Origin of the sequence: Paenibacillus koleovorans NBRC 103111 (genome assembly GCF_004000845.1) — a bacterium.
In the GTDB taxonomy this organism is placed as follows: Bacteria; Bacillota; Bacilli; order Paenibacillales; family NBRC-103111; genus Paenibacillus_AA; species Paenibacillus_AA koleovorans.
This window is the reverse complement of sequence record NZ_BIMA01000055.1, coordinates 1-44,393: the sequence shown is the minus strand read 5'-3', so window position 1 is coordinate 44,393 and position 44,393 is coordinate 1. Positions and strand designations below refer to the sequence as shown.

Genomic DNA, 44,393 nt, shown 5'->3' with positions numbered 1-44,393 from the left:
GGTCGCCTTTGAAATCTTGTGCCCACCTTAACCTATTCCATCCAAGGCACAAGATTTCAACAGCGATCGTAACCTAGCTGCCTGCCCTCCCCACGCGCCAAACTGTACTCTAACGCCACATAACTTGTGAATTAACCCCCGGATAGGTAATATTAAAGTAATTTATAGAAGCTGGAGCTGAATGAACCGATGGAACGATTGCAAAAAGTGCTGGCGCATGCCGGCGTCGCCTCTCGACGGAAGTGCGAGGAATACATAACGGCCGGACGCGTGCAAGTGAACGAGATCACCATTACCGAGCTAGGGGCCAAGGTGGACCCCCTTGCCGATGTCATCACCGTGGACGGCAAGCCGATCAAACAACAGACGCTTGTCTACTACGTGCTGAATAAGCCGAAAGGCGTCATCACCAGCATCACCGACCCTGAAGGCCGCCAAACTGTGGCCGACTACACCAAGAGCATCGCCGAGCGGGTGTACCCGGTAGGCCGGCTGGACTATGACAGCGAGGGGCTGCTGCTGCTCACGAACGACGGCGAGCTGGCGAACCTGCTCACCCATCCGAAGCATCACGTGCCGAAGACGTATCAAGTCACCGTCGAAGGGACGCCGCATGGAACTTTAATGGACAAGCTGCGCAATGGCATCAAACTCGAAGACGGCATGACGGCACCCGCTGAAGTGGAATATCAGGACGTCAATCCGGAGAGAAAAGAAGCGGTTATCACCATCACCATCTATGAGGGGCGCAACCGCCAGGTGCGCCGGATGTTCGATGCGATCCATTTTCCCGTTCAACGGCTTAAGCGCATTCAGTTCGGCTCCCTGCAATTGGACGGACTGCCTCGAGGCAAGACTCGCAAGCTGACGCCGGCCCAAGTAAAAGAGCTTCGCGACAGCGTTTTAGAGTCACATAATGTTCATAAAGGAACGGATTAGGAAGCGGCCAAGTTCGCTATAATGGATTCAGGGCGGCGACGCCTGCGGAATTCTCAAGTTTGAAGGTGATGAGTGATGGGCAACAATAGGAAACGGATCCAAATCATCATTTTTATCGCCGTATTGCTGATTGGCGGTTATACGATCGGGAGCAGCTTGTTTTCCAAGGATCCGATTCCGCGGGAAGGGAGTACCGCTCCTGCTTTTACGTTAATGGGGGCTGACGGGAAGAACCACTCGCTGTCGGATTACAAGGACCGTGTCGTGCTCGTCAATTTCTGGGGCAGCTGGTGCGAGCCGTGCTACAAGGAAATGCCCGCGATCCAGAGCCAGTACGCCAAGTGGCAGGACAAAGGCTTGGTCGTGCTCGGACTCAATCTGGACGAAAGCCCGATAACCGTGCAGAACTTCGGCCGACAGTACGGCTTGACGTTTCCGCTCCTGTTCGACAACGAATTGCGAATGAGGGATCGCTACCGTGTTGTGAGCTATCCGACTTCGTTCTTCATAGGTAGGGACGGGAAGATCGAGAAAATTCACGTAGGCGAGATGACGGAAGCGTTCATCGAGCAGACGCTGACAGCCATACTGAATAAGTGACGGAAGGGAGCAGGGACGGGTGATCAGCAACACGAAATGCGAATGCGGCCATCAGAACCATGTCGGTACGGTGCTGTGCGAGTCTTGCGGCAAGCCTTTGTTCGAAGATACGAGCGAAGAAGTGCTGGAGATGCGTTATGACGGGGTGGCGCGTCGGTCGCAGAAAGCGAATCCTTCCTGGCTGGACAAAGTGTGGAACTTTTTCAGCTCGGTGAAGGTGGCCATTTATTTGATTTTAGCCACATTGGTCGGGGCGGCGTTCGGAACGATTTATCCGCAGGAGAATACGTTTCTGAACATCGATCCGGCCGTCTACTACGAGCAGACATACGGTACGCTAGGCGCGATTTATTATACTTTGGGATTGTCCGACACATACGGCTCTTGGTGGTTTATCGGGCTGCTGGTCATGATCGGCACCTCGCTCGTCATCTGCAGTCTGGACCGCGTGCTGCCGCTGTATCGGGCGCTCAGCAAACAGCAAATCCGCAAGCATATGCAATTTCTGCGGAGACAGCGCGTGACGTTCGCCACGGAGCTGGCATTCGCTGCGACAGCCGGAGCCGATGCCGCGCAAGCAGACAAGCCCGCCGAACAATGGATCGAGAAGCTGGCCGTTCAACTGCGCAAGAAGCATTACCGGGTGCATACAGACGGGACGGCGCTGCTTGCGGAGAAACATCGTTTCAGCCGTTGGGGGCCTTACATCAATCACATCGGACTTATTATTTTCTTGCTGGCCGTACTGGCGAGAGGCATTCCGGGCTGGAGCATGGATCATTACATGGGCTTCGTCGAAGGACAGCCTTTGCAAATTCCGGATACGAGCTACTATTTGAAAAACGAGCAATTCCAGGTTGTCTACTATGAGGAACACGAGATGACCGAGCAATTCCGCCAGCGCAACCAGACGATCCCGAAGACGTTCGAGACGAAGGCGGTGCTCTACGAATGCCTGAGCAATTGCGGCAGCAAGACGGGGGAGCCGGTGCTGAAGGAAGTGGCGCGGCATGACATTCTCGTGAACAAACCTCTCAATTACAAAGGTTTATTGGCCTACCAGTTCGACTTCTCGGAGACGCCGCAGCTCATCTCGGTCTCGCCGATGCTCAAGAACAAGAAGACCGGCGAGCAATTCGGCCCGATCAAGCTGCAAATGAAAAACCCGTCGACCGAATACACGGCCGGCCCTTACAAGCTCTCTCTGCGGGGCTACTTCCCGGATTTCGGGCTCGATGCCAAAGGGCTGCCGATGACGAAGTCCAACGAGTCGAACGCGCCGGCCTTCATCTTCTCCATGTCAGGACCGGACATGCCGAAGGAAGGGCAGAGCTACATTTATTTCCCGCGGGAGATCGACAAGGTTAACTTCCGGCAGGACGAGATCAACGGAGCAATCGGCGGCAACTGGGAAATTTCCGCGAACTCGATGAACGATGTGGAAATCGCCAACTACACGAGCTACTTGAACATTCGGGTCGACAAGGCGCTGCCTTACATCTGGATCGGTTCGGCCATCTTCATCATCGGCGTTGTCATGGGCCTCTACTGGCAGCATCGCCGCATCTGGCTCCGGATTGACGGCGGCAATCAAGTGACGCTCGGAGCCCATACGAACAAAAACTGGTACGGCCTTCGGAACGAAACCGCCTCCGCCTTGCGCGCGATCGGGCTGGATACGGACCCGAAGCAGCTTGCGAATGAGGTGAGGTCGTCGTGACATTAGAGTCGGTCAGCAGCACGTTTTTATTGTTTTCATTTATTTTCTATTGCTTGTCGTTCGGGATATTCGTCATCTCGATTACCGGCAAACGGTTCAGCGCACGCGAGCCTCACGAGCATGTACGGCTGTGGAGCCGCATTGCGTTCGGGGTGGCGGTGCTCGGGCTCGTCACGCACATCACGTTCTTCTTCACTCGTTGGGCGGCGGCCGGTCGCATCCCGACGAGCAACATGTTCGAATTCATGACGTTCCTGGCCATGATGACGATGGTCGCCTTCATTATCGTCTACTTAATTTATAAGCAACCGGTGCTCGGTGTGTTCGCGATGCCGGTCGGCTTCATCATCCTGGCTTATGCATCGGTATTCCCTCATGATATCCAACCGCTCATTCCGGCGTTGCAAAGCTATTGGCTGAAAATTCACGTGACGACTGCGGCCGCGGGGGAGGCGTTCTTCGCGGTTGGATTTGCCGCCGGCCTGATGTACTTGATTCGGGTGGTAGACTACAAGGAAGACAGCGCGAAGTCACGTCGGGAACGCCGCGGTGTAGAGTTTACCATTTTCACCGTGCTGCTGATTGTGTCGTTCATTGTCGGCGTCTTTGCTTTCAAAGGCATCGGCTATGAGGCGCAATTCAGCCGGGAAGTGGTCCAGATCGATAAAGCCGGTCAAGAAGTAACGGCGACGGAATTCGTCGACTACGTACTGCCGCCGATTGTGAAGCCTTACAACAGCAATTTGGTGAAGATGGATTCGTTCCTCGGGGTGGACAAGCCGCTGCTGACCGCTCCGTCTTGGATGAACGGAGTGAATGCCGGCCGCAAGCTGAACACGGTCATCTGGTCGTTCATCATCGCCGGCGTCCTGTACGGCTTGGCGCGTCTCGTGCTGCGCAAGCCGATCGGCGCCGCGATCAACCCGGTGATGCAAGGGATGGACGCCGAAGATTTGGACGAGATCAGCTACCGCGCGATTGCGATCGGATTCCCGGTCTTCACCCTCGGAGCGCTCGTGTTCGCGATGATCTGGGCGTCGGAGGCTTGGGGCCGCTTCTGGGGCTGGGATCCGAAGGAAGTATGGGCGCTTATCACATGGCTATTCTATACCGCCTACCTGCATTTCCGCTTGTCCCGCGGCTGGCACGGCCGCAAGTCGGCCTGGATGTCGGTCATCGGCTTTATTATCGTTATGTTTACGCTTATCGGAGTGAATCTGATCATTGCCGGGCTGCATTCCTATGCCGGCGTCTAGCAAGAGAGCTCAAGCTCAAAGGAGGTCAAGCTCATGTCGGAGATGAAAGCGAACATCTTGATCGTGGACGATGAGGAACGAATTCGCCGCCTGCTGCGCATGTATTTGGAGAAGGAAGGCTTCTCGATCGAGGAGGCGGAGGACGGCGAGTCGGCTCTCGCCAAGGCGGTGGACAAGGATTTCGATCTCGTGCTGCTCGATCTGATGCTGCCGGGGATGGACGGCATCGAGGTATGCACCCGGCTGCGCCAAGTGAAGGCGACGCCGGTCATCATGCTGACCGCGAAGGGCGAAGAGGCGAATCGCGTGCAAGGGTTCGAGGTAGGCGCCGACGATTATGTCGTGAAGCCGTTCAGCCCGCGCGAGGTGATCTATCGGGTCAAGGCGATTCTTCGCCGCTCCTCGGCGACGGCGTATTTGGCCAAAGAGACGCTCAATACGAGCAACAATATCGTGTTCCCGAACTTGCTGATCGAGCATGACGCTCACCGGGTTACGGCGGGCGGTCAAGAAGTCGCGCTGACGCCAAAGGAATACGAGTTGCTGCATTACTTGGCTTCTTCGCCGGACAAAGTGTTCTCGCGCGAGGATTTGCTGAAGGATGTATGGAACTATGAGTTTTTTGGCGACTTGCGGACTGTCGATACGCATGTGAAGCGGCTGCGCGAGAAATTGAACAAAGTGTCCGCGGATGCCGCCTCCATGATCACAACGGTGTGGGGCGTCGGATACAAGCTCGAGGTGCCTAAATAACGTGAGACTGTGGAAAAGCGTCGTAGGCAAGCTATGGATGACGATCATCGCGTTGGTCGCAGTTGTGCTGCTGATAAACGGGATTTTCATGGGGCAATTTCTAAATACGAGCTTCGCGAATTCGAAAGACCAGGAGGTCAGTTTGCAAAAACTGGCCTCCAAAGTGTCTGTGGACTTAGGCAACCATACGGACGACGTCAGCTACATGAACGCCGTCAATGAGCTGCTGGCGGCGCAGGATGCCGCCGCCGTCGTGCTGGACTCCAAGCTGAGCGAGCGGTTCTCCGCTCCTGGGACGATGCAACTGCCGATATTCAAGGCGATCGACATTTTCACACAAGACGATCTGAATGCCGTGCTCAAGGGCGAGCCGAAGAAACGCATTTTCATCGATCCGCAGAGCGGCAAACGGTTTCTGGCCGTTGCCGTGCCCCAGCCTGATATGCCGGGCGGCGTCGTGCTCATTTATCAATCGCAGATGACGCTCAGCTATACGCAAGCCTACTTCCGGAACTTATTTTTAATCGCAGGCGTAGTTGGTTTTCTGCTCACCACCTTGTTCGCGTTTTTCCTCTCGAGCCGGATTACGCAGCCGCTCTTGCAGATGAAAAAAGCGGCCGACTTCATCACGATGGGGGAATACCGGACCCGAGTTCCGGCAAGCTCCAGCGATGAGATCGGCGAGCTGGCGAAGGCGTTCAATCATATGGCCGGCCGCCTCGACGAGACGATCCATGCGCTTAATCATGAGAAGGAGCATCTCGCCAGCGTGCTGCGAAGCATGACGGACGCGGTCGTGACGCTAGACGCCAAAGGAGCCGTCATCCTGACGAACCCGAAGGGCGAGAAGCTCGTGCAGGAATGGAGAGAGTTGGGCTGGTCCGAGGATGCCGGCGGGGCCGTGCCTGCGCCGCTTCAGCCGTTGTACGACGCGGTGCTGCAGGAGGGACGGGAGAAGGTGTCCACGATACAGGTACGCGCCGCCGTCTATTCCGTTGTGATGGCCCCCTTGTACTCCGGAGAGGCTCTGCGCGGCGCTGTAGCGGTACTGCGCGACGTGTCGGAGGAGTTCAAGCTCGACAAGCTGCGCAAAGACTTCGTCGCCAACGTCTCGCACGAGCTGAGGACGCCGCTCTCGATGCTCCAAGGCTATAGCGAGGCGCTCCTCGACGACATCGCTTCCACGCCGGAGGAGCGACATGACATCGCTCAGGTGATCCATGACGAGTCGCTGCGGATGGGCCGGCTCGTGCAGGATTTGCTCGATCTGGCCCGTATGGAAGCCGGCCATCTCGAGATGCAGTTCGGGCCGGTCGATCTGAATGCGCTCGTGAGCCGCGTGCAGCGCAAGTTCTCGGTGCTCGCCAGGGACAAAGGGTTGCAGCTGCTCGTCCGCTTCGAGCCCGATCGGCTCGAGCTGCAGAAGGGCGACGAGGACCGGCTCGAGCAAGTGTTCACCAACTTGTTGGACAACGCCATTCGTCACAGTACTTCAGACGGGCATGTGGAAATAAGAGCGGTCGAGCAGAAGAGCGCGGGAGGGAACCCGATGTTGCTGCTGCAGGTAAGAGACGAAGGGCAAGGGATTCCGCAGGAGGATTTGCCCTATATATTCGAACGGTTCTACAAGGCGGATAAAGCTCGAACGCGGGGAAGCGCCGGCTCCGGCGGTACAGGACTCGGTCTGGCTATCGTGAAGAACATCGTGGAGGCGCATCAAGGCACGATTTCGGCCGAAAGCGAGAAGGGCAAGGGGACGACATTTTCCATCACCATTCCTAATCATTCCGCATAGGAAAAAAGGATTTTTCCGATAACTGGATCGGAAAAATCCTTTTTTGTTGAAACAACCGAATTAATCTTGTTAATCGTGGAACATCTTAAGCCTGCGCAGCACCCTGCACAATGTAGCTTACAGGACGATCTCGCGTACGCGCTTCAGCTCCGGCAGCTTGCCGAGCTCGTCGAGCACATGCTTCGGCGTATGCTTGTCGATCGTAAGCAGCATAACGGCCGAGCCGCCCATGTCCGTCCGGCCCACTTGCATCGTCGCGATGTTGACGTCGTTGTTGCCGAGCAGCGTGCCGACTTTCCCGATAATGCCGGGTTTGTCGTTGTGCGAGATGAGCAGGATGTTGCCCTCCGGCGCGATGTCGACCGGGTAAGGGCCGAAGCGTACGATCCGCTCGCCGTAGCCCGCCAGCATCGTGCCGGACAACCAGCGCTCTTCGTCCTTCGTCTTGAGCGTGACGGTAACCATGTTCGCGAATGTCTGAACGGTCGAAGCTTTCTCGACGACGACGTTCACGTCGCGCTGTTTCGCTAGATGGGTTGCATTTACAATGTTCACTTGCTCTTTGCCGAGGTGATGCGACAGCACGCCCTTCAGCACGAAACGAGTGAGCGGATTCGTATCGAATTCGGCGATATCGCCGGAGTAATGAATTTTGATTTCTTGCACGGCGCCTTCGGTAATTTGGGCCAGCGCAAGGCCCAGCTTCTCGCACAGGTTGAAGTACGGTTGAATTTTGTTCAGCACTTCCGCGGCGATCGGCGGCATGTTCACGGCGTTCTTGAATGGCGCGTCGCGCAAAATATTCAGCACCTGCTCGGATACGTCGATCGCAACGTTCTCTTGTGCCTCTACCGTAGAGGCGCCCAAGTGAGGCGTCACGACGATCTTGGTATGTGCCAGGAACGGATGATCCGGACGCGGCGGCTCTTCCTCGAACACGTCGAAGGCGGCGCCGGCTACAATCCCTTCGTCGATCGCTTCGACCAGCGCCAGCTCGTCGATGATGCCGCCGCGGGCGCAGTTGACGATGCGCATGCCGCGTTTCATGATGTCGAACTGCGGCTTCGAGATCATGTGACGCGTCTCGGGAGTGAGCGGCGTATGCACCGTGATGAAATCCGCGTTGCGAATAATCTCTTCCACGCTGGACAGCTTGATCCCCATCTTGGAGGCGCGCTCCTCGCTCATGAACGGGTCGTAGCCGAGGATCGTCATGCCGAACGCAATCGCTCGCTTCGCCACTTCGGTGCCGATCCGGCCGAGGCCGAGCACGCCGAGCGTCTTGTTGCGGAGCTCGACGCCGAGGAACGACTTGCGGTCCCAGACGCCTTCGACCGTCTTGCGGTAAGCCTGCGGGATGTGGCGGGCGAGTGCCATCATCATGGCGAAGGTATGCTCGCAGGTCGTGATCGTATTGCCGTCCGGAGCGTTGATGACGACGATGCCGCATGTCGTGGCGGCGTCAAGATCGATATTGTCGACGCCGACACCGGCGCGGCCAATCACCTTCAAATTCGTGCCGGCCTCCATAATCCGCTTCGTCACGCGCGTCTGGCTGCGTACGAGCAGCGCGTCGTAACCGCCGATAATGGCGACGAGCTCATCTTCGCTCAGTCCCGTTTTCTTGTCCAACACCACGTCGGCTGCATCCGTTAATTGCTGCAAGCCGTGATCGCTTATTGCATCCGATACTAACACTTTGTACATGCTGTGATTGCCTCCCTGAAAATGTAATAAGAAATCGCAAAAAAACTCTCGAACTCCATACGACGACTAGGACGTATGAAGGGACGAGAGTTTGGTTCGCGGTGCCACCCTAATTTGCCGGTTTGCTTGCGCAAGCGGCCTTAGCCGGTTGGGATCATGGTCATGCCGATCGCAACCGAACAAGAGATAACGGTCTTGGGACCGACCTCGCTTCGTTCGCCGAGAGGCGAGTTTTCGCGAGGTGGCTCGGGAGTGGAAAGGATAAGATCAGCTACCGGTTCGCAGCGTCCACCGGCTTTCTGCAAGATGATCATTTATCGGAGTCTCCGTCACAGCCAATAACGAGTTCAACTTTGTTACCTACTGTACCATGCGGGTTTCGCGCTGTCAATCATTTAAAGACATATTTGTGACAACAATTCCCCGCGCTCTCCCATTCGTCAAACAATCTTCACAATTGCGCCGGGAACGGGTGGAACGTTCTTTTTACCGGCTGCGGCTTGTTGAACAATGGCTTCATTTTCGCTATTGTTACTGTATAAGCATACGCCAGTTTACACAAAAGAAAAAATCCCGCAGCCAGGAAGGCGGCAGGAAGGCGGAGAAACCAAAAGATGAGCTATGCGTATATTTCACCAAAGGCGTTTCACGAGAAGCTTAACGCCTGGTCGCCCGAACAGGGAATGATCGTCGACGTACGAGAGCGCTACGAATGGGACTATTACCATCTCGATGAGAGTATCCTGATGCCGATGAACACGATCCCCGGCCGTCTGGAGGAGCTTTCTCGCGAAGGACAGCTGTTCATTATTTGTGCGCACGGTGTCCGCAGCGAGACGGTCAGTCATTTCCTCGCCGAGCGGGGGTTCGACAACGTCGTCAACGTGAACGGCGGCATGGCGGCGTTCGCCGAGCTGCGAGGCTTCCAATACGACTAGTTTCGGGCTCAGGGCTCCGCGAAGAATGGCAGCTGGGGCAAGGTCTCGCCGTTGTAATATTTCAGCTTGCTCTGGATGAAGTCGCCTTGACGAACGGCATTCGTGCCGAGCAGCATGTCGACAATGGCGGAGATGTCGTTCAGATTCATTTTCTTGGCTTGTCCGGATGCGATCAGCTCTTCGATGCGCGACGTGATGTCTTGCGGATAGACCGGAGCGAACCACCGGCTGTTCAGCACCAGGTTGGCGGAGGCATTGTTCTTGACGATGAGGCTCATACCCGCCCATTCCTTGACTGTTAGCGGCGTCTTGGATAGCGATTCCAGTCCAGGAATTTTCGGCTCCATCGTTTCATTCCACTTGGTCATGGCGGTGTAGAACTGCTGCTGTCCTTGCAGGGCGAACCGTTTCGCTTCCGTCAGGAAGGCGTCTTTATCCAGCTCCGCGACTAATGCGGTCGGCGCCATTCCGTTCGCCTTGCTCTGGTATTTCTGCAGCGTGTCGGCGAACAGCTGCAAGCTTTTCATGTAGTTTTGCTGGGCTTCCACTAACAGAGGCGACGAGCTCGACATGGCAACCTTGGAAGCGGTGTTTACCTTTTGCGAAGCCAGACGGCTCAAGTCCTTCATCACATCGGACGGATCCAGCGAAGGGGACGTTTGCTCCAGCCGCTTCAGCTGCTCGAACCATTTGAGCTGGAACTCCCGATAGGGCGACAGCACCGAGTGATAGAACGAGACCAAATACTGTTGATCGTAGGCGCCTGGAATACGTGCCGCTTCTTCTTGGTTTTTCATGATGACGGCATATTTGGCTTCCGTTTTCTCGCGGCCGATTTTGACTCCATAGAAAAACGCCCCGGCAATACAGACAAGCAAAAACACAGTGAAGAGCGAAAATAAATAATCCGCGCGGTTGAGTCGTCTTTCCATAAAATAGCTCCTTGTACAGTGTCGTAAACTAGTATAGGGGAATTTTTCCGAAAAGGGAACCGTGCAAACATAGGAGCGGCATGAAAAAATTCAACTTCAAGCAAATCAAGTTCCGTGTCGTGAAGGCGCAGGAGCTGACGGATCAACTGCTGATCCTGAATTTATACGTCACGCAAGTCCTTACATTAATTGTCGGCATCGCGATTCTATTTTTTCAGTCTCGCAATCCGATTCATTTGTTCCGGCTGCCGGAAGGGGCGGAGTTCGCGCTATGGGGTGTCCTATTCGCGGCTGTCGTGCTTGGAGTGGACGCGTTAATAGGGCGCTTCGTGCCGGAGGAAGTGACGGATGACGGAGGCATCAACCAGCTGCTGTTCGGCAAACGAGCCTTGTGGCATATCGCGGTGATTTCGTTCATCGTGTCCGTCTGCGAGGAGCTGTTGTTTCGAGGAGCGATCCAGCATGCGTTCGGGCCATACTGGACCAGCATCCTGTTCGCGGCCATCCATATCCGCTATTTGAAGCATTGGCTGATGACCGGCCTGGTCTTTAGTATCAGTTATGGCCTAGGCTGGATCTATATTCAGACTAATACCCTATGGACACCGATAGTCGCCCATTTTATTATAGATTTTGTGATGGGATGCATAATTCGTTATGGGAGGAAAAGCTAGATGACGGGGGACTCCAAGCATACGGTCTTGGGCTCTATGGATCGACTGGAAACGGTTAGCGAAGACGAGAGAAGGCTGCCGCCCAGGAGGGTGATTCACCCTCACGATCCCGCCAAGTGGAGCCGCTGGTTTCATTTCAGCCTGGTGCTGCTGCTGTTTGTGCTGATTGCAGGTATGGTCGTGTGGTACAAGGTGTATATGGTAGATCTATAGCGCTATAGCAACCGTCCTGCTGGGGCGGTTTTTTTGATGAATCGCCTTAGTGAACGCCTTGAATCGTTCTCGGATCAACAAATGAATAGCCCCGCTCCTCCAGACGGGTTAGCAGCTCGTCAAGCGCTTCGGCCGTCCAGGGAAGCTCATGCATGAGAATGTTGCTCCCGAAGTGAAGCTGCTCCAGCACGCGCTGGATGACGGCAGGAGGGGTCTGGTACTTGGCGACCCAATCCTCGGAGCCGTTCGACCAAGTCATATACAGCAACCCTTCTTCCTTCGCGCGCTGGCGTACGTAGTCGCTGCCCGATCCATAGGGAGGCCTGAAAAATACCGGCTTTTCGCCAATCAACGCTTGCACCTGCTCCTGTACGTCCCGAATTTGCTTGTCGACGACTTCGGGCTTCTCCAGCTTCAGGTCGATATGATCCCACGAATGGTTGCCGATCACTTGTCCCCGCTCATGCAACAGCTTCAGCAGATCCGGATTCTGCTTGACGCGATAGCCATTGACGAAAAAAATCGCCTTCGCTTTATGTTTGTCCAGCGTCGCCAGCAGCTTCTCGTTCAGCTCCCGATCCTTCGGACCGTCGTCGAACGTAAGCAGCACCACTTTTTTGTTGCCGTTCGGGTCGAGGGGCACGACGTCATAGTTCGCGTTCAGTCGATACTCCGCTCGTGGCGTCGGCGACGGGCTTGCCGAAGCCAGTGGAGTGGGAGTGGGAGTGGGGGTGGGTGAAGCTGCAGGCGTCGAGGAAGACAGCTGTACAAGAGCAGGCAACGGGGATGCGTGGATTATAGTGGAAGCCGGAGTCTGGTCAGCGCTGTCGGTATATCCTGAACAGCCTGCAAGCAGGACCGCAGCACCGGCTATTATCATCAGCTTTCTTAAGTAGCTCATCTGATCACTCCATCCTGAACGAGTAGCTTTTTCTTATTTTATCACGCGCGAATTTCCGTTAGCCCCCGTACAGCTTCCTATTTTTATCAGGCATGTCCGGCATCCGAAGCGCGAACACTACTGACGAAACGCCATTTTACCACGATAGGAGGAGACCAGGATGAGGTTCGGTTCGTTTCTGCTGGGCGGTCTCGTCGGCGCCGGCGCCATTATGTTCTGGAACCGCCGGGGCAAACATATGACGTTCGCGGCGATTTCCCATCAAGCGGACAGGATGATGGACAACATGAAGGACAAGGGCAATCAAGTCCGCCGGGCGGCATCGCACAAAATGGACAAGCTCGACAAAATCGAGCCCGAGATCGGGGACGGCTTGGATCAAGTCAAAGCATTCGTCGACGGCGATCCGGAGCTGAAGAAGCAAGTGGACGAAATGATCCACAGCCAAGCACACTAGCGCAGTCCGGCTAATTTAGGCTCGATTTCCTTTCCTTAACCGCAAGCAGCAAATCCGAATTCCTTGGATCCGGGGAGTTCGGATTTTTTTTATGCAAGCTCGTATCTAGCGTGAATTTCCGTCATACATATGTTCAGACCTCCCTTAATACCATACGGATCCTCACTTTTTTTCGTGCAATGAAGTGAAAAAAATGATAACATACATAATACAAGCCTGATCTTTCGTTCACCATTCTTTCTACGATTTCATAATCTGTTAATAATCAGATATGGAGAGGGAGGTCCTGTCATGAAGATCGAACGATTGAGCGTGGATAAGATAAGGATTTTCCTAACTTTCGACGACTTGAAAGAGCGAGGCATCCAGAAGGAAGACATGTGGCGCGAAATCCCGAAGGTGCACGAGCTATTCAGCGAAATGATGGAACAAGCCTATACAGAACTAGGATTCGACGCTACGGGACCGCTTGCAGTCGAAGTTTTCGCCCTGCCTGCACAAGGCATGGTCGTCATCGTGACGCGAGGCAAGGTTCATGTAGGCGCTGACGGCGAAGTACTGGACGAGGAAGAAGCCGAAGACGTCTACGAAATGGAAGTTACCCTCGAACAGAGCGATATGGTCGCTTTCGCCTTTTCAGATTTCGAACATTTGCTGCGGGCCGCCAGAGTAGTAGCCGGTATCGGACTAGAGGACGGCAGCCTGTATTCCTATAAGAACAAGTGGATTTTGCAGATGGACCCTTCCGAGCTGGAAGAGACCAAGTTTCAAGCGCTGATCGCGATCTTGTCCGAGTTCGGCGAAGCGACGTCCGTCACATCCGCCGTCCTTCAGGAATACGGCAAGTCGATTATCCAGAGCGCGGCGATCCGCGTCCTGTGCGAGCATTTCAAGAACTAATGGTCAGGCTTGTCCTTATTCGCACATCCAAGCAGTCAGGATGAAGCATCTTCAAAAACGATACGTTTTTGCGGATGCTTTTCGCATGTCAGCAGGACAATTCCAGTATCCGCCGCTAGCGGCAAGGCCAGGCAAGGAGGGAAAGTCATGGAATGGTGGTCGATCGTCACGGCTGCGATCGCGCCGGGAATCGCCCTGCTCGTCTATTTTTATCTGAAAGACTTATATGAGTCCGAACCGATCGCAATGGTCGTTCGCGTATTCCTGTTCGGCGTCCTCATTGTATTTCCGACGATGGTCGTGCAACGCGCGCTCGTGCTCGGACTAGGGGAAAGCAATTTGCTGTTCGCCTTCGGCATCACCGGCTTCGTGGAGGAGTTCATCAAATGGTTCGTCCTCTACTTCGCGGTGTTGAAGCACTCCTCCTTCGACGAGCCGTACGACGGCATCGTGTATGCGGTCAGCATCTCGATGGGCTTTGCGACGCTCGAGAACGTGATATACGCCTTGATGAATCATTTTACGCTATCCTCGCTCATGTTCCGCGCGCTGCTCCCGGTTTCGGGACATGCCTTGTTCGGCGTGATGATGGGGTACTATATGGGCAAAGCGAAATTCGGGTCGCCGAGCGACAAGTCGAGGCTGCTGCTATATGCGTTGATGATCCCGGTGTTCTGGCACGGCCTGTTCGACTATATATTGCTGCAAGTGTCCACCCGCTGGATTTGGCTGATGGCGCCGCTCATGGTGTTCCTCTGGGTGCTCAGCATGGGAAAGGTGAACCGGGCGAACGCCAAGTCTCCATTCCGGCTTGTCCGGCGCGAGGAAGAGGTTAAAAGTTAAACACTCCGTCCATACTGGGAATAGTTAGAAATCCGGTATGGGGGGATCGTATGATCAACGAGCGGGTAAAGGTCCGGATCCGCTGCCGCAAGTGCGGCGAGAAATTCGTGCTGCGAGGCAAGCGGGAGAAGGATAAGATCGAGACGGGCTTCAAAATGTGCCTCTGCAACAACAAAGACGATTTTGAATTGGAATACGATATATGAACGAAGCCGTTCGGGATGCCGAGCGGCTTTTGTTTGCCCTTATGCATAAACGGATAGCCTCCTTGCGAAAACTATTGACAGTTTTGGTGAATGAAAGGGGCGAACCATTCGATGTACAGAAGATTAAGCGCGATCCTGTTCCCGGTCTTTACGCTGCTGCTTGCAGGCGCTGTGCTGTGGGGCTATCAAGTGAATCAGGAGAAAAACTCGATTCTGCTGAAGGCGGAGAACCAATATCAGCGAGCCTTCCATGACTTGTCCTATCATGTGGATCAGCTTCAGAACGAGCTCGGGACGACGCTCGCAATCAACTCCACGTCGACGGCCTCGCAACGGCGCGGGCTGGTAAACGTGTGGAGGCTGACGAGCGAGGCGCGCAATGAGATCAACCAGCTGCCGCTGACGTTGCTGCCGTTTAATAAAACGGAGGAGTTCTTGAGCAATATAGCCAGCTTCTCGTATCGGGTTGCCGTTCGGGACTTGACGAAGGAGCCGATGTCGCCGGAAGAGATGCAATCGTTGACGGCGCTGTACGACCGGTCCAAGGAAATTACGAATGAGCTTCGGGATGTCCAATCGAAGGTCATTGCGAACAATCTGCGCTGGATGGACGTCGAGGTCGCACTCGCGACGGAGCAGAAGGCGCTGGACAACACGATCATCGACGGCTTCCAGACGGTGGACAAAAAAGTAAGCGAGTACGAAGATTTGAACTGGGGCCCTTCCATGACCGGACTGTTCGAGAAGCGGACATACCAGGCGCTGGCGGGCACGGACGTAACGCCGGATGAGATCAAGCAGAAAACGGCGCAGCTGCTCGGGCTTCCCGACGGATCGGCGGTTCAAGTGGTGGAGAACGGGGCCGGCACCGAATACAGCTCGTTTAGCGCCTCGGTCAAGGATCCGAACACGCAAGAGGACATCTCGGCCGATTTTACTAAAAAGGGCGGTCAATTGATCTGGTTCATGAAGCCGAAAACGGTAAATGAGCGCAATGTCGATACCGAGAAAGCGCGCGAGGCGGCACAGCAGTTTCTGGAGGCGCATGGGTATTCAGGCATGAAGGCGATCAGCTACGATGAATACCAGAACGTGGCGAGCATTACGTTTGCCGCACAGAAGGACAATGTGTTGCTATATCCCGAGAAGGTAACTGCCATGATCGCTTTGGACAACGGGGAGATAACGGGGCTGCAAGCGTCAGACTACTTGTTCGAGCATAGGGACCGGACAATTCCGACGCCGGCTCTTTCCCTCGAACAGGTGAAGGCGAAGCTGAATCCGACGCTCCAGGTGTCCGACCAAACGCTGGCGCTTATCAAGAACGAGATCGAGAAGGAAGTACTGTGTTATCAGTTTATCGGCACGATCAATGGCGGTAACTATCGGATTTTCCTGAACGCCGACACGGGCAATGAAGAGAAGGTCGAGATTTTGCGGCCGGTCGATGCTGACGTAAGCGTCTAGAGCCAACCCTAAATAAACGCGGAGTAGACCGTCTTTCTCCCCTTCGGGAGGGGACGGTTTTTAGTGTTTTCGCTGTTTCGTAAACGTAGGGTCGGTGCTATAATGAAGTTATTCTGACGAGTTCCCAGCAATTTCATAAAACGGGGGAGGACCCTTTGTGCTTCCAAAGGTAAACAGCGTGCTTTATCTGCAAGTGAATTCCATTGACGAAGAAGAAGCGAAACAAGAATACAAAGCCCGGATCGCGGACGTCAACGCCAATTATATCTCGATGGAAGTGCCGATTCATACGAAGACCGGGAAGCTGAAGCGGCTGTACGCCGGCGACCAAGTGAACGCGTATTTCGTCTCCGATGGCGGAGTGAAGAACTATTTCAATACGGTCATCCTGGGCTTTAAAGAAGAAGTGCTGCGGCTCGTTCTGATCAAACCTCCCGAAGCGGCACAGATTACCCAGGTGCAGCGGAGAAATTTCCTTCGCGTCCCAGGCGAGCTGGAGCTTGCAGTCAAGCTGTCGGAGCAGATGCAATTTCTCGCCACGACCGAGGATGTCGGCGGCGGAGGCATCTCGTTCTTCTGCGACGGACGCATACCGCTGGCCAAACATGACGCCTTGTCCTGCTGGCTGCTGACGCCGTACAAGAATGGCCAAGTCGATCACGCCAATTTCAAGGGCGAGGTCGTCCGGACGAAACCTCTGGAGACCGGCAAGCAGATCGTGATGCTGTCCTTTACGGAAATTCAAGATTTCGAACGCCAGAAAATTATCCGCTACTGCTTCGAGCGTCAACTGGACTTCCGCAAGCGGTAAGAATAAGCGATGGTTCGCCAGGGCACACTGTGTGGAAACTACTTCCACATAGGAGCGAGGCGGACGATGTGAGGGAACAGAGGAAACAAGAGGAAGAGCTCGATTTCCGCAAGCGATTCGAGCGTTGGTCGAATAGGGGCGAGCGGCTGCTGAAATGGTCGATCGCCCTCTTGCTGGGGCTGCTGCTGCTCTCCCAGGCGTTGCTGCAATGGCCGTTGTTCCGGTATTGGACGGTACAAGTCGAGCGTCTGGAGGGGATTCCGTACCCGCCTGCAACGAGCGGCCATTCAGCCGGCTCCTTTTTGCAACGGTAATCGTTTCATGGTATCATTTTGTGGCAGGCCCTGCCTGCGCTTGAATGTACAGATAAGGATTACTGGAGGAGTCAACGGTTGAACAAGATGAACATCGCCATCGACGGTCCGGCCGGCGCCGGCAAGAGCACGGTCGCGCGGATCGTGGCAACGAAGCTCGGATACGTCTATGTCGACACGGGCGCCATGTACCGCGCTGTAACATGGAAAGCGCTCTCTTCCGGCTTGACCCCGGATCAAAGCGAACCGATTGCGGCAATGGCGCAATCGATGAGGCTGGTGCTGCAGCCCGGACACAACGGACAAGTCGTCCTCGCCGACGGGCAAGACGTCACGGAGATGATCCGGTCTCCGCAAGTGACGGCGAACGTCTCGCAAGTGTCGCAAATTCCGGCCGTTCGCGAGCGGCTCGTGAAGATGCAGAAGGAGCTGGCCCAAGCGAAAGGCGTCGTCATGGATGGCCGCGATATCGGCACGCAAGTGCTTCCGGATGCCGAAGTGAAGGTATATTTGACCGCCAGTCTTCGGGAGAGAGCGATGCGTCGATTCGACGAGATGAAGACCAAACATCCCGATCTCACGATCGAGCAGGCCGAACAGGATCTCGCCGAGCGCGACCGCAAGGACCAGGAGCGTGAAGTGTCGCCGCTGCGTCAAGCGAACGATGCGATTCTACTCGATACGACCGGCATGGGAATCGAGCAAGTCGCCGAGCGCATTCTCGAGATTTCTCAAGCTTCGGCCGGTAAAGGAGCGTAGACCAAGATGCTCTATTTATTTTTTCGCAGGCTGCTGCGCATTTTATTCAAAATGTTATACCGCTTGCAGGTTAGAGGGACCGAGCATATACCGCGCTCCGGCGCCGTCATCCTGTGCGCTAACCATATCAGCTTATTCGACCCGCCACTCGTCGGAACGCCGATCGACCGCAAGGTACATTACATGGCGAAGGAAGAGCTGTTCCGGATCCCTGTGTTGGGCCCGATGATTCGCAATCTGGGTGCTTTCCCGGTGAAGCGGGGAGGTGTCAGCAAGGAGTCGATCCGACTCGCCACCCAATTGCTGAAGGACGGTCAAGTGCTCGGGATTTTCCCGGAGGGCTCGCGTTCCAATTCGGGCGGAATGGGGAAAAAGGGGGCGGCCAGTCTCGCTTTCAAAGGCGATGCAACGGTAATACCCGTCGCGATTATCGGCAAGTACAAGCTGTTCAAGCCGATGAAGATCGTGTACGGCCCGCCGGTCGATCTATCCGCATTCAAGGAGAATCCGTCTTCGGAGTCGCTCGAATTGGCTACGGAACGGATTATGGAGACGATTCGCGCGATGGTCGCCGTATATGGGGCGAAAGGCTAACCGAACAAACCTGCGTTTTGTTGCGAAACGAACATTGCTTCACGCGTATGGAAATGGTATCTTGGAATTATACTACACAATATGTCTGTAGATGATCACACAGGTTGTCTGTTGAGGAGGTCTTTACCCATGTCAGAAGAAACAAATGTACAACAAACCGATGCCGTAATCGAAACCCAGGAGACTGCAGAGTCGGTGGACCAAGCCATTCCGGATTTCGCCAATGTGGCCCCGGTGAAGAAAGGCGACATCGTCAAGGGCAACATTGTTAAAATCGAGGACAATCAAGCGATCGTCGACATCGGTTATAAATATGACGGCGTAATCCCGCTCAAGGAGCTGTCTTCCTTGCAGATTGACGCAGTCGGCTCTACCGTTCAAATCGGACAAGAGGTCCAGCTCAAGGTCATCGAGCTGAACGACCACAAGGAGCGCCTCGTGCTGTCGAAGCGAGCCGTAGACTCCGAGAAAGCATGGGACAAGCTCCAGGCGAAGCTCGAGAGCGGCGAGATCATCGAAGCGGAAGTCGCTGAAGTGGTCAAGGGCGGCCTTGTCGTTGACGTAGGCTTGCGCGGCTTCATCCCGGCCTCGATGGTTGAGCGCCACTTTGTGGAAGACTTCTCCGGCTACAAAGGCCGCACGCTTCGTCTGAAGGTCAAGGAAATCGACCGCGAGAAGAACAAAGTCGTTCTGAGCCAGAAGGACGTACTGGATCAAGATTTCGAAGCGAAGAAACTGGAAGTGATGGCCGGTCTGTCCGTCGGACAGCAGCTGCAAGGCACGGTTCAACGTTTGACGCCGTTTGGCGCATTCGTGGATATCGGCGGTGTAGACGGTCTCGTTCATATTTCCGAGATGGCTTGGCATCATGTGGCCCAACCTTCGGAAGTCGTTAAAGAAGGCGACAACGTAACGGTTCAAGTGCTGAAGGTCGATCCGGCGAATGATCGCATCAGCCTGAGCATTCGCGCTGCTCAGCCAGGTCCTTGGCAGATGGCTTCCGGCAAGTTCAATGTCGGCGACATCGTGTCCGGTACGGTTAAGCGCCTTGTCAGCTTCGGCGCGTTCGTAGAAGTGGCTCCAGGTGTTGAAGGCCTCGTACACATCTCGCAGATTGCGCACCGACACATCGGCACACCGCATGAAGTGTTGAAGGAAGGCCAGGAAGTGCAAGTGAAAGTGCTCGACTTCAATCCGGACGAGAAGCGCGTCTCCTTGAGCATCAAGGAAACCGAAGAAGCTCCGGAAGCACCGGCCAGGCCGGAGAAGCGCGAGCGCTCGGAGAAACGTTCCGAGAAGACGCCTCAGATTCAGAACGAGAACGTCTCGCTCTCCAATCAATCGATGAGCATGACGCTCGGCGAACGTTTCGGCGACAAGCTGAACAAGTTCAAATAAGGCACGATAACAGCTATTGAAGAGCAGCGGCTACCCGTAATCCGGGAGGCCGCTGTTTTTTGTGTGGATTAAAACCGGCTTCTTTCAGCAATACTAGGCAAAGCAGGAAAGGAACAGGAGAGGAAGCGGATGAATCCAGGCTACTGGTGTTTCATATTGGCGGGGTTGACGGCCATTTTGTTGGCCAGCGGCTGGAAAGACTCGATCGTTCCAGGTGTGTCTGAGCGAGGGGCGCTCCTGTTTTTGGCCGGTTGGTTCTTCCTTGCGCAAATACATGTATCTGTGCCGGCCTTTCGCTCCCTGGAAGTGAGTTTGGTTGTGCTGCCCGTCGCCTATCTTGTTCTCGTACAAGGACTCCGAAGCCCGTCATGGTCGGCCGCGATGAATTTGATGTCCATCGGACTGCTGCTCACTTCGTTTTACTATTTGCTGCATAGCCTGATGATGGCGGATCCTATGTTTTTCCCATTTCATTCCCCAGTCGCTCAAGCGGCGACGATCGGCTTGCTCGCTTCTATCCTGTGCCGCCGTGCAGAGGATCAGCTTGCTGTATTGTCAATCGGTTTGCTGATCGGTAGCGGGCTTTATACGCATAAGCATCATGCGCCAGGCACTTATTTGCTGGGTGGCGCTTCTTTTCAGGATCAATGGTGGGTGGGCGCTGCCGCAGCCCGCTCATTGTCCTGGAGCGTTCAGACTGTCTGGTCTGTCGGAGCCGCCGCAGCCCGGAATTTATGGAGCGGCTCTCGGAGCGCAGGCTCGGTGTCGGAAGAGCAAGACCATCCCGAGAGAAAGGACTGAGACGTATGGAATCGCTCTATTCGGACCGCTACACGATCGGAATCGTGATCGGCGTCGTGTTTGGCATCGTCACGCGGCTCTCCCTGTTGCAGACGGATTACCGTCAATACCCTACATATCCGCATGGGCGCATCATTCATATTTCGCTTGGGGTTATCGCAGCGGGGCTTGGCGCCGTCGCCGTCCCTTCGCTGTTCGATAAGAACTACACGGCGATTACGTTTCTATCCTTGGCTGCCCAGCAATTCCGTGACGTGCGGAATATGGAGCGCAACACGCTCGGCAAGATCGATGAGATGGAGCTTGTGCCGCGCGGCGGGACTTACATCGAAGGGACGGCGATGGTATTCGAAGGCCGGAATTATATGGTCATCTTCGCTGCGTTCATGGCGTCGCTCTTCACGATTCTATTCGGCTGGATGTATGGAATCGCGGCGGGAATCGGGGCAGGTGCAGTGGCGTTGATCTTCAAGTCCGGCAAATCGATCACGGCCGCCGCGAAGGTGCGAAACGCGGAAATTCGGATGGACGGCCCCGATCTGTATGTGGATGACATCTATATCATGAACGTCGGCTTGCGGCAAGATCAGACGTTGATCCTGGAGCATGGGATGGGTCTGATAGTAACCCCGTGCAATCGAAACGGTCGCATTACAATCGCCAACCTGGGCCAGCGGCAGGCGATGCTTCACGACTTGTCCACCATTCTTGGCGTGTATCGCGATTCCGGCGAGCCGGCGCTCGTGCCGCTCAGCAAGCTCGATCTGAACGACGGCCGGTTGGCCGTGTTCATCCTCCCGCAGGAACGCAACCCGGGGTTGGCGAAGCAAGTGCTGGAGCGGGTGCCGCTGCTCGAGAGCGCGGTGCGGATGCCGTCCGAGGCGAAGGCCGATATGCGAAAGGCGGGATCGTCATGAGTACGGGAGGCGGCATATTAGCGGTCGTCACTTTGCTGCGAGACGAGGTCGCCGGGGGTGCGCCAATATTCCTTGTTTCCGATGAAGCGGAATTGCAGCGAGTCGCCTTTTTGCTGGAAAAAATAATGGATGCCACCGCGCATGATTTGCAAAACGGAACGCTCATTCTAGTACGTCACGGGAATTGATGTACGGGAAATAATTGGCGCTTTCGATTCATTTTTGCTATGATGTTAAGCGGTGAAGTATTCGAAGGAATGGGAGTTGAACGTGAAATGGCAAGACCTATCGTCGCTATTGTAGGACGCCCGAATGTGGGGAAGTCGACGATATTCAACCGAATTGTCGGTGACCGGCTGGCCATTGTGGAGGACAAGCCCGGCGTAACCCGCGACCGTCTGTACGGGTCCGGCGAATGGCTGGGTCGCGCATTCAGTATTATCGATACCGGCGGAATTGAAATCGACGGCGAGGACCAGATGCTGAAGCTGGTGCGGATCCAGGCGGAGCTCGCGATTGAAGAAGCCGACGTCATTATATTCATGGTGGATGCGAAGTCCGGGGTGACCGGTTCCGACGATGAAGTGGCGCAAATGCTCTACCGAGCGAAGAAGCCGGTCGTGTTGGCTGTCAATAAAGTGGACAACATGAAGCGTCAAGATGAGATCTATGAATTTTATTCCCTAGGCTTCGGCGATCCGATCAGCATCTCGGGGTCGCACGGGACGGGAATCGGCGATATGCTCGATGCGGTCGTCAAGATTCTTCCGGAGAAGCCGGAAGAGGATTACGGCGAGGATACGATTCGCGTAGCGCTGATCGGCCGACCGAATGTGGGCAAGTCCTCGCTAGTCAATGCGATTCTCGGGGAAGACCGGGTCATCGTCAGCGAAATGGCCGGCACGACCCGCGACGCGATCGACACCCCGTTCGAGAAGGACGGTCAGAAATACGTCTTGATCGACACCGCCGGCATGCGCAAACGCGGCAAGGTTTACGAGACAACGGAGAAGTACAGCGTTATGCGCGCTATGCAGGCGATCGAACGAGCGGATGTCGTTCTAGTCGTGATCAACGGAGAAGAAGGCATTATCGAGCAGGACAAGCATATTGCCGGCTACGCGCATGATGCGGGCAAAGCGTCTGTTTTTGTTGTAAACAAGTGGGATGCGGTGGAGAAAGACGACAAGACGATGCAGGAGTTCACGCAGAAAATACGCGATCACTTCCTGTTCATGACGTATGCCCCGATTGTCTTCGTCTCGGCGAAGACGAAGCAGCGGCTGCAGAAGCTGCTCCCGGTCGTCGGCGAAGTGAGCGAAGCGCATGCGATGCGCATTCAGACGCATCTGCTGAACGATGTGATCTCCGATGCGCTGGCGGTCAATCCGCCGCCGACGGACAAGGGTCGCCGGCTGCGCCTGAACTATGTGACGCAAGTGTCGGTCAAGCCGCCGACGATCGTATTTTTCGTGAACGATCCGGAGCTGATGCATTTCTCCTACGAGCGTTATTTGGAGAATCGCATCCGGGCCTCCTTCAACTTCGATGGGACCCCGCTCCGCTTGTTTACCCGGCGTAAATCAGACGACGAATAGAGGTGCCGTTCCGTGCTGTCAGCTTTTAGTATATTGATCGGTTATTTGCTGGGGTCCATCAGCTTCAGCTATTTGTTCGGCAAGCTGGGCAAAGGGATCGACATCCGCTCCCACGGCAGCGGCAACGCCGGAGCGACGAATACGCTCCGCGTGCTCGGTGTCGGCCCGGCGATCGCCGTGTTGCTCTTGGATGCGGCGAAAGGCATAGCCGCCGTCTGGATCGCCATCGGGCTGGCCGACTCGAATGAGTGGGCGCCGGTGCTGGCCGGTTTGGCTGCAATCGCCGGTCACAATTGGCCGGTTTTCTTGGGCTTCAAGGGCGGCAAAGGGATCGCCACTACGGTCGGTGTTGCCGCAACGCTGTGTTTTCTGCCTACGCTGTTCGCCGGCATTTTGGCTATTGTTTGCATCGCCCTGACACGATACGTCTCGCTCGGTTCGCTAGTTTTGACCGGACTTCTTCCGATTTTTCTGCTGCTTATGGGTCGTCCGACCGAGATCGTCATTGCCAGTCTGGTCATTGCGGCATTCGCTTATTTCCGTCACCGGACCAATATTGTGAAGCTGATTCAGGGAAAAGAGAACAAGCTCGGCTCCCGCAAAGATCGTCCGCATACGCACGCCACCAAATAACCCGGAACGATCGGGCAGAGGAGGAACGCCATGAGCGACCGATGTGTAGCCGTTCTGGTTGCGGGCAGTTGGGGAACCGCGCTCGCATCCGTGCTGGCGGACAACCGATGTGACGTCCGTCTATGGACCCGCAATGCCAGTCAGGCACAAGAAATCAACGAGCAGCATACGAATAAGAAATATTCCGGCGACATCCGCTTGTCGGACCGCATTCGCGCGACTACCGACATGGAGGCGGCGCTGTCGGGAGCGGAGGCGGTGCTGTTCGTCGCTACATCGGCCAGCATGCGAGAAGTGGCGAAACAGGCCGCTCCCTACATAACGAATGAGATGATCGTGATTCATGCGACTAAGGGCTTCGAGACGGAATCGCTCAAACGGATGACGACGGTACTATCCGAAGAGCTGCCGCAGTTGGAGCCGAAGCGAATCGTTGTACTCTCGGGCCCGAGCCATGCCGAGGAGCTCATTCGCCGCAGTCCGACGACCATAGTCGTCGCCGCGGAACAATTAGCGGTAGCCGAAGCGGCTCAGGATTTGCTGATCAATTCCTACTTCCGCGTCTACACGAATCCGGATGTCACCGGGGTGGAGGTGTCTGGCGCGCTTAAGAACATTATCGCGCTTGGCGCGGGAATGTCCGACGGGCTGTCCTTCGGGGACAACGCCAAGGCGGCGCTGCTGACGCGAGGACTGGCGGAGATTGCCAGACTCGGCACGGCAATGGGAGCGAACCCGCTGACCTTCTCCGGCCTGGCCGGTGTTGGCGACCTGGTCGTGACGGGAACGAGCAAGCATAGCCGGAACTGGCGCGCGGGTTATATGCTGGGCCAGGGCAAGCCGCTCGAGGAAGTGCTCGCCGCGATGGGTATGGTGGTCGAGGGAGTCAAGACGACGAAGGCGGCTTTCCCGCTGTCCCAGTCGTATGGCATCACCATGCCCATTACCGAGCAGTTGTATCGCGTTCTATTCGAAGGCAAATCGCCGCAATCGGCCGTCGAGGATTTGATGGGACGGGTGCGGACGCACGAGCTGGAGGAAGCGGCGGCGCCGCCGTCAAATTTGGGTAAACCCGGTAGGTAGCTGCCCATACCGTTGCTCTCCGAATCTCATACTATACCACATGCCAAGGTTAGAGGAGGTATGGTATGAGCGGCAAAAATGTGTCGAAAGACGTTCTGAACTCGATCAAGAAAAAGACCGGCAAAAGCGTATCCGAACAAGATATTCAGAAGCTAGCCAGTGGAGTGAAGCCTTCCACTTTACAGAGTGAGAAGCAGCTTCGGCAGTTGATCCAGCAAGTGTCCAGCATGGTCAATATTCCGGTATCGGAAAAAACTATCAACGAAATCGTAAGCTCGGTTAAGAAGAGCGGGGTTAATCCGAACAGCATGGAATCCATGATGAAGCTGTTGACCGGGCAAAAATAAGGCGTTCGAGGCATAAGCAAGCGGGGAATCCCGTAAAGCTTGTGCCTTTTTCGCTTTCTAGGGCCGAGTTTCACAAACCGGAGCAGGAATGCTATAATCAGGGATAGGTTTTTTGCTCCGTGGACTGGGCGAGGCCGAATACATAGAGGTTCGGGTGAAACAAGAGATGAGCAGTTTGGATAAAATGTGGGCGTCCTTCGTCGGGATGGGCCTTATGATTGTGGCTTCCTTGTTGATTACTTTTGCCCGCGTCAAGCTGGGGGGCTTTTTCCGGGTCGTTGTCTCGATTATTGCCTTTTTGCTTCTTCTCATTTCAATCGTATTCATGCTCGCATCTCTTTTGTAGCTTAGCGAAATACTAGAGCCAACAGAGTGAATGGCGCGTGGGAGGAACGGCGATGTTGGAACTGAAAGGGCGCTCGAAACGTGCAACCGTTGCGGTAGAGACGGGGCTTACGATATTGGATCACGCGCTTAAGCACGATGTGGATTGGGGCTTCTCCTGTACGCGGGGGACTTGCGCGCGGTGCCGCTGCAAGATCGAAGCCGGAGCGGAGCTGCTCAGCGCTCCGAACGAAGCGGAGGAGCTGCGGCTGGAGCCGGACGAGCTGGAGGCGGGCTTTCGGCTCGGCTGCCAAGCGACGCTGAGACGGGATGGCAGCGTTATCGCTGTGCTCAAGCCCTATTTCTGATGATTACTGAGAAATTGGAACGGCTGTACCCGGCGCTGCGTATCATTGCGGAGCGGCTCGGTCCGGTGAAGGCGCTCTGGCTCGTTGGAGGAAGCACCGGCCTCCTCATGCACGGCGTCCCGCTGGCAGCCGATCCGCGCGATCTGGATCTGTACGCGGACCGCGAGTCGGTACCCGCGCTTCACGGGGCGCTCCGCAGCTATGCGACGGATGTCCCTCACTTCAGCGAGACCGGCATGTACGTCTCGAACTTGAGCCATTATAGGATCGATGGCGTCAAGGTCGAGCTGGTCGGCGGCTTCGAAGTCCGCAGGGACGTATCCCTCTATCGCGTGGAGACCGCTCAAATAATGGCACCCCATTCGCTTGAATTTCTTATTCCCCATGAGGCGGACCCGATCCGGATTCAGGTCATGCCGCTAGCTCATGAGCTGCTGTTTAACGTATTAAGGGAGCGTCCGGACCGGTATGAACCGATCGCGGCTCACATGCGCCACAACCTCCCGGCTTATCTGGATGCATGGACGGCGCTGGTGAGGCGCAATCGCATTGCAGAGCCGTTTCTCGGGATAGTGCGGGGACTTCTTCCGGAATGGGCCGAGGAGAGGAGTCGACGCGAAAACGCGAAGCCGCTGGGAATGGAGAAGCAAGGGGAAGGGGATGCTCCTCCTTGATCATAACCTTTAGACCCGACAATAAGAAAGTCAACGTTCGACCCGGCACTACGCTGCTGAAGGCGGCTAGTATGGCACGGGTGCAAATCCGGTCGCGTTGCGGCGGCAACGCGGCCTGCCTGATGTGCAAGGTGACAGTTGAACACTCGTTAGGGCTGGAGCCGATGACCTCGAATGAATCGATGAAGCTGGGCAGTCTCGCGGATCAGCATATGCGGCTCGCCTGTCAAGCCCGCGTGTGCGGCGATGTGACGGTCGATGTCCCGGAGGATCCGCTGCGCGCCGCCATTCGCGCTCAACTGGCCAAGCAGCAGGAGGAAGATGATTTATGGTAAAGACGGTTCGCCGGCTCGCCGGACTTATAATTGCGGTATTGGTGACCGCAAGTCTATCGGGGTGTTTGTACCCGGATCAGAAGAAGCGAGAGAACCAGGCGTCGGTGCGGGAGAGCATCCTGCTCGTCCAGAACGCCGTTGACACATACAAACAGCGCACCGGCGTGCTCCCGATCAAAAATTCGGAGCCAAGGACCCCGATCTACGAGAAATATGTGCTCGACATGCGCAAGCTGAAGGATGGCCAATATCTTTCCCAGCCTCCTGGCATCGCTTATGAGAACGGGGGGACGGCGATGTTCGTGCTGGTCGATCCGGAGACGAAGCCGCTCGTTCGGATCATGGACGTCGTGCTGCATCAGCAGGCGGGTGATATCCAGAACAAGGTCAACGAATATTTGGCTAAGCATCAGAACGTGCTGCCGAAAGGAGCGGAGATCGCGCCGCGCTTCTATCAGCTCGACTTCGACAAGCTCGGGATGAAGCAGCAGCAAGCGGAGAGCCGCTATTCTCGCCAGTATCTCAGCTACGTGATCAACGAGACGGGCACGATTGCGATCGATTACGGGCCGGATCTGATGAAGCTGATTACCGAGAAAGGGCTGGCTTCGTCGCTGAACGCCACCATGGACTTGCGAACTTTACTCGCTCAAGAATATCCCTACGTACCTGTCAAATCCTACCCGTATCGCTGGGTAGGCGGCCAGCCTACGCTTTCCGAATAACCCTTCGGCGTCCGATTCGTTTCGGCGCGAAGGGTTCTTTTTTTTCAGCGCGGACATATATTGATGCAGGATGCGAGCGGTCGGGGAGGGGAAACATATGGGACATCCGATTGCTAGATTGAAAAAAATAGTAGTCAGGCAGTCATAAAAGGAGGTCCCGTACATATATTTTTACTAGTCTGAAAGCATGTACGAGTTTCGTCGCATACCGGGTTGCCCAAATGCAGCATCCGTCTAACGTATCGCGACACTTGCTTCGTTCATCATCCTGTTGGGAGGGATCAAATTGGAGAAAGTGGATATTTTTAAGGACATCGCAGAGCGTACTGGCGGGGACATTTATCTGGGAGTGGTCGGCGCGGTCCGTACAGGCAAATCGACATTCATCAAGCGATTTATGGAAACCTTGGTGCTGCCGAACATTCAGAATGAGGCGGAGCGGGTGCGGGCGACCGACGAGCTGCCGCAGAGCGCAGCCGGCAAGACGATTATGACGACCGAGCCGAAGTTCGTCCCGAACAACGCCGTCAAGCTGCAAGTCGCGGAAGGGCTGAATGTCAACGTCCGCGTCGTCGATTGCGTAGGTTACGCGGTGGAAGGCGCCAAAGGCTACGAAGACGAAAACGGTCCCCGCATGATCAGCACGCCGTGGTTCGACGAGCCGATTCCGTTCCAGGAAGCGGCCGAGATCGGCACGCGCAAAGTTATTCAAGAGCATTCCACGCTTGGCGTCGTCATTACGACGGACGGTTCGATCGCGGAAATTCCGCGCTCCTCCTATGTAGACGCCGAAGAGCGTGTCATCAATGAGCTGAAGGAAGTCGGCAAGCCGTTCATCCTGATCGTCAACTCGACTCGCCCTAACAGCGGCGAGACGATCGATCTGCGCAACCAGCTGGCGGCCAAGTACGACATTCCGGTCATGGCGATGAGTGTCGCCAACATGAACGAAGACGACATTCTGCAAGTGATGCGCGAGGTGCTCTACGAATTCCCGGTTCACGAAGTGAACGTCAACCTGCCTAGCTGGGTGATGGTGCTGGAAGAGAAGCATTGGCTGCGCTCGTACTTCGAGAGCTCCGTCCGCGACACGGTGAAGGATATTCGCCGCCTGCGCGATGTCGACCGCGTCGTCAGCCATTTCGATACGTACGACTTCATCGAGCGAGCCGCGCTCGCCGGCATGGATATGGGGCAAGGCGTCGCCGAGATCGACTTGTACGCGCCTGACGAGCTGTACGATCAAATTCTCGTCGAGGTCGTTGGCGTCGAAATTCGCGGCAAGGACCACCTGCTGCAGCTTATGCAGGAATTCACGCATGCGAAGCGCGAGTACGACCGGTTCGCCGAGTCGCTTGAGATGGTTAAGACGACCGGCTACGGCATCGCGCCTCCGAGCCTCGAGGACATGTCGCTTGACGAGCCGGAGCTGATTCGTCAAGGCTCTCGTTTCGGCGTCCGCCTGAAGGCGACCGCGCCTTCGATCCACATGATCCGCGTCGACGTCGAGTCGGAATTCGCGCCGATCATCGGGACGGAGAAGCAGAGCGAGGAGCTCGTGCGTTACCTGATGCAGGATTTCGAAGAAAACCCGCTTAAAATATGGGAATCCGATATTTTCGGCCGTTCGCTGCACTCCATCGTGCGCGAAGGCATTCAGGGCAAGCTGGCGATGATGCCGGACAATGCCCGCTACAAGCTGCAAGAAACGCTCGGCCGGATTATCAACGAAGGCTCGGGCGGTTTGATCGCCATCATCCTCTAATTCGTTCGGTTCAGGGCGCCCGTCCAGGGTGCCTTTCTTTTATTTAGGACTCTTGCCCCCGTTTTCCGGCTGGATATAGGAGGAAAGTCCGGTTGTCAGCAGGGACTCGGTTCGTATAAGATAGGTTTGGTTCCTCCCGAGCGAGGCAGATTATGGAACGAATCCTTATTTTTCGCGGATTCGCATGTATAAATTTGCTGAAAACGGTGAACACAGGAGAATAAAGGAAGTATCACTCATGGGGGGAGGTGAAAGGCATGAATAAATCCGAATTGGTCGCCAAAGTGGCCGAATCGACTGATCTGTCCAAAAAAGATGTAACGAAAGCGGTGGATGCCGTCTTCGAAGCAATCACGGAGGCGCTGCAAACCGGCGACAAAGTGCAACTGGTAGGCTTCGGCAATTTCGAAGTCCGCGAGCGTTCCGCCCGTAAAGGACGCAACCCGCAAACCGGTGAAGAAATCGAAATCGCTGCCAGCAAAGTGCCTGCATTCAAACCGGGTAAGTCGCTGCGTGACGTATGTGCAGCTCAATAAAACGTCCTTAAGCCTTCTGAAACGTATGTATAAGACGCCCCAAGCGGACAAGCTGCCGCTTGGGGCGTTTTTATGATTCCTGCGGCACAGGGGGAGACGGAGACGGGGAAAACAGCTTTGACAGCACAATCGTTACTGCCCCGATGGCGGTGGCGAGCTCGCCGAGCGGCGAAGCTTCGATCGTCAGCCCTTCGGCAGTCGACTCGAGCGCGCGGCTGCGGACGGTCGTGTGCACCGGATCCAATATATAGGCGCCTGCCTGGGAAACGCCGCCGCCGAGAATGATTTTCTCGGGATTGAGCGTATGGATCAAGTTCGTCAGACTGATGCCGAGCAATTGTCCGGTTTGTCGGAAGGCATCGCGCGCAGCAGGGTCCCCTTGCTGAGCCGCCTCATAGACGAGCTGCCCCGTAATTCGCTCCAGCTCGCCGTCGGCCAGCTCCAGCACACGACTTGTACCGCCGAGCGCCAAATGCTTGCGCAGCTTGTCCGCGATCGCCGGACCGGACACTTGCGTCTGCAGGCAGCCGTAGTTGCCGCAGCTGCAGCGCGGGCCGTTCAGATCGACAGTCGTGTGGCCGATCTCGCCCGCCGAGAACCGGCTGCCCCGATGCAGCCGACCGTCGACGACGATGCCGGCCCCTACGCCTTCCCCGATGTTGACGCAGATGAAATCGCGCAAGCCTTGTCCGCCGCCGAACCAGAGCTCGCCGAGCGCCATGGCCGCCGCGTCGTTCTCCACATGAACCGGGATGCCGGTTCGCCGCTCCAGCTCCTCCTTCAGCGGAACTCCACGCAATCCCAAGTTCGGGGCGAACAAGGATAATCCGCTCATTGGATTCACGAGACCGTGCATGCCGATGCCGATACCGAGCAACGCCGACGGATGCAAACTCGACCCCGCAAGCAGCTCTTGAACCGATTGCACGAGCAGCTGCAGCAGCGTCTCGCCGCTGACGGGCGAAGGCATCAACCGTTTGTCCTGCAGGATGATTTCTCCTGACAGGTTGCTTACAACACTTTTTACCGAATGCACGCCGACGTCGATCCCGATACTGTAGTAGGCTTCCGGGTTCAAACGAAGAAGAATCGGCTTGCGCCCGCCGCTCGATACGCCGATGTCGCTCTCCACGATGTATCGTTCCTCCAGCAGCTCTTGGACGAGGTGGGTGACGGTAGGCGGCGTAAGGGATGTGCGTTTGGCGACGTCCGCGCGAGATATCGGCCCGTCCTCACGGATTTTATTGAGCACGAGCGACCGGTTCAGCGACTTCATCCATTGGGAATTGCCGGTAACGGTAGGTTTCATCGGAGATTATCCTTTGCTTTGTTAATTTGGCGAAATAAGTGAGTGAGCTCTGATTTGTTTTTGTTGTCAAAGTTACGGTTTGTTAGTATTATTATAATAAACTTAATTAATATATTTAATAAAGTCAACCCTAAACAATTTTCATCCAGGAGGATCCAGATGGCAGAGCTTCGCTATAACCCTTTGCTGGGGGATTGGGTCATGGTCGCATCGAACCGTGCCAACCGCCCTCATATGCCGAAAGGCTATTGCCCGTTTTGTCCCGGCTCCGGCAAAGTACCGGACGATTACGACGTGCTCGTGTATCCTAACGATTTTCCCGTATTAAGCGCAGACCCTCCGGAACCGGATCCGGTAGCCACTTCCTTGTACAAGACAGCCAAGTCCTATGGGCAATGCGAGGTGATTCTGTATTCGCCGGATCATCGGAAGACGCTGCCCGAGCTGTCGGTGGACCACATCGGCAAGCTGATCGACCTGTGGACCGAACGTTTCGCCGAGATGGAGAAAAGCCCGAAGCACCAGTACGTTATGATTTTCGAAAATCGCGGCGAGGAATGCGGGGTTACGATGCCTCATCCGCACGGCCAAATATACGCCTATCCGCATGTTCCGCTCAAGCTCCGCACCGAGCTGGACAACTGCAAGCATCACTATGAGGAGAACGGCACTTGCCTGTTCTGCGATATGAACCGCGAGGAGAAGGCGTATGAACAGCGCGTCATCGTGGAGAACGACCATTTCATCAGCTACATTCCTTTTTTCACCGACTATCCGTACGGGGTGTTCATCGTCAGCAAATCGCATAAGACGGCGCTCACGGACTTCACGTCGGAAGAGAAGCTCAGCCTCGCCTCCATCCTGAAGGATACGACCGGGGCGATGGACATGCTGTTCGACAAACTGTTTCCTTATATGATGGTGATGCACCAGAGGCCGGTGAACGGGGAAAATGTCGAGGACCATTATCATTTCCATATCGAGTTCTACCCGCCGCTTCGGGAGAAAGATCGGATCAAGTGGTATGCCTCTTCAGAGATGGGAGCCTGGGCGGCTGCGAATCCGGCGGCGGTCGAAGAAACTGCGCCTCGTTTGAGGGAAGCGTATAAGCGTTATTTGGAGAAGGAGGGACGGCAGTCATGACCACACAGCTGCACGAGGAAGGTATCGGTCAGGTGCAAGGCGGTTTTGAACGGGCGTTTGGGAAAAATAAGGAGGTCCGGTATTTTTTTGCGCCCGGCCGCGTAAATTTGATCGGAGAACATACGGACTATAACGGCGGCTATGTGTTTCCGGCGGCTTTGTCGTTCGGCACCTATGTGGCGGTCGTTCCCCGTCAGGACGGCAAGTATCGGTTCCGCTCCCTGCAGTTCGAAGCCGAAGTCGATGTGGACGTGACGGATATTGTTTATCGCAAAGAAGACGATTGGGCGAACTATCCGAAGGGCGTCCTTGTGCAGCTGTTGGAGCTGGCCGGCGCCGGGGAAGCTGGGGCTGGCGTTGGCGCGTATCAAGGAGCGGATCTTGTCTACTGGGGCAATGTGCCGAATGGAGCGGGGCTGTCTTCCTCGGCGTCTATCGAGCTGGCTACGGCGCTCGCCTTGTCTAGCTTGGCGGGGCTAGTTATCCCGACGATGGAGCTGGTGAAGCTGTCCCAACGGGCTGAGAATCGGTTCGTCGGCGTCAACTGCGGCATTATGGACCAGTTTGCGGTTGGCATGGGCAAGCAAGGTCATGCTATGATGTTGAAGTGCGATACACTCGATTACGCTTACGTGCCGCTTGCGATAGAGGGCTGTAAGCTGATCATTACGAATACGAACAAACGCCGCGGGTTGGCCGATTCCAAGTACAACGAACGCCGCCAGCAATGCGAGGACGGGCTGGAGGCGATTCGGCGCGAGCTGCCTCAGCTGGCTAGCCTCGGCGAGCTGTCCGTTGATGCTTGGGAGCAGGTGCGCGGGTTGATCGCCGATCCGATCATCGCGAATCGGGTGGAGCATATCGTCCGTGAGGACGATCGCGTGCTGCGAGCTCAGGCGAGCCTGGCGGCCGGCGACTTGACGACATTCGGCGAGCTGATGAAGCAATCGCATGAATCGCTGCGCGATCTGTACGAGGTGACGGGCTTCGAGCTGGACAGCTTGTTCGCCGTCGCGAAGGATGTGGACGGCTGCATCGGCACGCGTATGACCGGCGCCGGCTTCGGCGGCTGCAATGTAAGCCTTGTTCGCGAGGAGGCGGTGGAGCGGTTCATGACGCAGGTTGCGGATGGCTATACGCGTGCGACGGGTCTCGCGCCGTCATTCTACATTTGCGATATCGGCGACGGGGCGCACGAGATTGTCCTTTAGTCCTTTAGCATGGCGCGTGCATAGGAGTAAGAGTAGTGTAGGATAGTACGAGGCAAATGGAGGGGTAGCTTTGTCCATCTTGGTTACCGGCGGAGCCGGATACATTGGCAGTCATACTGTAAAAGAGCTGTTGGCGCAAGGCGAGCAAGTCGTCGTCATCGATAATTTGGCGACGGGCTTCCGGGCGGCCGTGCCGGAAGGAGTGTCGTTCATCGAAGGCGACATTCGCGACGCGTCCGTGCTGGACGCCTTGTTCACGCAGCATTCGATCGAAGCGGTCGTTCATTTCGCCGCCTCGTCCCTTGTCGGACAGAGCGTCGAGATACCGCTGCAATACTATGACAACAACATGATCGGCGCGCATTCGCTCGTGTCGGCGATGGTGCGGCATGGCGTGAAGAAGATCGTGTTCTCCTCGACGGCTGCAACTTACGGCGAGCCGAAGCGGGTGCCGATCGAAGAGAGCGATCCGACTGAACCTACGAACCCGTATGGGGAGACGAAGCTCGCGATGGAGCGCATGTTCCGCTGGTGCGAGCAAGCATACGGCGTCAAATCCGTATCGCTGCGCTACTTCAATGCGGCCGGAGCGGCGCAGGACGGCACGATCGGCGAGGATCACAAGCCGGAGACGCATCTCATCCCGCTTATCCTGCAGGTGCCGCTTGGCAAGCGGGAGCATATCACGATGTTCGGCGACGACTATCCGACCGAGGACGGGACTTGCATCCGCGACTACATCCACGTGATGGATTTGGCGAATGCGCACTGGCTCGCGATCCGTCATCTGCGCGAGCAAGATACGAGCGGCGTGTTCAATCTCGGCAACGGCACGGGCTTCTCGGTGAAGCAGGTGGTAGATGTGGCTCGCGAGGTGACGGGCCACGCGATCCCGGCGGTCGTCGCGCCGCGCCGTGCAGGCGACCCGGCCGTGCTGATCGCCTCGTCCGAGAAGGCGAGGAGCGTGCTCGGCTGGCAGCCTCGCTACGCGGACCTGAAGACGATCATCGAATCGGCTTGGGAATGGCATCGCAACCGTCCCAATGGGTACGGAGGATAATGGAACGGACCGGAAACCGGGGGCAGCTGCCTTCGGTTTTTTGCATTGTATAGGTTAGTAACGATCCGGATGACCTTCGCTGAGAGTTTCTTGTTGGGTTGGGGGCTAAGCGAGATGGCCGGAGGCAATAGAATTGCGAACTTACGTTCGGAAAATAACTGCTGAGAGTTTGTTATTAGCGGTTTTGTGTTTGTTATGGTGCAGTCTCTGCGGAAATGGCAGGAATCCTGCTAACAAAAGTTAGTTAATAGCTAATTTTGATTCGTTAATGGTTTGTTCGCTGCGCTGACTGTGGCGTGGGCTATCGAGCCCTTCCCTGCTAGAAGGGCAAGCGGTGTGGGATGGATGCACGGGGTGGCAGGTTGGGCAAGTAATCAGGTGCGGGAGTGGCTGGCTGGTGCGAACTGGCGGACAGAGAACGAAAGCTGGCTAATAACAAACGTAAGTTTGCTATATTTCAGGTAAACTGGGCGGGTAGCCGCGTAACAAGACGGATATTCGTTATTAGCAAACTTGCTGCGAACATTAGCGAGGGCTGAGTTTGTTATTTGTTTGCAGATTGGCAACGAGAGCTTATGTTTCTGGACGCAGCTGCCACGGGTTGCTATTTACCTTGGCTTCTCAGAACCCACACACATGCAGTCCGACTTTTCCGGACTGCGTGACGGGAGAGGAGGGCGAAGCGGTCTCTAGTCCGACTTTTCCCACTTGCATCGCCGTTTCCGCGCACCCCCTCTGGAAAACGCCGCTCTAATTCGGTCGATTCGGACTACAGGGTTGTTCAGGGTGGAGAGGCATGCAGTAGTCCGATTTTTTCGGACTAGGGAGCAAGGGTACGGGCGCCACGCTGCTCGAGAATGCTCTTTGCCTCGATCGGGTTCAGTTGGTTGCGGGAGTGCAGCGGAATGGGGCGATCAGGGATCGTCCAAGGAGACGGTTTTCAGAAAAACGTAACGCCATCAACGAAAGAAGGACCGAAGAGAGCAGGAGAAGGGAGTGGAGAAGAGAAGCTTCCGTCTTTGAATGACGGCCCAACAACGACTAAACTTCAATTCAAAGGCCATGCTTTCAACAACGGTCGGAACCCCTCTTCCTGCCCCAATGCTGTCAGGTTAGGGACTCCAACAGCGGCGAGTATGCGGACCATACGGCCCTTATTTGTGAACAAAATGGCTATTTTACGGGGTAAGCGGACATACGATGCGTTATTGGGGCCAAAAGTGAGGTTTTGAGGGGGCGAAAGGGCAAATAAGCGCATCTGTGTCCGCCAATCCAACCCTCAAGCTACTTTAGGATGAAATAAGGGCTTCTGTGTCCGCTCCGAGCTCGGCCTGACGAAACACCCGCCCCCTTTCCCTTCAAATAGCTCCATCCACTAAAAGCAGAGCGAGTGTGCTTATTGTCCTTAACCTGACAACATTGCTTCCTGCCCTCCCCGCGTGCTAACGGAATGCCACGACCAATAACCTGATCAGTGAACTTCCGATCAGGGTTTCTTACTCCGAAATAAGTTTGACACCTGTCGGAAGCCCGTGATAGGGTAATTTGAGAGAGAGAGAGTTCGTTTCCTATACCAGCCAATAAGGGAGGCTTCCCCCATGAAAGCTTTGGTCTACGAAGGCCCGCGCCAAATGAATGTCCGCGAGGTCGAGCTGCCCGTTCCGCAAGACGACGAGGTGCTCATCCGGGTCGCGTACTCGGGAATCTGCGGCTCCGAGCTGAGCGGTTACCTCGGGCACAACTCGCTGCGCCGGCCGCCGCTCATCTTCGGCCACGAGTTCGCCGGCGTCGTCGAGCATGTCGGCCCTGCCGCCGCCGCGGCGTTCCCGCAGCTCGGCCGCGGCACCCGTGTGACGGCGAACCCGCTCGTCACATGCGGGCATTGCGCCGCCTGCGTGCGCGGCAAGCAGCAACTGTGCGCGAGCCGCAAGCTGCTCAGCGCCTCGCTGCCGGGCAGCAACGCGGAGTTCGTCGCGGCGCCGGCGCGCTGCGTGTACGCGCTGCCCGCGAACGTGACGCTCGAGCAAGGCACGTTCGTCGAGCCGTTCGCCTGCGGCGTGCGCGCCGCCGAGCTGGCCGAGGCCAAGCCCGGCCAGAGCGCGCTCGTGATCGGCCTCGGGCCGATCGGGCTGTTCGCGCTGCAGGCGCTGCAGGCGTACGGCGTGAGCCGCATCGTTGCGGTCGACCGCAACCCGCAGCGCCTCGACATGGCCGCCGAGCTCGGCGCCATCCCGCTGGACCCGTCCGCGACGCCGGACGTGCTGCAGGAGGTGCTGCGCCTGACCGGCGGGACCGGCGCCGACATCGCGATCGATGCCGTCGGAGCCAGCACCACGCGGACTCAGTGCATCGAGAGCGTTGCCTTCGGCGGCCGTGTCATTTTCACCGGCCTGCACGAAGCCGACTCCTCGTTGCCGGTCAACCATATCGTGCGCAGAGAGATCGCATGCATCGGGGCGTTCGCTTATTCGACGGCCAATTTCCGAACGGCGCTCGATTGGATTGCGGAGGGGCGCGTCCGTCTGGATGAGAGCTGGATCGTCAAAGCCCCTTTGGAGGAAGCGTCGCATTGGTATGAGGCATTGCTCGGCAATCCCGGCAAAGTAGCCAAGGTGCTGCTGCATCCATAATGCCTCGCGCAGCTATCAGCATTTAGGAAAAACAGCGTTGCAATCCCGGCGGCATCTGATTTATAATGTCATTACGCTAATTGCTGTCGGGGTATGGCGCAGCCTGGTAGCGCGCACCCTTGGGGTGGGTGAGGTCGCACGTTCGAATCGTGTTACTCCGATCCGCGAGACATCGAATTCGCTTCGATGTCTCTTTTTCGGTAGATGTCCTTGGATGAGGTGAATCGATGGAGACGGTACAGGGAGATTATTTCATTATTAAGGCCAAAGAAAACGGCGTTCACGTCATCGGGTTGACGCGGGGCCATGACACCCGGTTTCACCATACGGAAAAGCTGGACAAGGGCGAAGTCATGATCGCTCAATTCACGGAGCATACCTCCGCGGTGAAGGTGCGGGGCAAGGCCACGATCGTGACGAGGTTCGGCACGGTGAATACGGAAGATTGATCCGAATAGAAGCACGGATTCGAAGGAGCAGGCATAGCCTGCTTTTTTTGTTTGTACAATGAGAGGAGGGAGTTTTCTCACGTGGAGGTGTAGGACGGATGAAGGGGTTTTACCGGTTGCTGCTCGTTGCTTTGGTTTCGCTAGTCATTGCGTTTGGCGTGTCAGGGCTGCCCCGGCTGGACTCAAGCTCCCGCCAGATGGCGGAGGAAGAAATGGCGGTTCAATCGGGCTCGGTGAAGCTGCTCACAGATCGCAATGTGGTCGACCTGCTCGTCCGGCAGCCGCTGTTTCTCGATATCGGCCATGTCGAATGGAGCGATTCGATTTTATCGATCGACCTGAAGGCGAAGCAAGGGCATGTGGATCCGGATTTTGTATATCGCGATCTGTATACTTTATCGAAGCTTGGCCTGCAAGGAACGAAAAACGTCAAGCAACTGCTCGTCCGGGTCATGGAGCTGCCGGCATCGGCGACCGCGATCGGAGCGGGGAAACCCCAGCTGTTAGTGGCGATGGAAGCGAGACGCGACGATTTGAAAAGAGAGGATGCGCTAAACGCCACGCCGGGGTCGATCAATGCGGAGCAGTACGTCAGTTCACATTTTAGACTTACTTTTACGCCCAAGTGGCTTGACCGGAAGTCTCCATAGGAGAGTACAATAGAGGTAATGTGCGTCCGGGAATCGGATGTGATATAATAGCAAAATGGCGTTCAATGACATTGGCCGGGCAACGGAGGCAGGCTGTACATGGAAAAACACTCGATCGAAGATACGGCAACGAAATATACCCAGTACGATATGATCCAATCGAATACGGAGCTGCCTGCATTTCCTAACTTGAGGACGGAGCTGCTGTACATGGCGCTTCACAAGGGCTCCTCCGCCGAGCTAAGCGAGCTGTATGCACTAGTGGCGTCGCTCGCCCAGCTGGGACTGGACACGCATGATCTGATTCCGGCTACGAACGAGCGCAAGGAGAAGAAGGAAGCCCGGGCCAGACAGCTCAAGGTGCTGGCGGGCGATTACTTCAGCAGCCGGTTTTATCATTTGCTGTCCCAAGCGGGTCAAGTCGAGATGATCCGTCAGATGTCCGGCGCGATCTGCGAAGTGAACCGGCTGAAGATGGGGCTCTATACGAAAATGCGGCAATGGAAAGTGACGGCGGACGAGTATTTGCAGCAAACGGTGCATATCAAGTCGCAGCTCTACACATCCTTCGCGAAGCAGATGGAGGGCAGCCTGCTGAAGCTGTGGCCGGAGCTCTTGACCGGCTTCACGAGGTGCGAGATCATCCTGGACGAGATCAAGCGGCTGGACACGGTCGGCGGGTTCCGCGCGGGCTGGGCGTTCTGGCATATTATGCAGTCCGGCACGAAGGAAGAGAAGCGCCAGCTGCAATTGCAGGAAGATCCCGATCAAGCGAAGCTGCGCACGCTGCTGCTCAAGTACAACGTGAAGGCCCAGCTGTTCCACATGCTCGAGTCGCAGTTCAAGCTCGTGTCGGACAAAGTCCGGCAGCTCGATTCGGACAAGCTGGTGCAGGACGTCTACCGGATCGGAGAACCGTTCACCCGGTATTTGGCCGCCCCGCGCGCATTGGAAGAAGGGTGAGGTGAAAGGAACGGATGGAGATGAAGACATCCAAAGAGAAATTCGTCCATTCCGTATTTGAGAGCATCGCCCCCAAGTACGATTTAATGAACGATCTGATCAGCTTCCGCCGGCACAAAGCATGGCGCAAGTTTACGATGAAGAAGATGGCGGTGAAGCCGGGCTCGACGGCCATCGATCTGTGCTGTGGCACATGCGATTGGACGCTCAGTTTGGCCGAGCATAGCGGGACCGGCGCGATTACCGGACTCGACTTCAGCCAGAACATGCTGGACATCGGCCAGATGAAGGTGGACAAACAAGGCCGCAGCAAGCAGATCAAGCTGATTCAAGGCAACGCGATGGCGCTGCCGTTCGAGGATAATACGTTCGACTACGCGACCATTGGCTTCGCCCTGCGCAACGTGCCGGATCTGGTGCAAGTGCTCAAGGAAATGCATCGGGTCGTCAAACCCGGCGGAATGGTCGTTTCGCTGGAGCTGTCCAAGCCCACCTGGCAGCCGTTCAAGTCGATCTACTATTTTTACTTCCAGAAGCTGCTGCCGCTTATCGGCAAGCTCGTAGCCAAGAAGTACGAGCAATACAAATGGCTGCCTGAATCGCTTATCCACTTCCCCGACTATGAACAATTGGCGGGTATTTGTCGCGAGCTCGGGCTTACGGATGTGCGGGTGTACCCGTTCTTCGGCGGCGTCGCGGCGCTTCATATCGGCATCAAGGAGAAAGAGGCGAAGTAGCATGAGAGGAAATAAGCTCGTTACGTTTCTGGAAATGATCAAAATCGAGCATACCCTGTTTGCTCTTCCATTCGCTTTTATGGGAGCGATGCTGGGCGCGGTTGTCGGCGTCGGCGAGCTGCCTTCCTGGGCGCAGATCGGCTGGATCATACTGGCGATGGTGGGCGCCCGCAGTGCGGCAATGGGTTTGAACCGGGTCATCGACAAAACGTTCGACAAGAACAATCCCCGAACGTCGATGCGGGCGATTCCGGCCGGCTTGCTTTCTTCGAAGGAAGTCTGGATTTTCATCGTCGCGTCCTTTGTTCTGCTTTTCGTTGCAACCGCCAATTTGAGCACGCTTGCGATGAAGCTGCTTCCATTGGCTGTTTTTATGCTGGTCTTCTATTCCTATACGAAACGTTTCACTTGGCTGTGCCACATTATCCTGGGGTTCACGATTGCGCTCGCGCCGCTTGGCGGTTGGGTGGCGGTTACGGGGCATGTCGATATTTACGCCCTAATCTTATATGTCAGCGTCGCTTTCTGGACGGCGGGCTTCGATGTGATCTACGCCTGCCAGGACATGGAGTTCGACCGCAATACCGGTCTTCATTCGATCCCGCAGCGGTTCGGGCTGAACGGTGCGCTCTGGATCGCCAAAGGTTTTCATCTCATTCCGGCGATCGGCTTCCTCGTCATGTTCCTGCTGATGGCGGAGCTGAGCTGGTGGTATTTCGCCGGCGTGCTCATTTCCTATGCCCTGATGATTTATGAGCACTCGATCGTACGGCCGAATAATTTGTCCAAGCTCAATACCGCCTTCTTCACCATGAACGGGACGCTGAGCATCGTCGTGTTCTGCTTCACTTGCATTGATCTGGTGGTGCGTTACGCGTGGTGATGGAGCGGGTGACCAAACCATGGATTGTCGGGATTACCGGGGCGAGCGGCGCGGTGTATGGGGTCAGGCTTGTGGAGACGCTGCTGGAGCGCGATATTCCGGTCCATCTGCTCATTACGGACGCGGGGTGGCGGGTGCTTCACGAGGAGCTGGACTGGAGCGCCGGTCGCCGCCAGGAGACGATAGCCGAGAAGTTCACTGGCCCGGTCCGCTATTACCCGATTCAAGATATCGGCGCTTCGGTGGCTAGCGGCTCTTTCCTGACGAGCGGCATGGTCATCGTGCCGTGCAGTATGGGGACGTTGTCCGGCATCGCGACCGGCGCGTCGGACAATTTGCTCGAGCGCGCGGCGGATGTCGTGTTGAAGGAAGGGCGCAAGCTGTTCCTGGTGCCTCGCGAGACGCCTCTGCATGCGATCCACCTGGAGAACATGCTAAAGCTGGTGCGTATGGGTGCGCGGATTATTCCGGCCATGCCCGCCTTTTATCAGAAGCCGCAATCAATGGACGAGCTGGTCGACTTCATGGTCGGCAAAGTGCTGGACAGCATGGAAATCGAGCATCAGCTATACCGGCGATGGGGGGACAGCTAATGGCTACGGCAGACGCACAAATCCGCATCGGCAAAATCAACTATACGAACGTTTGGCCTATTTATCATTTTTTCCCGCATGAACGGTTCGAGGGCCGCTTGGAATGGATCGAGACGGTGCCGACCGGACTCAACAAAGCGATGAAGGCCGGCCAAATCGACATGGGCGCGATCTCTTCCTTCGCCTACGGCGAGTCGTACCAGGACTACGAGATGTACCCGGACTTGTCCGTAAGCGCGGTGGACAAAGTGAATTCGATTCTGCTGTTTCACCGCCGGCCGCTTGAGGAGCTGGATGGAGCGCGACTTGCGCTTCCTACGACTTCGGCCACCTCGGTCAACCTGCTCAAAGTACTGCTGGAAAAGTTTTACGGTGTGAAGCCGCAATACGAGTATGCCACCCCTTCCTTGAAGGAAATGATGGAAACAAATGAAGCCGCGCTTTTAATCGGAGACGATGCGATCCGCGCCAGCTGGACCGAGCATCCGTACCTCGTGACCGATCTGGGCGAGCTGTGGCGGCGCTGCACGGGAACCGGGATGACGTTCGCGGTATGGGCGGTTCGCAAACAGACGATTCGCGAGTTCCCGGAGCTCATCGCCGATATTCACCAAGCGTTTCTCGAGAGCAAGCGCCATGGTGTGCGCGATCCGGAATCGATCATTCGTCAGGCGATGCAGACGGTGGGCGGAGAAGCCGACTACTGGCGCCACTATTTCCGTCATCTGAATCATGATTTCGGCGAAGCCCAGCAGCAAGGACTGCGGTTGTATTTCCGGTATGCCCGAGAGCTGGGGCTGCTGGCGCATGACGTTCCGTTGCAATTTTGGACTGATATTAGCAGAGTCAGGTGAACGAATGAAACTACTGGACATCTATGCCCGTAAGAAAAAAGAAATCGCCCAGATCGAGCATGAGCTGGAAGGCAGCATTTACACGGACCAGCCGCTCTTGAAAGAAACGTCGCTCCACCTGCTGAAGGCGGGCGGCAAGCGGATTCGGCCGGTATTCGTGCTGCTGGCGAGCGAGTTCGGTCGTTATGATCTGGAGCGGGCCAAACGTATCGCGGTGCCGCTCGAGCTGATCCATATGGCCTCGCTCGTGCACGATGACGTGATCGACGATGCGAATACGCGGCGCGGGCAGCTGACGGTCCGATCGAAGTGGGACAACCGCATCGCAATGTACACGGGGGACTACATTTTCGCCAAGGCGCTGACGGTTGTGACCGAGCTCGAGAATCCCCGCGTGCATCAAATTTTATCCAAAGCGATCGTAGAGATGTCGATCGGAGAGATGGAGCAGATCCGGTATTTTTTCCAGCCGGAGCAATCCATCCGTACATATTTGCTTCGCATTCGCCGCAAGACGGCGCTGCTCATCGCCATCAGCTGCCAGCTAGGCGCGATCGCTACGAACGCGGACAACGCGTGCAGCGCCAGCCTGTATCGGTTCGGCTATAACGTAGGCATGGCGTTCCAGATCCGGGACGATATTCTCGATCTGACCGGGACCGAGAAGCAGCTGGGCAAACCGCCGGGCAGCGATATCAAACAAGGCAACATCACGCTTCCGGTGCTGCTCGCCCTGCGCGAGCCGGAGCTGCGGCAGCCGCTCTTGGCCGAGATCAGGCGGATCCAGGAGGCAGACGGACAGACCGATGTCGAGCCGTTCCTGCGACTAATCCGCGGCAGTCGCTGCATCGATCGGGCGGACGAGCTTGCGGCGCGGTACATAGAGAAAGCAATACGTTCCCTGGATGGGTTGCCGAATATTCGGGCGAAGAAGGATCTGATCGAGATCGCCCATTTTATCGGGAACCGATCTTACTAGCGCCTGATTGCACATAGTCGGGCCGTGCATGTATGCCAGGTGCAGGTTCGGACTACACTGGTTGATACACCTTTTTCAGACGGAGGGATAGCCTATGGAAAGAACGTTTATGATGGTGAAGCCGGACGGGGTCGAACGCGGATTGATCGGGGAAATCGTTCAGCGCCTCGAGCGCCGGGGTTTCCAGCTCGTCGGCTGCAAGCTGATGCAAATTCCGAAGGAAATGGCGGAGAAGCATTACGCGGAGCACGCAGGCCGTCCTTACTATGATGATCTGATGAACTTCATCACAGCCGGACCGGTGTTCGCGATGGTATGGGAAGGCGACCAAGTGATTGCGTTGTCCCGTATCATGATGGGCAAGACGAACACGTTGGAGGCGTTGCCGGGCACGATTCGAGGCGATTTCGCCATCCACACGAACCGCAACATCATTCATGGATCCGACTCTCCGGAGAACGCCTTGCGGGAGATCGCGATTTTTTTCCAGCCGCACGAGCTGCTCTGCTACTCGAAAGCGGTTCAGAAGTGGATCTAGCCTTTAGCCTACACTTTCGAGCCTGACCGGGTGAACCTGCGTCAGGTTTTTTCAACAAATAAGAAAGTTTAAGTTTTTCACCGCAATCAAGGGCCGTGAATTTACCAGCGA

50 protein-coding genes and 1 tRNA gene are annotated in these 44,393 nt (G+C 56.0%); 47 read left to right on the top strand and 4 right to left on the bottom strand.

Features of this window, described 5'->3' with window-relative positions:
• Positions 1-189: 189 nt before the first annotated feature.
• From PKO02S_RS18490 to PKO02S_RS18465, 6 genes are all read left to right on the top strand, one after another.
• Entirely contained in the window at positions 190-939 is a 750-nt protein-coding gene (locus PKO02S_RS18490) for a pseudouridine synthase (RefSeq protein ID WP_127585326.1), read from the top strand.
• Positions 940-1,014: 75 nt separating this feature from the next.
• The gene (locus PKO02S_RS18485; RefSeq protein WP_127585325.1) at positions 1,015-1,539 is read left to right on the top strand and encodes a redoxin domain-containing protein; all 525 of its coding nucleotides are present in this window, start codon (positions 1,015-1,017) and stop codon (positions 1,537-1,539) included.
• Between the two features lie 19 nt (positions 1,540-1,558).
• A complete protein-coding gene (gene resB / locus PKO02S_RS18480) occupies positions 1,559-3,259 on the top strand; it encodes a cytochrome c biogenesis protein ResB (RefSeq protein ID WP_127585324.1) in 1,701 nt (566 codons plus the stop codon).
• The gene (ccsA, locus tag PKO02S_RS18475) at positions 3,256-4,515 is read left to right on the top strand and encodes a cytochrome c biogenesis protein CcsA (protein ID WP_127585323.1); all 1,260 of its coding nucleotides are present in this window, start codon (positions 3,256-3,258) and stop codon (positions 4,513-4,515) included. Before resB ends, ccsA begins: the two co-directional genes overlap by 4 nt.
• A gap of 33 nt (positions 4,516-4,548) precedes the next feature.
• On the top strand, positions 4,549-5,268 hold the full coding sequence (locus tag PKO02S_RS18470) for a response regulator transcription factor (protein WP_127585322.1): 720 nt from the start codon (positions 4,549-4,551) through the stop codon (positions 5,266-5,268).
• A 1-nt stretch (position 5,269) separates the two neighbouring features.
• On the top strand, positions 5,270-7,063 hold the full coding sequence (locus PKO02S_RS18465) for an ATP-binding protein (protein WP_127585321.1): 1,794 nt from the start codon (positions 5,270-5,272) through the stop codon (positions 7,061-7,063).
• 117 nt (positions 7,064-7,180) lie between these two features.
• Here the strand turns inward: PKO02S_RS18465 and serA are convergent, their stop codons facing one another.
• Entirely contained in the window at positions 7,181-8,770 is a 1,590-nt protein-coding gene (serA, locus tag PKO02S_RS18460) for a phosphoglycerate dehydrogenase (RefSeq protein ID WP_127585320.1), read from the bottom strand.
• A 614-nt stretch (positions 8,771-9,384) separates the two neighbouring features.
• On the opposite strand from serA, the gene PKO02S_RS18455 reads away from it, so the two are divergent.
• The gene (locus PKO02S_RS18455; RefSeq protein WP_127585319.1) at positions 9,385-9,708 is read left to right on the top strand and encodes a rhodanese-like domain-containing protein; all 324 of its coding nucleotides are present in this window, start codon (positions 9,385-9,387) and stop codon (positions 9,706-9,708) included.
• An 8-nt stretch (positions 9,709-9,716) separates the two neighbouring features.
• Here the strand turns inward: PKO02S_RS18455 and PKO02S_RS18450 are convergent, their stop codons facing one another.
• Entirely contained in the window at positions 9,717-10,640 is a 924-nt protein-coding gene (locus tag PKO02S_RS18450; protein ID WP_127585318.1) for a hypothetical protein, read from the bottom strand.
• Positions 10,641-10,720: 80 nt separating this feature from the next.
• Here PKO02S_RS18450 and PKO02S_RS18445 point away from each other — a divergent pair, with 80 nt between their 5' ends.
• The gene (locus tag PKO02S_RS18445; protein WP_127585317.1) at positions 10,721-11,314 is read left to right on the top strand and encodes a type II CAAX endopeptidase family protein; all 594 of its coding nucleotides are present in this window, start codon (positions 10,721-10,723) and stop codon (positions 11,312-11,314) included.
• On the top strand, positions 11,315-11,527 hold the full coding sequence (locus PKO02S_RS18440; RefSeq protein ID WP_127585316.1) for a hypothetical protein: 213 nt from the start codon (positions 11,315-11,317) through the stop codon (positions 11,525-11,527). It abuts the gene before it with no gap.
• A 46-nt stretch (positions 11,528-11,573) separates the two neighbouring features.
• On the opposite strand, the gene PKO02S_RS18435 is transcribed toward PKO02S_RS18440, so the two are convergent.
• Entirely contained in the window at positions 11,574-12,428 is an 855-nt protein-coding gene (locus PKO02S_RS18435) for a polysaccharide deacetylase family protein (protein ID WP_127585315.1), read from the bottom strand.
• Between the two features lie 160 nt (positions 12,429-12,588).
• On the opposite strand from PKO02S_RS18435, the gene PKO02S_RS18430 reads away from it, so the two are divergent.
• From PKO02S_RS18430 to hbs, 24 genes are all read left to right on the top strand, one after another.
• Positions 12,589-12,885 carry a YtxH domain-containing protein gene (locus PKO02S_RS18430; RefSeq protein WP_127585314.1) on the top strand — a complete coding sequence of 99 codons (297 nt, stop codon included), beginning with the start codon at positions 12,589-12,591 and terminating at the stop codon, positions 12,883-12,885.
• Positions 12,886-13,176: 291 nt separating this feature from the next.
• Complete coding sequence (locus tag PKO02S_RS18425) at positions 13,177-13,785, top strand: genetic competence negative regulator (RefSeq protein WP_127585313.1); 609 nt, start codon at positions 13,177-13,179, stop codon at positions 13,783-13,785.
• A gap of 147 nt (positions 13,786-13,932) precedes the next feature.
• Entirely contained in the window at positions 13,933-14,628 is a 696-nt protein-coding gene (gene prsW, locus PKO02S_RS18420) for a glutamic-type intramembrane protease PrsW (RefSeq protein WP_127585312.1), read from the top strand.
• Positions 14,629-14,678: 50 nt separating this feature from the next.
• Positions 14,679-14,834 carry a hypothetical protein gene (locus tag PKO02S_RS32445; RefSeq protein WP_164821536.1) on the top strand — a complete coding sequence of 52 codons (156 nt, stop codon included), beginning with the start codon at positions 14,679-14,681 and terminating at the stop codon, positions 14,832-14,834.
• Between the two features lie 111 nt (positions 14,835-14,945).
• Positions 14,946-16,301 (top strand): germination protein YpeB, encoded by a 1,356-nt coding sequence (ypeB, locus tag PKO02S_RS18415; protein WP_127585311.1) that lies wholly within the window; start codon positions 14,946-14,948, stop codon positions 16,299-16,301.
• A 157-nt stretch (positions 16,302-16,458) separates the two neighbouring features.
• A complete protein-coding gene (locus PKO02S_RS18410) occupies positions 16,459-17,112 on the top strand; it encodes a flagellar brake protein (protein WP_127585310.1) in 654 nt (217 codons plus the stop codon).
• 68 nt (positions 17,113-17,180) lie between these two features.
• Positions 17,181-17,426, top strand: a complete 246-nt coding sequence (locus PKO02S_RS18405) for a hypothetical protein (protein ID WP_127585309.1) — start codon at positions 17,181-17,183, stop codon at positions 17,424-17,426.
• Positions 17,427-17,504: 78 nt separating this feature from the next.
• Positions 17,505-18,185, top strand: a complete 681-nt coding sequence (gene cmk / locus PKO02S_RS18400; RefSeq protein WP_164821535.1) for a (d)CMP kinase — start codon at positions 17,505-17,507, stop codon at positions 18,183-18,185.
• A gap of 6 nt (positions 18,186-18,191) precedes the next feature.
• On the top strand, positions 18,192-18,779 hold the full coding sequence (locus PKO02S_RS18395; RefSeq protein WP_127585308.1) for a lysophospholipid acyltransferase family protein: 588 nt from the start codon (positions 18,192-18,194) through the stop codon (positions 18,777-18,779).
• Between the two features lie 129 nt (positions 18,780-18,908).
• On the top strand, positions 18,909-20,177 hold the full coding sequence (gene rpsA, locus PKO02S_RS18390; RefSeq protein WP_127585307.1) for a 30S ribosomal protein S1: 1,269 nt from the start codon (positions 18,909-18,911) through the stop codon (positions 20,175-20,177).
• A 129-nt stretch (positions 20,178-20,306) separates the two neighbouring features.
• A complete protein-coding gene (locus PKO02S_RS18385; protein ID WP_127585306.1) occupies positions 20,307-20,978 on the top strand; it encodes a YphA family membrane protein in 672 nt (223 codons plus the stop codon).
• 5 nt (positions 20,979-20,983) lie between these two features.
• The gene (locus PKO02S_RS18380) at positions 20,984-21,895 is read left to right on the top strand and encodes a YIEGIA family protein (protein WP_127585305.1); all 912 of its coding nucleotides are present in this window, start codon (positions 20,984-20,986) and stop codon (positions 21,893-21,895) included.
• Positions 21,892-22,083, top strand: a complete 192-nt coding sequence (locus tag PKO02S_RS18375) for a capping complex subunit for YIEGIA (protein ID WP_127585304.1) — start codon at positions 21,892-21,894, stop codon at positions 22,081-22,083. Before PKO02S_RS18380 ends, PKO02S_RS18375 begins: the two co-directional genes overlap by 4 nt.
• Positions 22,084-22,170: 87 nt before the next feature.
• Positions 22,171-23,493, top strand: coding sequence for a ribosome biogenesis GTPase Der (der, locus tag PKO02S_RS18370; RefSeq protein ID WP_127585303.1), 1,323 nt, complete (start codon positions 22,171-22,173; stop codon positions 23,491-23,493).
• A gap of 12 nt (positions 23,494-23,505) precedes the next feature.
• The gene (plsY, locus tag PKO02S_RS18365; RefSeq protein ID WP_127585302.1) at positions 23,506-24,126 is read left to right on the top strand and encodes a glycerol-3-phosphate 1-O-acyltransferase PlsY; all 621 of its coding nucleotides are present in this window, start codon (positions 23,506-23,508) and stop codon (positions 24,124-24,126) included.
• A gap of 30 nt (positions 24,127-24,156) precedes the next feature.
• A complete protein-coding gene (locus tag PKO02S_RS18360; protein ID WP_127585301.1) occupies positions 24,157-25,209 on the top strand; it encodes an NAD(P)H-dependent glycerol-3-phosphate dehydrogenase in 1,053 nt (350 codons plus the stop codon).
• Between the two features lie 65 nt (positions 25,210-25,274).
• Positions 25,275-25,556, top strand: coding sequence for a stage VI sporulation protein F (locus PKO02S_RS18355; RefSeq protein ID WP_127585300.1), 282 nt, complete (start codon positions 25,275-25,277; stop codon positions 25,554-25,556).
• Between the two features lie 166 nt (positions 25,557-25,722).
• A complete protein-coding gene (locus PKO02S_RS18350; RefSeq protein ID WP_127585299.1) occupies positions 25,723-25,902 on the top strand; it encodes a DUF2768 family protein in 180 nt (59 codons plus the stop codon).
• A gap of 52 nt (positions 25,903-25,954) precedes the next feature.
• A complete protein-coding gene (locus PKO02S_RS18345) occupies positions 25,955-26,248 on the top strand; it encodes a 2Fe-2S iron-sulfur cluster-binding protein (RefSeq protein WP_127585298.1) in 294 nt (97 codons plus the stop codon).
• Positions 26,248-26,922, top strand: a complete 675-nt coding sequence (locus PKO02S_RS18340; RefSeq protein ID WP_127585297.1) for a nucleotidyltransferase family protein — start codon at positions 26,248-26,250, stop codon at positions 26,920-26,922. Before PKO02S_RS18345 ends, PKO02S_RS18340 begins: the two co-directional genes overlap by 1 nt.
• A complete protein-coding gene (locus PKO02S_RS18335) occupies positions 26,919-27,257 on the top strand; it encodes a 2Fe-2S iron-sulfur cluster-binding protein (protein ID WP_246067115.1) in 339 nt (112 codons plus the stop codon). Before PKO02S_RS18340 ends, PKO02S_RS18335 begins: the two co-directional genes overlap by 4 nt.
• A complete protein-coding gene (locus tag PKO02S_RS18330) occupies positions 27,251-27,982 on the top strand; it encodes a YphF family lipoprotein (protein WP_127585295.1) in 732 nt (243 codons plus the stop codon). Before PKO02S_RS18335 ends, PKO02S_RS18330 begins: the two co-directional genes overlap by 7 nt.
• A gap of 286 nt (positions 27,983-28,268) precedes the next feature.
• Complete coding sequence (gene spoIVA, locus PKO02S_RS18325; protein ID WP_127585294.1) at positions 28,269-29,747, top strand: stage IV sporulation protein A; 1,479 nt, start codon at positions 28,269-28,271, stop codon at positions 29,745-29,747.
• A gap of 257 nt (positions 29,748-30,004) precedes the next feature.
• Positions 30,005-30,283 (top strand): non-specific DNA-binding protein Hbs, encoded by a 279-nt coding sequence (gene hbs / locus PKO02S_RS18320; RefSeq protein WP_127585293.1) that lies wholly within the window; start codon positions 30,005-30,007, stop codon positions 30,281-30,283.
• Positions 30,284-30,353: 70 nt separating this feature from the next.
• Here hbs and PKO02S_RS18315 read toward each other — a convergent pair whose 3' ends face one another.
• Positions 30,354-31,592 (bottom strand): ROK family transcriptional regulator, encoded by a 1,239-nt coding sequence (locus PKO02S_RS18315; protein ID WP_127585292.1) that lies wholly within the window; start codon positions 31,590-31,592, stop codon positions 30,354-30,356.
• Between the two features lie 159 nt (positions 31,593-31,751).
• Between PKO02S_RS18315 and galT the strand changes: the two genes are divergently transcribed.
• The 14 genes from galT to ndk all read left to right on the top strand — a co-directional run bounded on the left by galT (position 31,752) and on the right by ndk (position 44,282).
• Entirely contained in the window at positions 31,752-32,735 is a 984-nt protein-coding gene (gene galT / locus PKO02S_RS18310) for a galactose-1-phosphate uridylyltransferase (protein WP_127585291.1), read from the top strand.
• Positions 32,732-33,946: a galactokinase gene (locus tag PKO02S_RS18305; protein WP_127585290.1), complete on the top strand. Its 1,215-nt coding sequence runs from the start codon at positions 32,732-32,734 to the stop codon at positions 33,944-33,946. The genes galT and PKO02S_RS18305 overlap by 4 nt, the downstream gene beginning before the upstream one ends.
• A 70-nt stretch (positions 33,947-34,016) precedes the next feature.
• Positions 34,017-35,006, top strand: a complete 990-nt coding sequence (gene galE, locus PKO02S_RS18300; protein ID WP_127585289.1) for a UDP-glucose 4-epimerase GalE — start codon at positions 34,017-34,019, stop codon at positions 35,004-35,006.
• A gap of 1,598 nt (positions 35,007-36,604) precedes the next feature.
• On the top strand, positions 36,605-37,636 hold the full coding sequence (locus PKO02S_RS18295; protein WP_127585288.1) for a zinc-dependent alcohol dehydrogenase: 1,032 nt from the start codon (positions 36,605-36,607) through the stop codon (positions 37,634-37,636).
• An 87-nt stretch (positions 37,637-37,723) separates the two neighbouring features.
• A tRNA-Pro gene (locus tag PKO02S_RS18290) sits at positions 37,724-37,797 on the top strand.
• Positions 37,798-37,863: 66 nt separating this feature from the next.
• Positions 37,864-38,085 carry a trp RNA-binding attenuation protein MtrB gene (gene mtrB / locus PKO02S_RS18285; protein ID WP_127585287.1) on the top strand — a complete coding sequence of 74 codons (222 nt, stop codon included), beginning with the start codon at positions 37,864-37,866 and terminating at the stop codon, positions 38,083-38,085.
• Between the two features lie 98 nt (positions 38,086-38,183).
• Positions 38,184-38,735, top strand: a complete 552-nt coding sequence (locus PKO02S_RS18280) for a hypothetical protein (RefSeq protein WP_127585286.1) — start codon at positions 38,184-38,186, stop codon at positions 38,733-38,735.
• Positions 38,736-38,834: 99 nt separating this feature from the next.
• Positions 38,835-39,698 carry a heptaprenyl diphosphate synthase component 1 gene (locus PKO02S_RS18275; RefSeq protein ID WP_127585285.1) on the top strand — a complete coding sequence of 288 codons (864 nt, stop codon included), beginning with the start codon at positions 38,835-38,837 and terminating at the stop codon, positions 39,696-39,698.
• Between the two features lie 14 nt (positions 39,699-39,712).
• Positions 39,713-40,435, top strand: coding sequence for a demethylmenaquinone methyltransferase (locus tag PKO02S_RS18270; protein ID WP_127585284.1), 723 nt, complete (start codon positions 39,713-39,715; stop codon positions 40,433-40,435).
• Position 40,436: 1 nt separating this feature from the next.
• Positions 40,437-41,318, top strand: a complete 882-nt coding sequence (locus PKO02S_RS18265) for a UbiA-like polyprenyltransferase (protein WP_127585283.1) — start codon at positions 40,437-40,439, stop codon at positions 41,316-41,318.
• 8 nt (positions 41,319-41,326) lie between these two features.
• Positions 41,327-41,911, top strand: coding sequence for a UbiX family flavin prenyltransferase (locus PKO02S_RS18260; RefSeq protein ID WP_127585282.1), 585 nt, complete (start codon positions 41,327-41,329; stop codon positions 41,909-41,911).
• The gene (locus tag PKO02S_RS18255; protein WP_127585281.1) at positions 41,911-42,765 is read left to right on the top strand and encodes a menaquinone biosynthetic enzyme MqnA/MqnD family protein; all 855 of its coding nucleotides are present in this window, start codon (positions 41,911-41,913) and stop codon (positions 42,763-42,765) included. Before PKO02S_RS18260 ends, PKO02S_RS18255 begins: the two co-directional genes overlap by 1 nt.
• A gap of 4 nt (positions 42,766-42,769) precedes the next feature.
• Entirely contained in the window at positions 42,770-43,744 is a 975-nt protein-coding gene (locus tag PKO02S_RS18250; protein ID WP_127585280.1) for a polyprenyl synthetase family protein, read from the top strand.
• Positions 43,745-43,838: 94 nt separating this feature from the next.
• Positions 43,839-44,282 carry a nucleoside-diphosphate kinase gene (ndk, locus tag PKO02S_RS18245; protein ID WP_127585279.1) on the top strand — a complete coding sequence of 148 codons (444 nt, stop codon included), beginning with the start codon at positions 43,839-43,841 and terminating at the stop codon, positions 44,280-44,282.
• Positions 44,283-44,393: the final 111 nt, after the last annotated feature.

Bases quoted from the DNA above. Each gene is read 5' to 3' on its own strand.
- PKO02S_RS18380 (WP_127585305.1), top strand. From the start codon at position 20,984: ATGGAATCGCTCTATTCGGACCGCTACACGATCGGAATCGTGATCGGC.
- rpsA (WP_127585307.1), top strand. From the start codon at position 18,909: ATGTCAGAAGAAACAAATGTACAACAAACCGATGCCGTAATCGAAACC.
- PKO02S_RS18485 (WP_127585325.1), top strand. From the start codon at position 1,015: ATGGGCAACAATAGGAAACGGATCCAAATCATCATTTTTATCGCCGTA.
- PKO02S_RS18430 (WP_127585314.1), top strand. From the start codon at position 12,589: ATGAGGTTCGGTTCGTTTCTGCTGGGCGGTCTCGTCGGCGCCGGCGCC.
- PKO02S_RS18360 (WP_127585301.1), top strand. From the start codon at position 24,157: ATGAGCGACCGATGTGTAGCCGTTCTGGTTGCGGGCAGTTGGGGAACC.
- serA (WP_127585320.1), bottom strand. From the start codon at position 8,770: ATGTACAAAGTGTTAGTATCGGATGCAATAAGCGATCACGGCTTGCAG.
- PKO02S_RS18470 (WP_127585322.1), top strand. From the start codon at position 4,549: ATGTCGGAGATGAAAGCGAACATCTTGATCGTGGACGATGAGGAACGA.
- PKO02S_RS18305 (WP_127585290.1), top strand. From the start codon at position 32,732: ATGACCACACAGCTGCACGAGGAAGGTATCGGTCAGGTGCAAGGCGGT.
- mtrB (WP_127585287.1), top strand. From the start codon at position 37,864: ATGGAGACGGTACAGGGAGATTATTTCATTATTAAGGCCAAAGAAAAC.
- PKO02S_RS18330 (WP_127585295.1), top strand. From the start codon at position 27,251: ATGGTAAAGACGGTTCGCCGGCTCGCCGGACTTATAATTGCGGTATTG.
- PKO02S_RS18250 (WP_127585280.1), top strand. From the start codon at position 42,770: ATGAAACTACTGGACATCTATGCCCGTAAGAAAAAAGAAATCGCCCAG.
- PKO02S_RS18455 (WP_127585319.1), top strand. From the start codon at position 9,385: ATGAGCTATGCGTATATTTCACCAAAGGCGTTTCACGAGAAGCTTAAC.
- der (WP_127585303.1), top strand. From the start codon at position 22,171: ATGGCAAGACCTATCGTCGCTATTGTAGGACGCCCGAATGTGGGGAAG.
- PKO02S_RS32445 (WP_164821536.1), top strand. From the start codon at position 14,679: ATGATCAACGAGCGGGTAAAGGTCCGGATCCGCTGCCGCAAGTGCGGC.
- PKO02S_RS18375 (WP_127585304.1), top strand. From the start codon at position 21,892: ATGAGTACGGGAGGCGGCATATTAGCGGTCGTCACTTTGCTGCGAGAC.
- PKO02S_RS18425 (WP_127585313.1), top strand. From the start codon at position 13,177: ATGAAGATCGAACGATTGAGCGTGGATAAGATAAGGATTTTCCTAACT.
- PKO02S_RS18385 (WP_127585306.1), top strand. From the start codon at position 20,307: ATGAATCCAGGCTACTGGTGTTTCATATTGGCGGGGTTGACGGCCATT.
- ypeB (WP_127585311.1), top strand. From the start codon at position 14,946: ATGTACAGAAGATTAAGCGCGATCCTGTTCCCGGTCTTTACGCTGCTG.
- PKO02S_RS18490 (WP_127585326.1), top strand. From the start codon at position 190: ATGGAACGATTGCAAAAAGTGCTGGCGCATGCCGGCGTCGCCTCTCGA.
- PKO02S_RS18265 (WP_127585283.1), top strand. From the start codon at position 40,437: ATGAGAGGAAATAAGCTCGTTACGTTTCTGGAAATGATCAAAATCGAG.
- prsW (WP_127585312.1), top strand. From the start codon at position 13,933: ATGGAATGGTGGTCGATCGTCACGGCTGCGATCGCGCCGGGAATCGCC.
- hbs (WP_127585293.1), top strand. From the start codon at position 30,005: ATGAATAAATCCGAATTGGTCGCCAAAGTGGCCGAATCGACTGATCTG.
- PKO02S_RS18450 (WP_127585318.1), bottom strand. From the start codon at position 10,640: ATGGAAAGACGACTCAACCGCGCGGATTATTTATTTTCGCTCTTCACT.
- PKO02S_RS18295 (WP_127585288.1), top strand. From the start codon at position 36,605: ATGAAAGCTTTGGTCTACGAAGGCCCGCGCCAAATGAATGTCCGCGAG.
- PKO02S_RS18270 (WP_127585284.1), top strand. From the start codon at position 39,713: ATGGAGATGAAGACATCCAAAGAGAAATTCGTCCATTCCGTATTTGAG.
- ndk (WP_127585279.1), top strand. From the start codon at position 43,839: ATGGAAAGAACGTTTATGATGGTGAAGCCGGACGGGGTCGAACGCGGA.
- PKO02S_RS18355 (WP_127585300.1), top strand. From the start codon at position 25,275: ATGAGCGGCAAAAATGTGTCGAAAGACGTTCTGAACTCGATCAAGAAA.
- PKO02S_RS18275 (WP_127585285.1), top strand. From the start codon at position 38,835: ATGGAAAAACACTCGATCGAAGATACGGCAACGAAATATACCCAGTAC.
- PKO02S_RS18440 (WP_127585316.1), top strand. From the start codon at position 11,315: ATGACGGGGGACTCCAAGCATACGGTCTTGGGCTCTATGGATCGACTG.
- PKO02S_RS18435 (WP_127585315.1), bottom strand. From the start codon at position 12,428: ATGAGCTACTTAAGAAAGCTGATGATAATAGCCGGTGCTGCGGTCCTG.
- PKO02S_RS18340 (WP_127585297.1), top strand. From the start codon at position 26,248: ATGATTACTGAGAAATTGGAACGGCTGTACCCGGCGCTGCGTATCATT.
- PKO02S_RS18445 (WP_127585317.1), top strand. From the start codon at position 10,721: ATGAAAAAATTCAACTTCAAGCAAATCAAGTTCCGTGTCGTGAAGGCG.
- PKO02S_RS18345 (WP_127585298.1), top strand. From the start codon at position 25,955: ATGTTGGAACTGAAAGGGCGCTCGAAACGTGCAACCGTTGCGGTAGAG.
- PKO02S_RS18315 (WP_127585292.1), bottom strand. From the start codon at position 31,592: ATGAAACCTACCGTTACCGGCAATTCCCAATGGATGAAGTCGCTGAAC.
- PKO02S_RS18255 (WP_127585281.1), top strand. From the start codon at position 41,911: ATGGCTACGGCAGACGCACAAATCCGCATCGGCAAAATCAACTATACG.
- PKO02S_RS18350 (WP_127585299.1), top strand. From the start codon at position 25,723: ATGAGCAGTTTGGATAAAATGTGGGCGTCCTTCGTCGGGATGGGCCTT.
- PKO02S_RS18280 (WP_127585286.1), top strand. From the start codon at position 38,184: ATGAAGGGGTTTTACCGGTTGCTGCTCGTTGCTTTGGTTTCGCTAGTC.
- galT (WP_127585291.1), top strand. From the start codon at position 31,752: ATGGCAGAGCTTCGCTATAACCCTTTGCTGGGGGATTGGGTCATGGTC.
- PKO02S_RS18395 (WP_127585308.1), top strand. From the start codon at position 18,192: ATGCTCTATTTATTTTTTCGCAGGCTGCTGCGCATTTTATTCAAAATG.